The organism is Bacillus sp. AR4-2 (assembly GCF_008274865.1).
Classification (GTDB): Bacteria; Bacillota; Bacilli; order Bacillales; family Bacillaceae_G; genus Bacillus_A; species Bacillus_A cereus.
Genome location: NZ_CP031062.1, coordinates 4,875,687 through 4,933,357 on the forward strand (window position 1 = coordinate 4,875,687; position 57,671 = coordinate 4,933,357).

The window sequence follows — 57,671 nt, forward strand, 5'->3', positions numbered from 1 at the left end:
CGTATTTCATGAATGTATGTTAGAAATGGACAGCGTCATCGCTGATTTAAAGGATAGAATTTCAGTATTAGAACGTGAAGAACCTCAATATAAAGGGTTTTAAGTAGACTGGAGGAAACGACTATGTCTCACCTGCCGGAATGGACACTTGTCATTCTTCGCTCTGTATTCATATTAATTATTTTATTCGCTATTACGAAATGGTTAGGGAAAAGACAAATCTCTCAGCTTTCCTTTTTTGAATACATAGCCGGAATGACGATTGGTGACATCGCTGCCCAAGTATCTACAGGGCTCGATTCAAAATTTTTTCACGGCGTCTTTGCGATACTCATTTTCGCTGTAGTACCTTTTTTAACAGGAATCCTCTCTTTAAAGAACAAAACAGCTCGGGACTTCTTTGAAGGGAAATCTACCGTATTAATAAAAGACGGAAAGATACTCGAAGATAACTTGAAGAAAGAAAAATATACGAGTGACGAATTACTGGAACTTCTCCGTGGAAAAAGTGCGTTCAGCGTAGCTGAAGTCGAATTTGCTGTCTTAGAACCAAGCGGAGAATTAAATGTATTATTAAAGAAAGATTCCCAGCCACTTACAGCAAAAGACATCGGTTTAAAAGTACCAAACGAGAAAGAACCACAAACTGTTATTATGGATGGAAATGTACTAGATGAACCTCTTTCAGCAAGCGGACATAACCGCGCTTGGCTACATTCAGAATTAGAAAAACTCGGTGTTGTTATTGAAAATGTCTTCCTCGGTCAAGTGGATTCATACGGACAACTTACTATCGACATTTACAATGACAAACTCCAGATGCCTTCTCCTCAAAACAAACCTTTATTATTAGCATCTTTAAAAAAATGTCATGCTGATCTCGAACTGTTTTCCTTAGAAACAAAGTCGAAATCAGCAAGCGAAATGTATAGTAAAAACGCGAAACAAATCGAAAAGATTTTAAATAAAGTAACCTATCTTTTAAAAGACTAATTATCGAAAGAACGCTTCAGTTAAAAGGCGTTCTTTTCTTTTTTCTCCAGTTTTCATAACGTTTAAATTTATGTAATTCGGTTATGATGTTGAAGATACATAAGCAGGGAATTTCGAAAACATAGCGAATATTTCATGGTACAACTACATATTTTTTTGATTTAAAGTGGTTTCGTTTGACCTTTATTGACCATAATTGTATTATAAGACTAAGAAAGCTTTATAAGGAGGAAATAACAGATGAATTTAATTCCTACAGTAATTGAACAAACAAATCGTGGAGAACGCGCTTACGATATTTACTCTCGACTATTAAAAGACCGCATCATTATGCTTGGTAGTGCAATTGATGACAACGTAGCTAACTCAATCGTTTCCCAGCTTTTATTCTTGGAATCTCAAGATCCAGAAAAAGATATTCACATCTACATCAACAGCCCTGGTGGTTCTATCACAGCGGGTATGGCAATCTATGATACAATGCAGTTTATTAAACCACAAGTATCAACAATCTGTATCGGTATGGCTGCATCTATGGGTGCATTCTTACTTGCAGCAGGTGAAAAAGGAAAACGTTATGCACTTCCAAACAGTGAAGTAATGATTCACCAACCACTTGGTGGAGCACAAGGTCAAGCGACTGAAATCGAAATCGCTGCAAAACGTATCCTATTCTTACGTGAAAAACTAAACCAAATTCTTGCTGACCGCACTGGTCAACCACTTGAAGTACTACAACGCGACACAGACCGCGACAACTTCATGACAGCAGAAAAAGCTTTAGAATACGGTTTAATCGATAAGATCTTTACAAATCGTTAATAACTAAAAGCAGAAGCGGCTCGTTCAGAATCGCAGGGCGATGGAGTCCCTGATTCCGAGGCGCTTTTTGCCTCGAATGAAGGGGCGAAGCGACCGGAGATTCTAGCCGCTGGAGCTAGATACATAAAAAAAGCACCCTATTACAGGGCGCTTTTTTATTATCATGCACCTCCGTCTGGATACCCACCCTGGTATTTACCTAAATATATCAACGATTTTTCAATTATATCGAACAAAACTTAAATTATATCAACGATTTTTTTAATATATCAACGGTTCGACACAACATATCGATTTACCGACAATCTACGACAAGGACAAACCACCTACATACCCCCTATCCCGAAAACTCCCTTTAAGTAAACCGCAAAAACAAAAAGCTATCGCATATACGCGATAGCTTCTTATTGTACATATGCAGCTAATGCTTCTAAAGCCTCTTCTGCATCTGAACCTTCTGTTGTAATTGTTATCATGCTTCCAGTTCCAATTGCTAAGCTCATAATCCCCATTATGCTCTTTGCATTTACTGTCTTTCCATCTTTCTCGATGAAGATATCTGCATGAAAGCGATTTGCCTCTTGTACAAACAACGCAGCCGGACGTGCTTGTAAACCGTTTTTTAATGAAACCTGAACTCGTTTTTGAACCACAGCTCCATTTCCCCTTTAACCTCTTATTTTTTTACTAACGTTTCCCCCGCGCGTAATTTCTCTGCGATTTCATCGATTTTACGCAAACGATGATTAATACCCGACTTACTAATCTTCCCCCCGGATACCATCTCACCTAACTCTTTCAATGTTACATCTTGATAATCTCTTCGTAATTGTGCAATCTCTTGTAATTTATCCGGCAAAATATCAAGACCAACTGTCTCATCAATATAACGAATATTTTCAATCTGTCTTAGTGCTGCACCAATTGTTTTATTTAAATTAGCTGTTTCGCAGTTCACTAAACGATTTACAGAATTACGCATATCACGTACGATTCGAATATCTTCAAATCTTAAAAGTGCATTATGAGCACCTATAATATTTAAAAACTCTGTAATTTTTTCTGCTTCTTTCAAATACGTAATGTACCCTTTTCTTCTTTCCAACGTCTTACTATTTAAATCAAATCCGTTCATCAGTTCACATATAGCATCATTATGTTCCTTATATAACGAAAAGATTTCTAAATGATAAGATGATGTCTCTGGGTTATTTACTGAACCACCTGCTAAAAATGCGCCACGTAAGTACGATCGTTTACAACATTTCTTCTCAATCAATTCTTGTGATATATTTCGAATAAATGAAAAGTCATCTCGAACGATATGAAGATCAGCTAATATTTCGCGAGACTTCTCAACAAGCCGCACAATATATACATTATTTTTCTTCAAGCGCATTTTTTTACGGACAAGCAATTCTACCGTCACGTCATATCCTTTTTTCAAAAGCGTATAAATCCTTCTTGCAATTGCCGCATTTTCCGTTTGAATATCGATAGATAGACGACGGTTTGAAAAAGAAAGCGACCCGTTCATTCGAAGTAACGCTGATAATTCTGCTTTCTCACAGCATTCCTTCATCTCAAGATTCGTCAACTCTTTCTTTGTTTCTGATGCAAATGACACAGTCAACACCTCCTTATACGATTATTATGGAACAAAATTCTTGTCCTATATGAATGAGGAGCGCTACCTCAAACGAGGCAACGCATATTTATAACAATGAATATAAAATGGACGCTAACTTTAACGTATCATGCCTTACAACATGATCATCATACTTCGCTAATCCCTCTTGAATAACATCAATATTATTTTCAACAAAACGTTCTTCATCCACTACAACTGGTGTAGACATTTCTTCCTCATATGACTTGCGTAATTCACAAGGAATCTCACGGTTATTTACAATTGCAGTATTGATAAATGGTTGCCCTAAATGATCGTGTAACGCCTGCACATGATCAAAAGCAGTATATCCCATCGTTTCACCCGCTTGTGTCATAACGTTACATACATATACCTTCTTCGCCTTTGCAGCAAGAACAGCGTCTCCAATTTTGTTAACAACTAAATTGGGCAATATACTCGTATACAAACTTCCAGGACCGAAAACAAGTAAATCAGCTCGTTTAATCTCAGCCAACGTTTCATGCAATGGCTCTACATCTTCTGGAGTTAAAAAGACACGATTAATCTTCTTTCCGTAATAAGGAATCTTTGATTCACCTGTTACAATTTCCCCATCTTCAAGTTCCGCATGAAGTACCGCACTTTGATTCGCTGCTGGTAATACACGTCCTCTGACATTTAATACTTTACTTGTTTCTGTAATTGCATGGAAAAAGTCTCCTGTAATCGAGGTCATACCTGCCAACAATAGATTTCCTAACGCATGACCTTTCAGTCCGTCTCCTGTTGTGAAACGGTGCTGAAATAAAGCTTCTACCAGTGGCTCTACATCCGATAACGCAACAAGTACGTTACGGATGTCACCTGGAGGTGGAATTTCTAGCTCATCACGTAATCTACCCGAACTGCCACCATCATCAGCAATTGTAACAACTGCTGTAATATCAACAGGATATTGCTTTAATCCTCTTAATAAAACAGAGAGTCCAGTTCCGCCTCCCATGATGACAATTTTAGGCTTTCTCTCTTTTTTCATCCCTTAATGGCCCTTTCTCTTCTCCACATCACGATGAGATACATGAACACTATACTCTGGTTTCAAATGTTTCCCAAGGTATTCTGTAAGCGTAACAGAACGATGCTGTCCACCTGTACATCCAATTGCAATTACAAGTTGACTTTTGCCTTCTCTTTTATAATGAGGCAGCATGAAAGTAATCAGATCCGTCAACTTCTCTAAAAACTTATGTGTCTCATTAAATTTCAGTACATACGAAGAAACTTCTTCATCTAGTCCTGTTAATGGCTTCATGTGTGGAATGTAATATGGATTTGGTAAAAAACGAACATCAAATACTAAATCTGCATCAATTGGAATACCGTACTTAAATCCAAATGACATAACATTTACACGAAATGCTTGCTCAGTTTCTGTTGAGAACAAGTGAACAATTTTTTCACGTAATTCTTTTGGTTTTAAATCCGATGTATCAAGCACAATATTCGCTCGTGCCTTCATATCTGTTAATAAATTACGCTCTGCTTCGATTCCCTTTAACGGCAAACCAGTTGGTGCAAGTGGATGCGAACGTCTCGTTTCTTTATAACGAGTTACAAGCGTACTATCTTTCGCATCTAAAAATAAAATATGAGGAATAATCCATGTACGTTCTGATAAATCATCAAGTGCTCCCCATAAATGTTCGAAAAACTCGCGGCCACGTAAATCAATACCAAGTGCCACTTTATTCATTTTCCCTTTTGAATCCGCCATAAGCTCAATAAACTTTGGCAATAACATCGGTGGTAAATTATCCACACAAAAATATCCTAAATCTTCAAAACTTTGTAAAGCTACTGTTTTTCCAGCTCCAGACATCCCTGTAATAATTACCATTTTTATATCATTATTCTCTGTCATTGTATCCTCTCCTTGACGGTTTAACTCGGATCTAATCGATATGAAAGCAACTCAAAATCTGGGGTATATACAAATGTACCGTAGATTATGCCATTTCCTTTAATTAAATAATCAATAATGTGATAATCTCCTGGCGCCATTGCTAAATCATCAATTTTATCAAATGTATGCCAACCAATGATGCCTTCTTCGCTCTCTAGTTTGTTTTCTCCTGCAAAATCTGTCGCTAAAAAGGAGAACATCATCCATTCAGAAACAACTTTATCACCTTCTTGGATGACAAAGGTGAAGACCCCCTTTAACGCTGGGTTTTTCAAATAAATACCTGTTTCTTCACGATACTCGCGAACAACGGAATCTCTTACAGTCTCACCACGCTCCATTTTCCCGCCTGGTGCAACCCACCAATTTCGGCGAGGTTTTTGGAGTAAGAGTACTTCATTATCTCTAATTAACACACAGTTTGTCACTCTTTGCATGTTTCTTCACCTCAGCTACTTGCAGTAAAATTTCTCACTGCATACTTCTTTCATTATACTATCAAAAACAGTTTGCTACAACGAAGGAGCCAGTCCTCTTTCGCTAAGCATATGCTACTCAGCAATTTTAAAAAAGCTTTCTATAACAAGCAATGTAAATGCTTATACTTTGAATGAATAGCATGAAAAATCCCCTTAACGATTTTTATCGCCAAGGGGATTAAAGTACTTATTTCTTACCGAAATAAGTAACAATCGCAAATCCTAAAATAAAGGTAATAATTGAACTTATAATTGAAAATCCGCCAGTCGGAATCCCAGGGAATACAATTACAATCGAACCGATTACAAGCCCAATAATTGCCGCAAATGTCATACTTTTATAACGATCTAATAAAAAACTAATGCCTTTACTACTTACAACAAATCCAACCATAACACCAGCACCGATAACCACGATTAAAGGTAAGTTAAGTGTAGTTAAAGCGTTAATTGCTGTTGGATACACACCAATAATTAGTAAAATAAACGATCCACTAATTCCAGGAAGCAGCATGGCCATACTAGCCATCCATCCTGCGAAAAATAAACCAATTGCATTTAAAATTGTTAACGTCGTAATTGGATCCGCTGCCTTATCTGGTTTAAAAAAAGCTGTAATCGCAACAAGAATTGCTGCAACTATTAATAAAACAAAGTGCTTACCTTTAAACGACGACTTTGCATCGGCTTCCCTCATTAACATCGGTAATATACTAATAATTAAACCGAGGAAGAAAAATTGAGTCGGTTCATAATGATTTGCAAGTAAATATTTAATAACGTGACTTAACGTTAAAAATGCCGCTGCCACACCAGCTGCAAGTGGAATTAAAAATCCTAAATGTTTTTTCCATTCACGACTAAAGAATCCACTAATTGCCGCAAGCAATTGTTCATAAATCCCTAACACAACAGCGATTGTACCGCCGCTCACACCAGGAATTAAATCACTAACGCCCATACAAAATCCACGATATATATTACGCCATTCCATACTGAATAAATTCCTCATTTCTTATAGTGATTTTTTCCGTAAAGTCCAGTATATCAATAAGAAAGCTTATAATCCTTATATTTTTTGACAAAAATTTTACATTTTCACACAAAAAAAGAAGAAAGCTCCTGTCGGTAGCTTTCTTCTCACAAGGTATATTATCCCTTATTTTTCTGATACAGTTTTTAATTCCTCTAATAATTCTTCTACGTAATGTTGTGCACTTTGCGCTGCAATACTACCGTCACCTGTTGCAGTTACAATTTGACGAAGCATTTTTTCACGAACATCACCAGCTGCGAAAATACCAGGAATTTTCGTTTCCATACGCTCGTTCGTTTCAAGGTAACCATTTTCATTTGTAATACCTAGTTCAACAAATGGTTTTGATAAAGGTAACATACCGATGTATACGAATACGCCGTCAGTTCTGACTTCTTTCTCTTCTCCACTATTTACGTCCACAAGTGTTACACTTCCTACTTTACCACTTGCTTCGTTGATTTCTTTTATAGTGTGGTTCCAAATGAAATCTACTTTTTCGTTTTGGAAAGCACGGTCTTGTAAAATTTTCTGTGCACGAAGCGTGTCACGACGGTGAACGATCGTTACTTTTGATGCGAAGCGCGTTAAGAACACACCCTCTTCCACAGCAGAATCTCCGCCGCCAATTACGATAAGTTCTTTTCCTTTAAAGAATGCTCCGTCACATACTGCACAATATGATACACCGCGGCCGCCAAGTTCTGTTTCACCCGGTACACCAATTTTTTTATACTCTGCACCGCTTGCAACGATAATTGCACGTGCTTTATATTCTTTTTTACCAGCAATAATTGTTTTGTATTCCTTACCATCGATGACTTCTTTCACATCACCGTATGCATATTCAGCACCAAATTTCTTCGCATGCTCGAACATTTTATTTGATAAATCTGGTCCTAAAATAGACTCATAACCTGGGTAGTTTTCTACATCTTCCGTGTTTGCCATTTGGCCACCTGGAATACCACGCTCAAGCATTAATGTGCTTAAATTTGCACGAGATGTATATACTGCAGCTGTCATACCAGCTGGTCCTGCACCAATAATAACGACATCATAAATTTTTTCTTCTGACACACTATTCACTCCTATCCATTCCTACACAATTAAGTTACCCTCATTATACTGTTAGCATCATTTTTTTCCCAATGATTTGCTTATCTTATGTGTGCGTACGCTTAACAGCTTGCACATACTTTCGGACAGTCGCTACAGATACATTATATACATCTCCAAGCTCCGACTGTGTCATTTTATTTCCTTGTTCGCCGCGTACAATGTATTCAATCGCAGCTGACCAGCCGTACACATTTGTAAATATGTCTCCAGATGTATATAAACGTATGAACGTACAAAACCAAAAGTGTAAACACTCTTCAATTAATTCATCATCTTTTTTCGTATAATTGTATAATGCATCCGCGATTCTCGCGCACTGCTCAAATTGCTGTAAATCAGCTGGAATACTCTTATGACTATTAAGTAAAAAGAAGTACTTTGCAAGTTGTGATACGATGGGAACACCGTTCTTCGCTTGTGTTATATCAAAGAAGAATCCCACCTTCTCCGGCGTTGACAATTCATTCATTAAATATAAAGCTAGCATTTGTTCTTCTAGCGTCGCACTTTGCTGAAATGATTTTCGTAATTCTTCAAATAACACGTTTTGTCCTTCATCTGCTAAATTCAGCGCATTCCACGGTTCTTTTCCCTTTTTATCAGGATGCAATTCCACGACATATTGCCACATTTTTTCAGCTAGTCGCTGATCTTTCACCATATAAGCAGAATATGCAAACCAATAATAAAAACTAACGTCTCCCTCATATCCTTGACGCTTTAATAGTTTGAACCATTTATATGCATGCTCGAAATAACCAATTGTTGCAAGTGTAGTTCCCAGTTTCAAACGATGTTCAAATGAAATCGGATATACCGAAACTAGCTGTCCCGCTAACGCTTCTACTTGTTTATGCTCTCCAATTGAATATAGAAAAATAAGCGTATTACAAAGCGCATGTATATTACCAGGATTTTTCTCTAAAATCATTTCTGTTAACTTCAGTGCTTTGTCTACATTACCAGATTGAAAATGTGCAATGGCTAAATTATTATGACCTGACCAAAATTCCGGATAATCTTTCGTAACAATTTCTAATGTAGCAATTGCTTCTTCCAATTGTCCATTACGAATATAGCGATTCGCTTCTTCCTGCATAACAATTAAATCATCTTCATCTTCAATCTCTTCCGCACCCATTGCTTCTTCTTCCATAATCTCAAGAAGTTCTAATGTATCTTCTACGAATTCCTTCTCTTTTGCAACTTCTAAATAACGATCTGCATATTTCTTCGCCTGTTGAAATAACCCCATATATGCATAATTATTTGCAATAAAATAATAGCACTGTTCAAGTTCTGGATTAGATCTAACTAACTTTAAGAAGATTTGATTCGATTCTTGATATTCACCAGCCTCAGATAATACTGATGCTAATTGACATAAAATAAACGGCTCCTTCTCACTTTGTGCCGCTCTTCGAAAATATTTAATTGCATCTTGCAATTTTTGTCCTTTGTAAGCTCTCATCCCTTTTTTATAAAAGAAGTCCGCTAATTGATTAAAAGAGATAACTTGTCCGTTCTCCTTATATATCCTTTGATTTTTCCCCATATATCCTCCAGTTTTTTGTTTTCTTCGTTCACACATTCTTCTATCTATAAGTATAAACGATTCCGTAAAAAACAAAACAGTATATTATACTCAATTATTTCCTTTTTATTCATAAAAAAAGAGGAGAAATGTTACATTTTCACCATGAACCTTCTCTGGCGGTCATTTGCTCTTTCGTATAAATAATACGCATTGGATTTCCACCTACGAAAGCACCGCTCGGTACATCTCTATGAACAAGTGTGCCAGCTGAGACAGTTGCACCGTCTCCAATTTTCACACCTGGTAATATTGTTACATTCGCTCCAATCATCACTTCATTTCCAATAACGATTTCCCCAAGTCGATATTCACGAATTAAATATTCATGTGCTAAAAGCGTTGTGTTATAGCCAATAATCGAATTCTCTCCCACAGTTATCTTTTCTGGGAACATAATATCCGGCATTACCATAAGCGCAAATGATGTTTTCTTTCCTACTTTCATCCGTAAAAAAGTACGGTACAACCAATTCTTCACAGATAAAAATGGCGTGTAACGCGCAATTTGGATAATAATAAAATTTTTCATTACCTTCCAAAAAGACACTGTTTTATACACATTCCATAATGAATTTTCTCCTGAAACAGGATAGCGCGTTGTCCGTCGCAATTAGCTCGCTCCTCTACTAACTTACTTGGACCTTTATGAACGGTTCATATTAGACAAAATCGGTAGCAAATCACTCATTTTATCTAGCATAAAGTCTGGCTTGTAAGCTTCTAAATAAGCTCTACCTTTCAACGTCCATGAAACCGCAGCTGTTTTCGTCCCCGCATTTTGACCACCGACAATATCATGATGATTATCCCCAACCATCAATGCTTCTTCTGGTTTTGCATCTAATAATTCAAGCGCTTTTTGAAGTGGCTCTGGATGTGGTTTCACATGCTCTACATCATCAATTGTCACGACAACATCAAAAAATTCATCAAGCTTTGACAACTGTAATCCCATCTCAACGGTTTGTCTCGCTTTCGTTGTAACAATACCCACTTTATAACCTTGCTTCTTCAACTCTCGAACTGTTTCATATACAGTTTCATATTCTTCTACTAATTCATCATGATGATCATGGTTAAATTTGCGATAGCTTGTAATCATCTCTTCAACCTTATTTTCATCAATCTTACTGAAAGTATCATGCAAAGATGGACCGATAAATGGCAACACATCTTCACGCTTATATTGATTTGGATAATATGTATTTAAAGTATGTAAAAAAGAAGAAATAATAAGTTCGTTTGTATTAATTAAAGTTCCATCTAAATCAAATAACACTGTATTTATTCTCATCGCCTTAGTCCTTTCGCCTTCCTGAATATGAAAGAAGCAGCATCTTATAATAAGATGCTACTTGTCTCTAATTTTCTAAATATCTTTTATCAGCTTGCCCCATTTTTCGTCTCACAATAATGAAAATAATAGAAATAACAACAAGTCCAATTGACATTACTTGTGCAATACGAAGTGGTCCTAGCATTAAACTATCTGTACGTAAGCCTTCTACGAAGAAGCGTCCTACTGAATACCAAATTAAATATGTGAAGAATAACTCCCCGCGACGTAAATTCACTTTTCTTAATGCAAGTAGTAAAATTACGCCTGCAAAATTCCATAATGATTCATATAAAAACGTCGGATGATAGTACACACCCTCAATATACATTTGATTAATAATGAAATCTGGTAAATGAAGACCTTCTAAAAACTGTCTCGTTACTTCATCACCATGCGCCTCTTGGTTCATAAAGTTTCCCCATCGGCCAATTGCTTGTCCTAGTAAAATACTTGGTGCAGCAATATCTGCCAACTTCCAGAAAGAAACCCCGCGTCGCTTCGCAAAAAGAACACCGGTAATAACAGCCCCGATCAAACCACCATGAATCGCCAAACCACCTTGACGAATATTAATAATTTGACTCGGATTTTGTGCGTAATACTCCCATTCAAAAATAACATAGTACATTCTCGCAAAAAGAATAGCGATCGGCACTGCAATTAATACAAGGTCAACAAATGTATCTTTTGGAATACCTAGCCTTTCTCCCTCACGAGTTGCCAGCCAAAGGCCTAATAGCACACCTGTACCGATAATAATCCCATACCAATACACAGGAAACGGCCCAAGTTGGATAGCTACACGGTCAAGCTGTGGTACAGAAGCTAACAGCATATGTATATGACCTCCCTCTCCAAAGTTTACTCCTGATTTCCTAACTCAATTGCACTCATTAATCGTTCAGAGAACTGCTGTGCTGCATTGACTCCCATACGTTTTAAACGGAAGTTCATCGCTGCTACTTCAATAATAACAGCCAAGTTTCGACCAGGACGAACTGGAAGTGTAATCTTCGTAAGTTCTGTATCAATAATCTTCATCTTCTCTTCATCAAGACCTAAGCGATCGTAATTTTTCTTTTGATCCCAAATTTCAAGATTAATAACAAGTGTAATACGCTTATAATTTCGCACTGCCCCTGCACCGAATAACGTCATAACGTTAATAATACCTAGACCACGAATTTCTAATAAATGCTCAATTAAATCTGGTGAACTTCCGACTAACATGTCTTCATCTTCTTGACGAATTTCTACACTATCATCCGCAACAAGGCGGTGACCACGCTTTACAAGCTCAAGAGCTGTCTCACTTTTACCAACACCACTTTGACCTGTAATTAAAACACCAACGCCGTAAATATCTACTAACACACCATGAACAGCAGTTGTTGGTGCTAACTTACCTTCTAAATAGTTTGTTAAACGACTTGATAATCTAGTTGTCGTTTGAGAAGAACGTAATAAAGGCATACCTGATTCACGTGATGCTTGTAATAACTCATCTGGTACATCTTGATTACGAGTTACAATAATACATGGCGTCTCCTCAGTACAAAGCGCTTTCATTCTCTCTTGTTTTTGCTCTGACGTTAACGTGTCAAAGAACGTAAGCTCCGTCTTTCCAAGAAGCTGCACACGATCTGCTGGATAATATGTAAAAAATCCTGCCATTTCAATTCCAGGTCGTGATAAATCACTTGTATCAATCGGACGATGAATGCCTTCTTCACCACTGATTAACTCCAATTGAAATTGTTCAATTAAATCTTTTGTCCTTACTTTCGGCATATGTATAAACCTCCACTCCGCTGCGGGTTCAGTCTCGTTTGATGTAAAATTCCATTCTATCGGATATTGTACCATTTTTTTCTGGAAACAAGAAATACGGTTTCTAATAAATAGAAAAAAACATTTCATACGAATAATGAAATGTTTTTCTTTTTGTCACTTTCTCTTTTTTTCATATAGAGGTTCAACAATTGCCTTTTCAATTATCATATTAAAAATTGAAATACAAATTGCCGCAACAATCGCTACACCAAATCCTGATATATTAAAAGCATCTCCTAATAATGAATCTGCTATTTTTAACGTAATCGCATTAATAACAATTAAGAAGAAGCCGAAAGTTACAACAGTAATTGGTAGCGTAATTAAAATTAAAAACGGCTTTACGAACACATTTAAAACCGCCAATATAATACTAGCAATAATTGCAGTTTGTATATTTGCTACGTAAAATGCATCTGGTGCAATCCCTTTTAAAAGTCCCGATACAGCGATTAACACAACGCTATTTACAAGAAGTGATACAATCCATCTCATTTCGTCACACATCCTTTTAAACATATATATTTCATCATACGCTAATAGATAATAAACGCAAGTATGATACGAACACTTATATCAACTTATTCTATCTTTCATGCTTGTATACCTACTAACACTTCCTCGCAAAATAAGGACCACACCATCTATGCTCATGTGTTTTTACAAAAGTCCAAGTGAAATCTTTATCTACAATATAGATATCGCCTTTATACATATCGTCCGTCTCCCGTAATATATCATCCATATGTAATAAACTCGCATCTTTTATTAGCAGTACATCTTCACAATGTTGATAGAATATATAGCAATCCTTTTTCACTTCATTATGAAACGCGTTTTCCGCTTCTTTACCCTCTAAACACTTCTTTCTCTCATAACTAAATATGTGCCATAGATAACCACATGCATACTTATCTCCATAAAGAAAAATATCTTCTTTTTCTTTATCACTTAAATGATTTGCAAAGTGATCCTCCCAGCGCTTGCGAAAATATACACCCCAACTTTGAAACTCTCTTACCTTCATATGTTTCTTCCTTAACACCTCTAAAAACTCCATCTTCTCCCCCTATACAATAAAAACCGAGCGTCATTTCCACTCGGTTTTCATCAATAAACTTATTGCGATAACTCTACTTCTTTTATTTTCTCTTTCATTCTTGCTTTATCACGATTTAAAATCTCTTTTAAATACTTACCTGTGTATGAGCGCTCTTCTTTCACTACTTGCTCTGGCGTTCCGGAAGCAACGATTTGTCCACCTTTATCTCCGCCCTCTGGTCCAAGGTCAACGATATAATCAGCTGTTTTAATTACATCTAAATTATGTTCAATTACAAGTACCGTCTCACCGCTCTCAACAAGACGTTGCAGCACTTCTAGAAGACGTGCAATATCATGCGCATGTAAACCAGTCGTTGGCTCGTCTAAAATGTATAACGTACGACCTGTAGAACGACGGTGTAATTCAGAAGCTAATTTCACACGCTGTGCTTCCCCACCAGATAATGTTGTTGCTGGTTGACCTAATTTCATATAACCAAGCCCAACATCTACAAGCGTTTGAAGTTTACGCTTAATTTTAGGAATATTGGCGAAGAATTCTACTCCATCTTCAATTGTCATCCCTAACACTTCAGAAATATTCTTATCTTTATATTTCACTTCTAACGTTTCACGATTATATCGTTTACCGTGACAAACTTCACACGGAACATACACATCTGGTAGGAAATGCATTTCGATTTTAATAATTCCATCACCACGGCACGCTTCACAACGGCCACCTTTTACGTTAAAGCTGAAACGTCCTTTTTGATATCCGCGCACTTTCGCTTCATTCGTTTGTGCAAACACATCACGAATATCATCGAATACACCTGTGTACGTCGCTGGATTAGAACGTGGTGTACGACCAATTGGTGATTGATCAATATCAATTACCTTATCTAAATGTTCAAGACCTTTAATCTCTTTATGAGTACCTGGCTTCGCTTTCGCTTTATATAACTTTTGAGCTAACGATTTATATAGTACTTCATTAATCATCGTACTTTTACCAGAACCAGATACCCCTGTTACCGCTACAAACGTACCGAGTGGGAATGACATTTTCGCATTCTTTAAGTTATTCTCTTTTGCGCCGACAATCTCTACTTTACGTCCATCACCTTTACGTCTTTCAAGTGGAACTGGAATAAACTCTTTACCACTTAAATACTTCCCTGTTAATGAATTCTCATCTTGCATAACTTCAGCCGGCGTCCCCGCTGAAACGACCTGTCCACCATGAATACCTGCACCAGGCCCTATATCAAGTAAATAGTCAGCAGCCATCATCGTATCTTCATCATGTTCAACAACGATTAACGTATTGCCTAAATCACGCATTTCTTGCAATGTACGAATAAGACGATCGTTATCACGCTGGTGTAAACCAATTGAAGGCTCATCAAGAATATAAAGTACGCCAGTTAGACGAGAACCAATTTGCGTCGCTAAACGAATACGCTGCGCCTCACCACCTGATAAAGTTCCTGCGGCACGGCTTAACGTTAAATAATCTAAACCAACGTTCACTAAGAACCCAACGCGCTCCTGAATTTCTCTTAAAATTAAATGAGCTATTTTTTGTTGCTTCTCCGTTAGCTCTACATTCGAGAAGAATTCTTGTACTTCTTGAACTGAATACTTCGTTACGTCAGCAATCGTTTTATTGCCAACAAATACAGCTAAACTCTCAGGCTTTAAGCGTCCACCTTTACACTTTGGACAAGCTTGTTCTGCCATATACTTTTCCATTTGCTCACGAATGTAATCGGAACTCGTTTCACGATAACGACGTTCAATGTTTGGAATAACACCTTCAAATAAAATCTCATTTTCCTTTACTTGACCAAATTCATTTACATAGCGGAAATAAACTTTCTCTTCTCCGCTTCCGTACAACACTTTATCAAATAAATCTTTCGGTATATCTTTCACAGGCATATCCATATCAACGCCGTAGTGATTACATACAGATTGTAAAAGTTGTGGATAGTATTGTGAACTTGTCGGTTCCCAAGGTGCAATCGCATGTTCATTTAATGATAAATCCCAGTTCGGGATAACAAGCTCTAAATCTACCTCTAGCTTTGAACCAAGTCCATCACAAGAAGGACATGCTCCGAACGGACTATTGAATGAGAACATACGCGGCTCTAATTCTCCAATTGAAAAACCACAATGCGGACAAGCGTGATGTTCACTAAACAGAAGTTCCTCTTCTCCCATAACATCGATTAACACTCGTCCCCCGCCAAGCTTTAATGCACTTTCAAGTGAATCAGCAAGACGGCTTGCGATCCCTTCTTTTACAACAATACGGTCAATTACAACTTCAATGGAATGCTTCTTGTTTTTATCTAACGCAATATCTTCAGATACATCAAGCATTTCACCGTCAACGCGAACACGAACATAACCTTGCTTCTTAATATCTTCAAGTACTTTTACATGCGCACCTTTACGCCCAGAAACGATAGGCGCTAACACTTGTAATTTCGTACGTTCAGGATATTCAAGAACGCGGTCTACCATCTGTTCTACTGTTTGTGACGTAATTTCAATGCCATGATTCGGACAAATTGGCGTACCAATTCGTGCAAATAATAAACGTAAGTAATCATAAATCTCCGTTACCGTTCCAACAGTTGAACGTGGGTTACGACTCGTCGTTTTTTGATCGATTGAAATTGCTGGTGATAATCCTTCAATCGTGTCCACATCCGGCTTATCCATTTGTCCTAAAAACTGGCGCGCATACGCAGATAACGATTCTACGTATCTGCGCTGCCCTTCTGCATAAATCGTATCAAATGCTAATGATGATTTCCCCGAACCAGACAATCCCGTTACAACGACAAGCTGATTTCTCGGAATGGTTACATCAATATTTTTTAAGTTATGTGCTCTAGCACCTTTTACAACGATAAAATCCTTGCTCTTACTCACTTTTTTCACCCTTCCGCTTTTAATTCTAATAGTAAATCTCTTAGTTCAGCTGCACGCTCGAAGTCTAACGCTTTTGCTGCTTCTTTCATTTCTGCTTCCATCTTCGCAATTGTCTTTTCGCGCTCTTTTTTCGTCATTTTCTTAGCAGGAGTTGCTTCGTATGTTTCTGTCTCTTCAGCAGCTGTCGTTGCACGGATAACATCACGAACGCCTTTTTGAATCGTTTTCGGCGTAATACCATGCTCTTCATTGTAAGCTTCTTGTATACTACGACGACGCTTCGTTTCTTCAATCGCAATTCCCATAGATTTCGTTATACGATCTGCATACATAATAACGCGGCCGTTTTCATTACGCGCGGCACGACCGATTGTTTGAATTAATGAACGTTCTGAACGCAAGAACCCTTCCTTATCAGCATCTAAAATAGCTACAAGTGATACTTCCGGAATATCTAATCCTTCTCGCAATAAGTTAATGCCGACAAGTACATCAAATTTACCGAGGCGAAGATCGCGGATAATTTCAATACGTTCTAACGTTTTAATTTCAGAGTGAAGATAGTTAACTTTAATTCCTACATCTTTTAAGTAATCCGTTAAATCCTCTGACATTTTCTTCGTTAACGTCGTAATTAATACACGTTCATTTTTTGCAATACGATCTTGAATCTCTCCTAATAAATCGTCAATTTGCCCTTCAATTGGTCGTATATCAATTGGTGGATCTAAAAGCCCTGTTGGACGAATAATTTGTTCTATTACTTCTGGCGACTGCTCTAACTCATACGGTCCTGGCGTTGCTGAAACATAAATAACTTGATTCGTTTTCTCTTCAAACTCATCGAATGTGAGCGGTCTATTATCTAAAGCTGACGGCAGACGGAATCCATGATCCACAAGCACTTGCTTACGCGCTTGGTCCCCGTTATACATCGCTCTTACTTGCGGTACTGATACGTGCGATTCATCCATAACGATTAAGAAATCTTTCGGAAAATAGTCTAATAGCGTATACGGCGTTGCCCCCGCTGGACGAAGTGTTAAATGACGGGAGTAGTTTTCAATACCTGAACAAAATCCCATCTCGCGCATCATTTCTAAATCATAACGTGTACGCTGTTCTATACGCTGCGCTTCTAACAACTTGCCGTTATCATTTAATTCCTTTAAACGCTCTTCTAATTCTTTTTCGATATTTTCAATAGCGACCTTCATCTTTTCTTCACGTGTAACGAAGTGAGATGCTGGGAAGATTGCTACATGATCACGTTCTGCTAATACTTCACCTGTTAACGCATTTACTTCACGAATACGATCGATTTCATCACCGAAAAATTCGATTCGAATACAATGCTCATCAAGTGATGCCGGGAAGATTTCAACTACATCTCCGCGCACACGGAATGTACCACGCTTGAAATCAATATCATTACGTCCATACTGTACATCAACAAGTTCACGAAGCAATTGATTACGGTCTTTTTCCATACCAACTCGAAGCGAAACAACTAGCTCGCGGTATTCTTCTGGAGAACCTAAGCCATATATACACGAAACACTCGCAACGATAATTACATCGTCCCGTTCAAATAATGCAGACGTTGCCGAGTGACGCAATTTATCAATTTCATCATTAATCTGCGCATCTTTTTCAATAAACGTATCTGTTTGTGGTACATACGCTTCTGGCTGATAATAATCGTAGTAACTAACAAAATATTCAACTGCATTATTCGGGAAAAAGTCTTTCAACTCACTATATAACTGCCCTGCTAACGTTTTATTATGAGCCATAACAAGTGTTGGCTTTTGCACTTCTTTAATGACATTTGAAATCGTAAATGTCTTACCCGTTCCTGTTGCTCCAAGCAACACTTGCTTTTTCTTTCCACTATTAATTCCCTCTACAAGCTTCTCTATAGCTACCGGCTGATCACCTTGCGGGGAATACGCTGAGACAATTTCAAATTGACGTTCCAAGAAAATCCGACCTCCTCATAAAAATCTGTATTATTATTTTACCACGAATACCTATAAAAAACCTAAAAAAACGAACAGATATTCGGTAAAGTTTTCGACAATATACACATAGAAAAAGGAAGGAGTAAATACTTCCTTCCTCTACTAATTCTATTTTTTAGATACATATACTAAGTCATATCCATTGCGCCCAGCTTCATTCATACAATCTGTTAACCGATAAGTACTTTCTGATTCGCGCAGCTCTTTAACAATACTTTTACAACTATCTTTATGTAATCCTTTATGGTCACCAGCAAACTTGTCTTGTCTACTATCTAACACATAAAGGATATCTTTCCCACTATGCTCTAACGTTTGAAAAACCGGGTCACCTTCATCGGTATACTGTACAATTCTTATTTTATCAACTTTCCCTTGATCAACGTTCCTAACGAACTGTTCGAATTTATCTAGATTGGAAGTTCCTGCTTCCTTTACAATGACATCATTCTTCTTATCAATTATAGTGCTAGATGGTGAACATGCTACTAAACTAAAGAGAAATAGAAATAGACATATACAACTGGTTCTTTTTTCTATTGTCATCCTCTCCTATAAAATTTATTTGTATACCAGAAAAGCTACTTTCAACTATGAAAGTAGCTTTTCTTTTCCTTTCTCCTTCTTCGGAAAAATCACATATGAAAATGAAATTGCTGTATCAACTAAAAATACAATCGCCCACACTTGGCTCACGCGACTTGCAGCTTTATTTAGAACGATTCCCGATTCTAACCAATTACCCCATTGTTCAAATGGAATAAATCCATACGCGAAGAAAAAGAATATGTGCACACCAACGAATAAAACAAGATGTAATATCCAATTTTTTATTTCCTGCTTTGCATAGGCCATGCCTGTTAATTCTACCTGTTCTTCAATAATAGGCGCCGGTTCATTACGCCATTTCGCAACTGATTTTTGTACAAATATATCAAGCTTCTTTAAATCCTTTTTCCCGTAGAAAACTGCATATAATAAAATGATTACAGTAATGATTTGAAAGTTAGAGAACTTTCCTGTTTGATAATAGTCCACTACTCCTAAAGTTAAAATAAACACTTCATTTACGAGGAGTACAATCCCCATAATAAAACTCGCCTTTTTCAAACGGAATCCGTAGCGAAGTAAAAAGAAACCGATAGCTGATAACCAAAATACAATTTCTGCCCCAATTAAAAAATACCAACGATATTCTGCGAGTATACTCATTTATCCTTCTCCCTTTCATCATAAATACGAAAAGCCTCATCCATATATACTAAAAGTTCTTCTTCAATTGGATACATGCTCATTTTCTGTGAATCTTCCTTCGATTTTCTAACTTCCCATAACTTATCTAAAAACGCTTCGTCACCATTAGCCATTTCTAAACACTTCTGCATTAATTTCTTCGTTGCCCGTTGTACCTCATCACTTGCAGCTTCTTTACCTTCCTTCATAAAATTACGTAATTGCTTTAATAAATCTACCCATTCTAAAACATTCGGATCTTCTTCACTCATATTCGGCAAATTATGAAGCAACTTTTGTTCTTCCTTTGAAAATACTTCATTTTGAAATATTTCACGTATACGAGGAGACTGTTTCGAAAGCTGAATAAGTTCAAACATAACTTTCCAATCAAGTTCTCCCTCTACATCTACCGAATAAACAACCGCTTGTAAAACACGCTCCATTCGATTAAATTTCTTTTGTTCTTCCTGTACAAAGCGAAGTTGTTTTTCAAGCGATTTTTTTAAATCCAGCTCACCTTTTACTAACATATTCGCAGCTTCTTTTAATGAAAATCCCATTTCTTTCAAAAATAAAATTTGTTGCAAACGAATAACGTCATTTTCACTATATAACCGATGTCCACCCTCTGTTTTTCCGCTCGGCTTTAATAAATCTATTTGATCATAATAACGTAGTGTACGTACTGTAACCCCTGTTTCTCTCGTCAATTGTTGTATTGAAATCACTACCATCACCTCTTCCCTTTCATTATAAAAGATGACGTTACGTAACTTTCAAGCGTTTTGTAAAAAAAATACAAAAAGCTGTTTATACAAAGTGTATAAACAGCTTTTATGGAAATAACCCCTTTTGTATGGCGCGCCCACAAAATAAAATAAGTGCTCCAACAACAACACTCGTTGCCGTTTTATGATAATGGGCTAATAATAATAAATAATACGATAAACCTACAGTACCAATCATAATACAAATGCTCGGCACTGGATTACGAGAAAAGTTTTGCATTCCCCAAAGAAGCGAAAATATAGCTGTAGCGACACATAACACCGGTAATCCCATCCCAGTTCCCCTTTTTCTATCTATTATTCCTTGTTGCTAACACACTCGTTGATGCCGTACTTATTAATAAACCAAAACCAATCCTTATATATTTAAACGTTTAATCTAATTGAAATCTCTCAAGCTTATCATTTATTTTCTTTCCCCTTACTCCAGCGTAAAGATTTCCTCCACCTTCACTCCAAAATATTTGGCGATTTTTAAAGATAACTCTAGACTCGGGTTGTAATGATGGTTTTCAATCGCCACGATTGTCTGCCGCGTCACTTGCATCGCCTTTGCCATTTCAACTTGCGTTATATGATTTTGCTTTCTTAACTCTTTTATTTTATTTTTCACACCCATAGGATCCACCTTCAAAAGTAAAGATATCTTTACTTGAATTATAAATATTTTCCAGTTATAAGTAAAGATATCTTTACAAATTTTAGAAAAATGTTTCATTGAACATCTACTCTAACAAAGTACAAGAGTAATTCAATTTATATCAGCGCAACTTAAATTATATCGGCGATTTCCCAAATATATCAGCGCAACTCCATTTATATCGGCGATTTTTCAAATATATCGACTTACCGACAAATACCGACATCCGTAGCGCTACTATAATCATAAGAAAAAGCTGTCCCCAAACACCTTCGGGAACAGCTTTCTCCTCTACTACATAAATCCTAACGCATATACAAGAACGTATCCAAGAACCGATAAGCAAACCGAGCCAATCAGCCCTGCCACGAATGCTTTACTTCCTAATTTACGGAACGTTTTAAACTCTACATTTAAACCGAGCCCTGCCATCGCCATTGCGATAAGCATGTAAGCAAGAACAACAATGTATCCCGCAACAACTTCTGGAATAATCCCGAGCGAATGCACTGCACTCATCGCTAAGAACCCGAAAATGAACCATGGTATTGGAAGTTCGCGCCACGATTTCTTTTCTTTGCTACCTTCACTCTTACCAAACCATAGACCAATTAAAATCGCTACTGGCACAAGCATTGCTACGCGCGTTAACTTCACAATAACTGCGATGTCTACAGCAGTACTTCCTCCTGGCGCCGCAGCTGCGATGACATGAGCGATTTCATGAAGCGTCGCACCTGAGAATACACCATAACCGTACGGAGATAAACCAAGCACTGGATATAATAACGTATAAATAAGCGTAAATATGGTACCTAAAATCGCGATGATTGCTGCCCCAACTGCTGTTTCATCGTCCTTCGCTTTCACTTGCGGTGCAATTGCCACGACCGCGGCTGCGCCGCAAATTGCCGTACCGCATGCTGTTAAAATCCCAAGTTTCTTTTCTACTTTAAATACTTTCGTTAGTCCGTATACAACAAAAATAGTAAATGTAATAACAACCGCCGCGATGACCAATACTTTCGGTCCCGCCTTCGCAATATCAACAAGATTTAATCGCATTCCAAGTAAGATGATCCCAAAGCGCAGCAACTTCTTACTCGCAAAGTTCGTTCCTGCTATCGCATCGTGAGGAACTCCAATTGCAGCGCGCCAAACCATCCCAATTAGAATAGCAATTACTAATTGTCCCATAATATTTAAAAATGGAAGCTCTGCTAAATATTTCGCGGCAATTGCGATTAATAATGTAATCCCAATTCCTTGCGAAAATCCAAAACGCTTCTTCTTTTGTATAACAAGTGTTTGTTCCATTTTGAACCACTCCAATAATCGTATTGGAACATGCATGTTCTTTCTACTTACATTATAAGAGAGTTTCTATAATAAGTTTAATACCAATACCAAATCTCTATCATCAGAAATACTTATGATAAGATGATAGAAAAAGAAAGGAGCCCATTATATGAACGTAGACATTTTAAAAATTTTTGTTACTGTCGTTGAACAGAAACACTTCTCCCGTGCAGCAGAATTATTAAACCTTTCACAGCCTGGAGTAAGTATGCATATACGCAACTTAGAAAACGAATTTGGCACTACGCTTATTCAACGCTCCCCGAAGCACGTCCAAGTTACTGAAGCTGGAAACATATTATATATACATGCAAAGCAAATGCTCTCTCTTTACGAAGATGCTAAACAAGAAATTAATGAACTACATAACGTTGTAACAGGAACACTTCGCATTGGTGCTAGTTTTACAATTGGCGAATACTTACTTCCAAAAATACTGGCTAACTATGCGAATGAAAATCCACACGTCGAAGTTCATACTTTCATCTCAAATACAGAAGACGTTTTGCAAAGCCTTCGCTCTAATCAAATTGATATCGGCCTAGTGGAAGGACAAGTCGTATACGCCGACGTAGATGTTGAAACATTTATGCAAGATGAAATGAAGCTCGTCGTCCCGCCAAATCATCCATTACTCCGCACAAATGAAATAAATGAAAGTACACTCCAAGATCAAGTATGGGTATTAAGAGAAAGTGGTTCTGGTACACGCGCTTATAGTGACCGCTTTATTCATCAACACCATTTAAAAATGAAACGATTCTTTACATTCAGTAGTATCCAAAGCGTAAAGGAAGCTGTTAGTGCCGGGCTTGGCATCGCTATCCTTTCTGATTGGACTGTACGGAAAGAGCTATTAGCAAAAGAACTATTCCACGTCGAAGTTCCAAATGAACAACTAATCCGTCCGTTTTCCATCGTGCGCGGTAAATATTTCATTCCATCTAAAGCCATTCAAGTGTTCTTAAATCATGTAGATTCTTTTGCGAAAAAACAGAGTTGACCTTCACATTAGTGTGAAGGTTTACAATACATGTAAAAGGAGTGAAATACATTGCGAATTGGAGAATTATCAAAAGAAACTGGCGTTAGTGAAAGATCACTAAGACATTACGAAGAAAAGGGCTTACTCCCTTCTAAGCGCCTTGCAAATGGCTACCGTGATTTTGATGAAAGTGCCATCGAAAAAGTGGAGCTTATTCAAATGTACTTACAAATTGGCTTAAATTTAGAAGAGACGGCAAGGATGTTGCGCTGCCTTGAAATTGAACCGCACCTGTACGACAATCCGTGCAGCAGTATCCTTACGCTTTACGAAGATAAACTCAATGAAGTAACAAAGCAAATCACATTACTTTCCAACATCCAAACGAACTTGCAAAAACACGTTTCACTCCTAAAACATGCAAAAGAAAAGGAATGATTACATGTTTGTTATACATGGCAGTTCAAGACAAAACGGAAATACAGAAGCTTTAACACATATGATGATAGAGGACATTGAAACAGAACAAATTTATTTGCGTGATCATACCGTCTATCCTATTACAGACCAACGTCATGATGCAGAAGGATTCCAATCCGTAAATGATGACTATGAGCAGTTAACCAAACGCATGCTAGAGCACGACACGATTATCTTTGCTACACCATTATATTGGTACGGAATGAGTGGACATATGAAAAACTTTGTTGATCGCTGGTCACAAAGCTTGCGCGATACATCTCTTCATTTCAAAGAAAAAATGAAAGGCAAAAAAATGTATGTTGTCATCGTTGGCGGGGATAATCCAAAGCTAAAAGCATTACCGCTTATTGCTCAATTCCAATATATCTTTGATTTTGTTGGTTCTTCATTTGAAGGTTATGTTATTGGAGATGCGAATGGACTGGATGAAATTAAAAACGATGCTGAGGCGCTGGCAAAAGCACAATTGTATAATAATAAATTCAAAAATAGCGAACAGAAATAAGTTTGACAAACCCTTTTGTATGCGCATACAATAAAAGTAATATTATGAAAGGAAGGTACTTTGACCAATGAAGTTCTAATTCTCTTATTTATTTCATCCATCACAAATAGTGAACAAAAATGATGAAAACTAGCAGGGGATTAGTCTGTCCATTTGTCGATACTTTCTTTCGAAACGATCATGTAAAAAATCGTTTATTTATGTACGATTTTTTACATACAAGGGCGACGTTTATCCTCTCTAGTGAAACTAGGGAGGGTTTTTTATGACTATTTTATTCGCACGTAATATTGAAAAGAGCTTTGGTGATCGCACACTATTTACATTACCATCACTGGAAATTCAAGCACAGGATCGCATAGGAATTGTCGGAGTCAACGGAGCTGGTAAATCTACGTTATTACAAATATTAAGTAAAGAAATAGAAGCTGACAGAGGCATAGTAACTCATCATAGTTCTATCGCCATCATTCCTCAGCTCAGCGAAGAACTACCGGAAACCGCTTCTTCTCTCGCAAAAGGAAAATGGAGTATTTCAAACGTTACCGACGCAATGAGCGGCGGTGAACGAATGCGACTAAAGATTGCGCATGCTCTCGAACAAAATGCAGGCATTTTATTCGCTGATGAACCAACAAGCCACTTAGATATGGTCGGTACAGAGCAATTAGAAAAGGCACTTTCATCTTATAAAGGGGCACTTGTTTTAATATCGCATGACCGTGAATTTCTAGATAATATATGTACCAAAATTATTGAAATTGAAGACGGTATTATTCAAGAGTACAAAGGTAATTATTCAAACTATCGAAAACAAAAAGAACGTGAACGAATACAAAAACAAGCAGAATATGAGCAATATATACAAGAAAAAAATCGTTTAGAACAGTCCATTCTACAAAGAAAGCAACGTGCTTCTAACATAAAAAAAATCCCAACACGGTTCAGTTCATCTGAATCTAGACTTTATAGGTTAAGTGGGGCTCATGGCCAAGAACAGGTTAGTAAAGCAGCGAAAGCATTAGAGACACGCCTCGAAAAACTAGAAAAGAAGGAAAAGCCAAAGGATCTTTCTCAAGCTCAATTTGACGTGCAATACCATACACCCATTCATAGTAAGGTGGCAGTACAATTCAATAAAGCAACAAAGAAAATAGGCGACCGTATACTATTTAAAAATATGAATGGAACTATTGCCCCTGGTGCAAAGCTTGCCGTTTTAGGGGCAAATGGAAGCGGCAAAACCACTTTGTTCAACATGCTTCTCACAAACGAGCGTGGCATGCAGCTATCGAAAAGTTGTAAAATTGGATACTTCGAACAAACATTATCTATTTTAAAAACAGATAAAACCATTTTAGAAAATGTTCTAGAAGAAACAAACTATACAGAAGCATTCGTTCGCACAATACTTGCACGACTTCTATTCCGCCGTGAGGATGTTCATAAACCCGTGCACATTCTAAGCGGGGGTGAACGAATGAAGGTTGCACTCGCAAAAGTATTTTTAGGAAACTATAATATGCTTCTGCTAGATGAACCGACAAACTATTTAGACTTAGCAACGCAAGAAGAATTAGAAACCATGTTACAAGAATATCCTGGCACAATACTTTTCATTAGCCATGACCGTGCCTTTATTCGCTCTGTTGCAGACCATATTCTACAAGTAGATGAGAGTGAACCTAGAGTATTCCACGGTAATTACGAGCAATACACAAAAAGAACCACCGGAGATTCTGTAAACGTTACTGAGCAAGAGTTGTTACGATTACAAACAAAATTAACAGAAGTCATCGGCCGAATTTCCATACCAAATCATCACAATGATATCTCATCTCTCGAACAAGAATACGAAACATTATTAGTTAAAATCCGGAAATGTAAAGAAGCACTCTAATGTCTTCCCTATATATCGACGGGACCTTCCGCATTTCCCAAGAAATATTGAATCTTCGACATAGAATACAAAAAGCCGTGCATCAGCACGGCTTCTCACTTTAGATACGGACAGCAGTCCCGCTCACAGCAACCATTAGCATCCCTTCGCGAACTACTTCGTAATCCACGTCGATACCAACGATGGCATTCGCATTTTTTTGTCTTGCAAGAGTTTTCATCTCTTCCATTGCGATGTCACGTGCTTCTTTCAATTTGCTTTCGTAAGCGCCTGAGCGACCACCGACAACATCACGGACAGAAGCGAAAAGATCACGAACGATATTTGCACCCATAATCGCTTCTCCATTCACGATATCGACATAATCAATAATCTCTTTCCCTTGAATTGTAGAAGTTGTTGTTACAATCATACTGTACAGCCTCCCATATGAGATTTTTACCTACTTATGGTGCACTAATTCAGTACAAATTATATTTACGAACTAAACTGAGCTTCGTATAACCTACTGTATCCTCCGCCTTGCTCAATTAATTCATTATGTGAACCTTGTTCTGCAATACCATCTTTATTTACAACGACGATGCGATCTGCATTTTTAATCGTTGCTAGTCTGTGAGCGATAACTAATGTTGTACGACCAACAGATAGCTCCGCAAGCGATTTTTGAATCGCAAGTTCCGTCTCTGTATCTAACGCAGAAGTTGCTTCATCCAATATTAAAATTGGCGGGTTTTTCAAGAACATACGAGCAATCGCTAGACGCTGCTTTTGCCCACCTGAAAGTTTCACGCCGCGCTCACCGATAACAGTATCTAAACCGTCCGGCTGTGAGTAAATTAAATCTTCTAACTGCGCACGTTTTACTGCCTGCCAAATTTCAGCTTCTGATGCTTTTAAATTTCCGTAAGCGATATTTTCACGAATTGTTCCTGAGAATAAGAACACATCTTGCTGCACAATTCCAATTTGCTTACGAAGTGAAGATAATGTCATATCTTTCGTATCAATTCCATCAATTTGAATCGATCCAGATGATTGCTCATAAAAACGTGGTAATAGGCTACATAACGTCGTTTTCCCAGCTCCTGATGGTCCAACGAACGCAACTGTTTCACCTGCATGTATTTTCAAACTAATGTCATTTAAAATCGGTTCTTTGTTTTCATATCCAAACGTAATGTTGTTATATTGAATATCACCGTGTACATGCTTCACTTCCATTGCATCTTTAGAGTCTACAATGTCAGGCTCTGTTTCAAGAAGCTCTACATATCTTTTAAAACCAGCGATTCCTTTCGGATAGCTTTCGATTACCGCATTAATTTTTTCAATTGGGCGGAAGAAAATATTCGTCAATAGAACGAATCCGATAAATCCACCGTACGTTAATTCTCCTTGCAGAACAAACCATGTACCGCATATTAAGACGAAGAGCGTTACGAGCCGCATGAGCATATAACTAATCGACGAATTTAACGCCATAATTTTATACGCCATTAATTTCGTTGTACGGAAACGAGCGTTGTTAACAGCAAATTGCTCTTTCTCAAACTTTTCATTTCCGAATGCTTGTACAACGCGAATACCACCAACGTTGTTCTCAATGCATGCATTAAAATCAGCAACGTCTGAGAATAAACGTCTAAATGTACCTGTCATTTTTTTATTGAAGTAAAGTGCTAACCATAATAGGAATGGAATGACGAAGAACGTTAATAACGCTAACTTCCAGTTGATCATCATCATAAATGAGAATGCCCCAACTAAAGTCATTACGGCGATAAATAAATCTTCTGGTCCATGGTGAGCAATTTCCCCAATTTCCATTAAATCGTTTGTAAGGCGTGAAATTAAATGACCTGTTTTATTATTATCAAAAAATCTGAATGATAGCTTTTGAATATGATCAAATAATTTCTGCCTCATATCTGTTTCAATGTTAACACCAAGCATATGTCCCCAATATGTAACGACATATTGTAAGCCTGCATTTAACATATAAACTGCGAGTAAACCGAAACAAGCCCATAAAATAAGCGTCCAGTTTTGCCCTGGCAATAACTTATCAATAAATTGATTTACGATAAGCGGGAAGCCGAGTTCTAATAATCCTGCGACAACCGCACAAGAAAAGTCGAGTATAAATAAACCTTTATACGGTTTATAGTACGAGAAAAATTTACGCAGCATATCTTACCTCCATTTTCCAAAATTAAAAAGACTCCCTAAATGATAACCATTATCAAATAATTATTCAAGTTATCCGTCTATGAAACTGAAAATAAGCTTTGCGATAGTTGTCGTTTTTTGCTGGAAAGTCGATATATTCGAATAATCCCCGATATATTTCGAGTTGCGCTGATATATTTGCAAAATCGCCGATATATTTCAAGTTGCGCTGATATATTCGGAAAATCGCCGATATAAATTTCATTTACTAACTACTCTCCCATCTCCCAAAAACAAAAAAGGTACCACCACAAGGTGATACCATTCCTTCTATTACATCGCTTCCGAATCCCACTCATGCTCCTGTTCAACGAATACAATACCTAATTCGTGATGTCCACCAGCATATAATGCAGTTTGTGCAAGACGAAGCTCACCATTTGTATCTAATACTTCTAATTTACAAAATGCTCCTGTCGTCTTCGTTTGAAGCGCATCATAAAATTCCTCGGCGCTTTTTGGGATGACTCCATTTACTTTCGTAATAATTTCTCCAGGCAGTAATTTCAGCTCTGCTCCAATTGTATTTGGAATTGTATCTAGTACAACGAGCCCATCATTGCGTGCAGCAAAATACGCTGGTCTTGTTTCATCGGCAATTTTTTCTTGCATCGAAATTGTGAAACGCCCAAGCATAGCGACTCCCATCGCGATAATTGCAAGTACGTGCCACCAGTAACTTGCGATTCCTAAAACGAGCACAAGTCCTGCTAATCCGTACACACGTCTTCCTGTAAATAATAAAGCTTCCGTCGGCTCATAACTTCTAATCCTTCTCATAAATCCAATTAAAAATGGAACGAGGAATAGAGAATATGTATTTGAACCTATTGAAACGACAGGCCACCATGAAATAAACTGCGTTACCGCATCACCCGGTACAAGAATAAAAATAGGAACGATCCATAAACGCTTTGATTCGTGTAAACCAATCTTTAATCCACGCTTCCCCTGCCTAAGCCTCGGCGTCGAATATCCTACTGCGTTTTTCGAAATCAATAAGCCTTCTACAATAAGCATAACGCCTAGTAAAATAACAAGGGATACAATGGTACTCTCTTCACCTTCTCGAAGCTGTAAAAAGGAAACTGGTAGCTTAGAAGATAATAGAACACATACAATCGCAATGCTAAATGTATAAGCCGCCGATAAATATCGATACATAGCCGTTAATCCAAATAGTAACGTCCAAATTAAAATGGCCCATAAGCTTGCTTTAGAAACAACAAGTCCAAGCCCAATCGTAATAATAGATACTACTAATCCGTATCCAATCCCTGCAAATAGAGAGGTTCGCAGTTCAAACCAAATATCATAAACTTTAAAAGAAAAATCTTTTCGTTCTCTTAACATACGTAAGTATCCAACGAAGATACTACTTATTACAAATATATAGACAGCAGGGTGTAAGAAAAAACGTCCAACTGCCCGCATTATTTCAAAAATCCACGCCTCCACGAACTCATTCACCACCATTTATATCATTCTTTCTTTTTATATTATCATAACTAAACAAACGTTTGTTTAACACAAAAAAATACAGGCAGCAAACTGCCTGTATTTCTTCTTATTTTGCCATTAATTTTAATGCTGACTGTAATTGTAAATCATTTTCTCCAGAACGGATTTTTTCAATAATTTTAGTTTGAATCGCTTCAGCTGTCTTTTTATCAAGCTGTCCTGTCGCTTCCATTTCATTTGCATTTTGGAATGCTTTCAAAGCCGATTCTGTCTCTTTACTAAAGTATCCATCTTCACGACCTGGTACATAACCTAAGCTCTTAAGCATTTCCTGAGCATGTTTTACTTGTACATCATTTGAATTGTATGAAAGTGTTTTTTCAATTTGAATTGGTGTCGCATGATAATAATTTGGTTGCTTCACTTCTACTGTTGGCGCGATTCCTTTTTTATGAATCCAGTTCCCATCCGGCGTTAACCATTTAAACATCGTTAATTTAATGTTGCTGCCGTCTTTAAATGGAACAGCTTGCTGGACAGTACCTTTACCAAATGTCTTTTCACCAATTAAATCGTATCCTTCTCCTTCTTTTAGCGCACCCGCTAAAATCTCTGAAGCAGAAGCACTTCCATTATCAATTAATACTGAAATTGGATATGGTTTTCTCTCTTTCAGTTCCGTAGAGAATTTCTTCTTCTCACCATTTCGCTGCTCTACTTGTAGCATCGGCTTTTTATTCGTCATAATTTCCCCTAGTATATCTTCTACACTATTTAAGTAGCCACCAGGATTACCACGCACGTCAATAACTAAGCCTTTTATATTTTTCTTCTCTAACTCTTTTAACTGATCCTTAAATTCTTTCGCTGTATTTTCAGCAAAAGAAGTGATTTGCATATAACCGATATCTTTTCCGCTCTCTTGCTTCACAGAACTAAACACTGTAAAGATCGGAATCTTTTCACGCTTAATTTTAAATACAATCGGATCAGTTACTCCCGCACGTTTAATTTCAATTGCGACAGTCGTTCCCTTTTTACCACGAATTTTTAATACTGCTTCTTCACGTGATAAGTCTTTCACACTGTTTCCATCTACAGATAAAATTTGGTCATTCGGTTTAATTCCTATCTTTTCTGCTGGTGAACCTTTAATTGGCGATACGATAATAAGCTTACCGTCCGTCTTGTTCACCTCAGCCCCAATCCCCTCTAATTCGGGATCAAGCGATTCACTAAACTGTTTGGCTGTTTCTTTATCCATATACGTGGAATAAGGGTCCTTCAGCGTAGACAACATACCTTGTATTGCACCTTCAACTAACTTTTCATCTTTCACGTCTTCCACATAACGTGAATCAATTAGTGCATACGCCTCATTAATTTTTGCCAAATTCCCTTGCGCAGTGCTAGCATTCCCACTCGAAATTGTTTGCGTTACTTCTGATGGGTTAACCCCAAATACAGACATGCCTGCAAACATTCCGCCAGCACCAATTAAAAATGCAACAACCATTCCAATAATTGCAACTCTACGTTTCAATGCGGAATTCCCCTTTCCAAAACACACAGGTGGTGTAGCAAAAGGCATCACACAGTGTGTGATGCCTTTACCTATTTCTACTATATGATAAGCTTGTACGAATTATGTTTGCAACTTTTTATACTTTTAAGAAGCGACGAATTGACATTACACTTCCCCACATACCGATTAAAGCACCGATTAACACTAGTAAACCAGCTAATTGGAATACGAACGGACTGTATGGTAGAAGCTCGAAAATTGTTCCGCCAAGTTTTTCATTAAACACACCTTGCAACGAATTATACGTAATTAGAATTAGGCCAATTGGAATAATTGATCCTAATACTCCTAAGAATAATCCCTCTAGCAAGAATGGCCAACGAATAAACCAGTTTGTTGCACCAACAAGTTTCATAATTTCAATTTCTGTACTACGAGCATAAATTGTAATTTTAATTGTATTAGAGATTAAGAACATCGCTGTGAATAAAAGACCAGCAATTAACGCAATCCCAATGTTACGACCAGTTTTTACAGTATCAAATAATCGTTCAACTTGTCCTTTTCCGTACTGAACATTACTAACAAACTGCATTTTTTCAACCTTCTTCGCGATTGTCGCTGTATCGGTTGGTTCTTTCGCTTTTACAACGAATACGTTTTTAAGTGGGTTATCTTGTTCAAATAACTCAAACGTTTTTCCACTATCACCTAAGCTTTTAATTAAACGTTTTAACTCTTCTTCTTTAGAAGAATATTTAATAGAATCTACTTTTGCAATCTTACTCATATCTTCTTCTAATTTCTTTTGATCCGCTTCTTTTGCAGCTGGATCAATGTGTACACGAATCTCTACATCTTGCTCTACTTTCGTCGCAAAATGGTTCATATTCATAATCGCTGTTAAAAAGACACCTACAAGTAATAATGTAACTGTTACTGCACTAACAGAAGCAAATGTCATCCATCCGTTACGTGATAGATTCTTTACACCTTCTCGCAAATGTCGACTAAGGGTCTTAGCCTTCATATCCGTATCCTCCCTCAATCTCATCTCGAACAATTTTTCCGCCTTCAATCGCGATTACACGATGACGGATTGTATTTACGATATCTGCATTATGCGTCGCCATAACAATCGTTGTGCCGCGCTCATTAATGCGAGTAAAAATATTCATAATATCAAGAGCTGTTTCAATATCTAAGTTACCTGTTGGCTCATCGGCAATTACAACCTTTGGTCTATTTACAATTGCTCTTGCAATAGCCACACGTTGTTGCTCCCCGCCCGAAAGCTCACTTGGAAGTGCGTCTGCACGATCTTCAAGGCCTACAAGACCTAGAACTTCTGTTACACGCTCACGAATTGCATCCGGTTCTTCTTCAATTACTTCTAAAGCAAACGAAACATTCTCATATACCGTTAATTTAGGTAGCAATTTGAAATCTTGGAAAATCACGCCTAATTGACGACGAAAATACGGAACGTCTCTTTCTGCCAATGTTTCGATAGTAAGTCCATTTACATTAATAGATCCTGTAGATGGTTTCTCTTCACGATACATCATTTTAATAAATGTAGATTTTCCGGCTCCACTCGGTCCAACTACGTATACGAATTCACCTTGTTTAATGTTAACTGTAAGACCAGCAATGGCTTTCATACCATTCGGGTACTCCTTATAAACATTCGTCATTTTTATCATTATTTATCACCCAATACTTAATGATTTTTTTCGAAATACTTTTCTGTACATCTGAAAACAAAAGACATCCTTCATTTTCATTTAGTCATCCTTGTTGAAGATAGTTTACTTATGCTTTCTCATAAGCAATACCACTCTATGTAATATATTTCAGCAAAATTCTACAAACCCCATTGTAACATCAAACGGTTTCCAATTTGGATACATTTTTGTTACAGTTATGTTACATACCAGAAAAAAGGAAAACGAGTTGACTATATTATCAACTCGTCCATTTCACCTTTTTTATTTATGTTCAGCTAACCATTCAGACACTTTTTTCGCATCTTCACCTTGAATAAGTCCTGGTGACATTGAACCGCGGCCTTTTTTAATAATCTCTTCGATATCTGCAGCGTCGTACTTACCGCCTACTTTTCTTAAATCAGGTCCAGTTGCCCCTGATAAATCTGTTGCGTGACATCCCGCACAACTTCTTTGGAAAATTTGTTCTGCGCTGTCTGTGCTTGCAGACTGTTTCGACGACTTACTCTCTTCTTTATTTCCGCATGCTCCTAAAGCAAAAACAACCGATGTCCCTAGCGCAATAGCCAACAATTTCTTTTTCACTTCTATCGCTCCCCATTGTTGATATTCTTTTTATTCCTAACACACTCATTTTCATTATAAGCATTATCTTTATATAGAAAAACTAAGGTGTATTTCATATTCCTCAAAAATACAGTGAGAACCTTGATAAAATAAAGCTTTCATAAGTTGTTTCAATTCTGTGAACAACTTAAAAAACTTCTATAAAGCATCCTTTTTAAAAGGAAAATTAGAAAAGTTCTATATAAATCTTTACCATATTACCGCTCTATTTTACTATTCTCTACTTTTTACAAAACAATATACAGCATTGTAATCTACATATAATCCCATCAAAAAGAGAAGTTGTCGTTTCCAACTTCTCTTCCTCTTTACTTCATCTATAAAAATAAAATCAAATTCTTTATATCCTCTATTGTCCTCAGCATGCGCCAACAATTTCGTTGGCTTTTTTTCGCTTATTAGATGCGAGAACGTAAGTAAGCATCAATAAATGGATCAATCTCTCCATCCATAACAGCTTGTACGTTACCAACCTCCGTATTTGTACGATGGTCTTTTACAAGAGAATACGGGTGGAATACGTAAGAACGGATTTGGCTACCCCATCCGATTTCTTTTTGCTCTCCGCGAATTTCATCTAATTCTGCTTGTTGCTCTTCTAGTTTCTTTTGATATAATTTCGCTTTTAACATTTTCATCGCATGCTCACGGTTTTTAATTTGAGAACGCTCCGACTGACATGTTACAACCGTATTTGTCGGTGTATGTGTAATACGAACTGCTGAATCTGTCGTATTTACGTGCTGTCCACCAGCTCCACTTGCTCGGTACGTATCAATTTTTAAATCTTCTGTACGTACTTCGATTTCAACTTCATCATTGAACTCTGGTACAACTTCACAAGATACGAATGATGTATGACGACGCCCTGAAGAATCGAATGGTGAAATACGTACAAGACGATGTACACCTTTCTCTGCTTTTAAGTAACCGTAAGCGTTATGACCTTTAATTAATAAAGTTACACTCTTAATACCAGCTTCATCACCTGGTAAATAGTCAACCGTTTCTACTTTGAATCCGCGTTTTTCAGCCCAGCGTGTGTACATACGTAATAGCATAGAACCCCAGTCTTGTGACTCAGTTCCACCTGCACCTGGATGTAATTCTAAAATCGCATTATTTTTATCATAAGGATCACTTAATAGTAACTGAAGCTCATACTCATTCATTTCTTGAATTAAGCCTTTTACTTCTGATTCTAATTCCTCATGTAAATCTTCATCATACTCTTCTTTTAAAAGCTCATGCGTGATTTCTAAATTTTCGAACGTCTCATCTAACTGACGGAACTTTCCAACCATATCTTTTAACGCATTCGCTTCATTAATTACAGCTTGTGCGCCTTGTTGGTCATCCCAAAATCCTGCGCCCATCATTTTCTCTTCTAATTCTGCAATTTGTTTCTCCTTAGTAGGGAGGTCAAAGAGACCCCCTAAAAGCCGCTAATCGCTTAGCCATTTTCTCTAATTCCTGTCTAATTTCTACTAATTCCATTTCCTTCACCTCTATGTAATTGCTGTTACTTTCGTATGAAAACAAGGGAAACTCTCTCCACTTATTACGGAGAGAGTTTAATCCTTCTTAATTATACATTTTTGATATAAAAGTTTGCAAAACAGCCTAAGCTACCGTCCTATATTACTGAACGATACCACAGCAGTTTTTATATTTTTTACCGCTACCACATTTACATAAATCGTTGCGGCCCACTTGGTCACCTTTTACAACTGGCTTTTTCTTTGCTTCTTCGCCATCGCTAGAAGGATGAACAGCTTCACCTTGAACAACTTCTTGACGTTCTAAGTTTTGTTCAATTTCAGCTTTCATAATGTAACGAGAAATTTCCTCTTCAATAGAAGCAACCATTGACTCGAACATCGCGAATCCTTCCATTTGGTACTCACGAAGTGGATCGATTTGACCGTAAGCACGTAAATGAATACCTTCACGAAGGTGATCCATCGCATCAATATGCTCTGTCCATTTCGTATCTACAACGCGGAATACAACAACCTTCTCAAACTCACGCATTTGCTCTTCTGGCATAAGCTTTTCTTTTTCATTGTATCGCTCAATTAATTTCGCAATAATTGGCTCGCTCATTTCCTCAGGAGCAAGGCGACGTAATTCTTCTTCTTTTACATCTCCGTCTTGAAGAAGGTTTGTATTTAAGTAGTCAACAAGACCTTTAATGTTCCAATCTTCTTCAATTTCCTCTTGTGTATGAAGAGCAACAGCACGTTCTACTGTAGATTTCATCATACCTTCAATAATGCCGCGTAAGTTGTCAGACTCCATTACCTCTTGACGCTGTTTGTAAATAACTTCACGTTGCTGACGAAGTACATCATCATATTGCAGTAACTGCTTACGTGCATCATAGTTATTTCCTTCAACACGTTTTTGTGCAGATTCTACCGCACGAGAAACCATTTTACTTTCAATCGGCTGAGAATCATCCATACCAAGGCGGTCCATCATTGCTTTCATATTATCTGAACCAAATCGGCGCATTAATTCATCTTCCATCGATAAGTAGAACTGCGTAACACCAGGGTCCCCTTGACGACCAGCACGACCACGTAACTGATTATCAATACGACGACTTTCGTGACGCTCTGTACCGATAACTGCTAAACCAACGTTTTTCACATCGTCTCCAAGCTTAATATCTGTACCACGACCTGCCATGTTCGTCGCGATTGTTACAGCACCTTTCATACCAGCCTCTGCAATGATATCTGCTTCACGAGCATGGTTTTTCGCATTTAAGATGTTATGACGTACACCTTTACGCGTTAACATTTTTGAAATAAGCTCTGAAGTTTCAATTGCAACTGTACCTACAAGAACAGGTTGTCCTTTTTTATGACGATTTACAATATCCTCAACAACAGCATTGAACTTACCTTCCATTGATTTAAAGATTAAATCGGCACGATCATCACGAATAATCGGTTTGTTTGTCGGAATTACAATAACGTTCATATTGTAAATGTTACGGAATTCCTCTTCCTCTGTTTTCGCTGTACCAGTCATACCAGATAATTTTTCATACATACGGAAGTAGTTCTGGAATGTAATTGTTGCAAGCGTCATGCTTTCATTTTGAATTTCTACACCTTCTTTTGCTTCAATCGCTTGGTGTAATCCTTCGCTATAACGACGACCTTTCATAAGACGACCAGTGAATTGGTCTACAATTACGATTTCGCCTTCTTGTACAACATAATCTGTATCACGATGCATAACAACGTGTGCACGAAGCCCCTGATTAATATGGTGAAGAAGTGCTACATGTTTTAAATCGAATAAGTTTTCAATATGGAAAGCTTTCTCTGCTTTCGTAATACCATCTTCTGTTAGCATTACATTTTTCGTTTTCACATCAAATGAATAATCTTTTTCATTTTCTAACGTACGAACAAATGCATTTGCAAACATGTATAGCTCTGTTGATTTTTGAGCTTGTCCTGAAATAATAAGCGGCGTACGTGCTTCATCGACTAAAATAGAATCGACTTCATCGATAATAGCAAAGTGAAGTGGACGTTGAACGCACTGCTCTTTATATAAAACCATGTTATCACGTAAGTAATCGAATCCAAGCTCATTATTTGTGCTATACGTAATATCAGCAGCATAAGCCTCTTGTTTCTCTTCGCGTGACATACTATTTAAGTTAATTCCTACCGTTAAGCCAAGGAACTCATGAAGTTGTCCCATTTCGCTCGCATCACGTTGTGCTAAATATTCATTGACTGTAACAACGTGAACACCTTTTCCTGTTAAAGCATTTAAATATACAGGTAATGTAGATGTTAACGTTTTACCTTCACCCGTTTTCATCTCAGAAATATTCCCTTCATGTAAGGCAATACCACCCATTAACTGTACGCCATATGGACGCATTCCAAGAACACGAGTTGCCGCTTCGCGAACAACTGCAAAAGCTTCAGGTAGTAAATCATCTACTGTTTCACCTTTTGTTAGACGTTCTTTAAATTCAAGCGTCTTTCCTTTTAATTGTTCATCAGTTAGTGGCTTAATAGATGACTCTAATGCATCAATTTGCTCAACTGTCTTTTGCATACGTTTAATTTGGCGTTGATTTACATCAAACACCTTTTTTAAAATACCGATCATAGGAAATACGCTCCTCTTTTTATTAAAATAAAACTTCCGATTGTTTTTCTTTTTCTCTATTACAATCAGTCGTTATAAAAATCAAATGTATGTTATGCCAATTTTTCTCCTAATTAAAAAAACTAAAATGTATATACCTAATGATAATTGTAACACTTGTCTTATAACTATGACAACAATCGGCCGATTGTCTCGTTCTAAATTAAGAAAAGTTTTTTAAAAATCTATTTTCAGCAAAAAAAGCGCAGCCTCATTTGGCTGCGCTTTCGAATTATTATTTAGTTTCGATTAAACCGTATTTCCCATCTTTACGGCCATATACAACATTAGTTTCGTTTGTATCAGCATTTGTGAAGACGAAGAAATTATGTCCTAGCATATCCATTTGTAGGATTGCCTCTTCAACGTCCATCGGCTTTAAATCGAATCGTTTTGTACGTACAAGTTCTAATTCATCTTCTTCTACCTCATCCAAAACAGCTACTGCTTCTGGAAGGATAAAGTTCGTTTTTATAGAACCTTTCTCACGTAACTTACGATTTACTTTTGTTTTATGTTTACGAATTTGTCGCTCAATTTTATCAACTACTAAATCGATAGCAGCGTACATATCGCTATTAGTTTCTTCTGCACGAAGTAATAAATCAGTAAATGGAATTGTTACCTCGACACGTTGCTTGTCAGAGTATACTTTTAAATTAACTTTAATCTCTGGGAATGTATCAAAATAACGCTCTAACTTACTTAGTTTTTTCTCTACATATTCCTTTAATGCTGGAGTTACTTCAATATTTTCACCACGAATGTTGAATTTCATAGATGAATTCCTCCTTTCAAGCCTATGTACTATAATTTCGACATTGGCTTAAAAACTCCTTCTAACTTTTTTAAAAAAATTAGTGGAATTGCGATTTTTTTATCGTTTTTTGTTGAAATGAAAAGATGCATCGTTTCTATCTTTATTTTATCCTATTAACATCGTGAATAACGAATATTTCTGTGGACAATTCGTTACAGAAAAGAAACAACTTTTTGACAACTTACCCTATAACAAAAACCCCTTGCGAAAAACAAGAGGTTCTACTACATATATATAACGTTGCCACAAACGCAGCTTTCTCTTCCCAAAACAATATACCCTACAGTTTCACAACATTAGCTGCTTGTGGTCCACGTGCTCCATCTACAATGTCAAACTCTACTTGTTGCCCTTCTTCCAATGACTTATACCCATCTTGTTGAATAGCAGAAAAATGGACAAATACATCGTCACCATCTTCACGCTCAATAAACCCAAATCCCTTTTCTGCATTGAACCATTTCACTCTTCCTTGCATGTTCATTCCATTCCCTTCACTCTAAAAATCAGGGTATTCGCCCCATATTTTGACTATAACGAATGACAACATATGAAGTCAAAGAAGACTTATCGCCTTTTTCTTATCCCTTTCGACACTGCCATATTAACTTCTACAAAGTGTCAAACTAGATACTTCCCTTGCCCCTCTTTCATATAACAAACTTCCGATTTGCCTGACCGTAATCCCTGTCGTATACACGTCATCAACGAGTAAAATATGTTGCCCAGAAAACATCTCTTCTCCCTGAAAATAAAAAGGATTGCTTCCTGACACCCTTTCTTTACGTGTCTTCTTACTTTGCTTTTCTGTTTCCCTTCTTCTTAATGATGGATAAGAAATTTTGACAGGCAAACAAGTTGCTAATAACTCAGCTTGATTAAAACCACGTTCAACTTCCCTTTCCTTACTAAGCGGAACAGCGATAACAGTTGAAACATTGGCAAAACACTTTTGAAATAAACTTCGAAAAGGACGATAAAAAATGTGCACTAACTCTGCATCCCCCCGAAACTTAAACTGCGCTACTATTTCTTTCATCTCATCATCATACATATATAACGAACGGTTTTTAAAAGAACGATACTTCTCCTCTTTCATCCACCTTATACAATCTATACAAATACCGTCTTCTTGAAATGAGGCAGGAACAAATTCTAAAGGTCGCCCGCACTCCATGCAAATTTCTCCTATAATATAGGAAAGTTTCTGCTCACATCTATCACATATATATTTTCTATGACACTTTACAAAAAAAGTGTACCAACTAACCTTTTCTACAAAACACTCATCACAAAGTAAACAATGCATTAATCGATCAATCCTTGTTCTTTCGCATTTTTATTCATACCTTGAATATGTTTTTTCGCGCGCACCATCGCCTCTGTCTTGCCATAGTGAAAATAAATGACCTCTCCATACGGTGCTTCAAAGCTCCGCCCTGCTCGGCCCGCAATTTGTACGAGCGCACTTTCTGAAAATATTTCTTCTTCCGCCCCTAAAACTGCAACTTGCAAATTTTTCACCGTTACGCCTCGCTCTAAAATTGTCGTTGTAACTAATAATGGGATTTCTCCCTTTCTGAACGCTGCGACTTTCTCTTTTCTCATCGGATCTTCTGCATGTACCCCTTCAACTTTATTATGCAATGATTTCAATAACGAGCTTATTTCTTCTATATATCGTACATGGGGAACGAATAAAAAAACAGGATACTTTTTGTTTAAGTGCATCTTTAACCATTGTAGTAAAACTCGAGGAATTCTTTCACGGTTGAGGCTTTTCTTCCAATTTCCGCACCAGCAAAATAGAGGAACTGGCAACGGATGACGGTGATATCGTCCAGAAACAATAACACCTTTTTGTTCACCTTTTCTAAATTTTCGCTTCCACGTTTCATCTGGAGTCGCAGTTAAATAAATACGCGCCGCTTTTTCTTTCATCGCTTGTTTTACCGCGTACTGTAACATTTGATCTGCACAATATGGAAAAGCATCTATCTCATCTACAACTATGACATGAAACGCACTATAATAACGTAATAATTGATGCGTGGTCGCAACGACTAATACTGCATCTTTTTCTTTATCTACACTCCCTCCATATAAAGCCGCTACCTTTATATATGGAAATACTTCTTGTAATCTCGGTGCTAATTCCAAAACAACATCCGTTCTTGGCGTTGCGATACAAACTCTTTCTCCTTTTTGAAGCGCTTCGTTAATACCGTAAAACAACATCTCTGTTTTCCCAGCCCCGCATACAGCCCAAATAAAAAATGATTCTTTTTGCTTAATAGCCTCTATAACTCCTTGCGCCGCCAAATTCTGGCCAGTAGACAACGTCCCGTTCCACTGTAACAAATTTGAATTCTTTTCTCTCTTTCTTTCAGCAATCCCGCGAACAAGTACAGCACATTCACTTACTCTCCCCATCGTTATACACTTCCGGCAATATGTGCACACTTTACTGCACCTTTTACATAAAAACGACGCAAATAGCCGCCGATCTACATTTCCACAGCGTTGGCACATATATTTAGAATTCTTCTTTTTTACACCTTGTACACATACAATCTCTCCCTTCTTTTTCAAATCGTTTAATTTCCTCTGTAAATCTGAAGAAAGTTCTTCTAATAGCAACTGTTTCCCCGCTACCATCAACAATCACCTCCAGCACTACTATAAACCTTTCTCATCATCTCGTAAAAACTCAAAAAAGCCGATAACCTACTTATAAAATAGTAAGCTATCGACTTTATACACGTTTTTTATTCTTTTATAAATCCTAGAATCGACCGTATCCTAAGAAATGTTTTTGGTTATACGAACTGTTAATATCACCGTACGCAATTCCTTTATCACTAGCATGAATCATTTGGCCATTACCAACATAAATACCAATGTGAGATGGACCTGCTTTATAAGTACCTTGGAAGAATACTAAGTCTCCTGGTTGTGGGCTATCTACTTTAGAAACTGAGTTCCAGTAACCCCTAACGTCTTGACGACCTACACCAAAGATGTAAGAAATGAATCCACTACAATCAAAACCACCGTTTGATGGGGATGCACTTCCCCAAACATATGGTAAACCTAAGTAGCTTTGTGCTTTACCAATTACGCCACCCACATTTGGAGCTGCCTTTTTCTCTTCTTGTTTAGGTGCTTCTTTCTTAGGCTCTTCTTTTTTTGGTTCTTCTTTTTTAGGCTCTTCTTTTTGAGCTTGTCCACCATTGTTTGCTGGTGCAGCTTGCTCTGCAGGTGCTTGTGCTGGCTGAGCTTGCGCAGCTTTAGCAGCTTGCTCTGCTTGTTTTTGAGCAGCAGCTTCTTGTGCAGCTTTTGCTTGTGCTTCTTCTTCTGCAATGCGTTGTAATTGCAGTGCTTGTTTCTCAAGCTCTTTCAATTGACCTTCCGTACTTGTCATTGAAGTTACAACTGTATCCATTTTACCGCTTAAATCGTTTACTGCTGTTGCTTTTTTCTCTTTTTCAGCGTCAAGTTCTTTCTTAGCAGTTTCAATTTGAGCTTGTGCTTCTTTTAATTCTTTTTGTTTCTCTTTTACCGTTGCAACATCTTTTTTCACACTAGCTTGGTCTTCTTGTTGTGTTTTCATGATATCTTCATCAGACTCAAGAATTTTAGAAACAGAAGTTAAACGATCAACTAAATCTGCAACGTTTTTAGAGTTTACAAGAACTTCTGTTACAACGTTCGTATTTGGTTGTTCTTGAAGTGCAACTAAACGCTTTCTTAATAGCTCTTCACGTTTTGCAATCTTTGTTTGTAATTCTGCAATATCTTTATTTTTCTTTTCAATTAATTGCTCAGTATCAGAAACTTTTTTCATTGTTTCATCAAGCTTTGCAGCATTCTCTTGAACAGATTTATCTAAACCTTGAATTGTTTTGTTTAAGTCATTCATTTGCTTTTGTAATTCATCACGTTCTTGTTGTTGTTTATGTAAAGTGTCATTTTGTGTGTTAATTTGTGATTTCACGTCAGAAATTTTATCTTCTGCAAATACATTTGGTGTTAGCCCAGAAAACATTAATCCTGCAACTAATGCACAAGATGCCATTTTTAGCTTTTTCATTTTATTTTTTACACCGCTTTCTTTTTTCTTTTTCCGTATATAACCTATAAAATTTATACCATAATTCGGGATTTTTTTTGCTAATGTTACGTTTTTGTAAAACAAATGTAATATTATATGTAGCTCTAGCGCAAAATGCGTATATTTTTGTATGTATGTGTAGAAATTTATATACTTTTCTCACTTCTATAAACAAAGAAAAAACGTAAGGAATCCCTTACGTTTTATTAAATATACGAATACGAATACAAATGAAATACTACTTCATCCATTTCTCAGCCCAATTTTGGACCTCATCCATAACACTTTCTAACGCTTTTCCCTTGTCAGTTAAGCCATACTCGATTCGAACTGGTACTTCTGGATAGACATTACGAACTACAATGCCCTCGCTTTCCAATTCCTTTAAACGCTCTGACAACATACGATCGCTCATATTTGGGATAATATCTGCGATTTCTCTAAAACGTTTCGACTCTTCAAGCAAAGATTTAATAATTAAGCCAGTCCACTTCTTACTAAGCAGAGTAAAAGCTGACTCAAACTTTGGACATAAACAAGAATTATGCTCCATATGTTTCACCTCTCTTCTATTATAATATAGTTTCTTGTAAAAAGTAAGTTATAAAACTTTCCTCATCATTTTATTTTACGTACATTTTACCATTTCCAAATATTAACTTGTCAACTAAACGTAACATACCCGTAAAAAAACCCTCTTAAAAAGAGAGCTTTTTATATCTTTATTACTTCGTATACCATCCAAGACCTAATGCACCTTCACCTAAGTGTGTACCAATTACAGCTCCAAAATAACCTGTACGAATTGTGACGTGAGGATATTTTGCTTCTAATTCTTTCTTCCATTCATTCGCTTCCTCTTCACGTTGCGCATGAATGATAACTGCTTCCATAGGTACACCTTTACTTGCTTGCTCATCAAAAATTTCAATGATACGTTTTAATGCTTTTTTACGTGTACGAATCTTTTCAAACGGAATAATGATTTTATCTCTAAAATATAAAACTGGCTTCACTTGTAACAGACTGCCGATGAAAGCTTGCGCGCTATTCAATCGACCACCACGCTGTAAATGATGTAAATCATCAACTACAAAATAGGCGTCCATCGTTTTCTTCATTTCATCAAAACGAGCGATAATTTCTTTTGGGTTCTTTCCTTCACTTGCTAACTTTGCACCTTCACGCACATAAAATCCTTGTACTTCACAACTAATTTCAGAGTCATACGTGTATACATCAATACCCTCTACCATCTGTCCAGCTGTCGTTGATGTTTGATATGTACCACTAATTCCACTTGATAGGTGAATACTAATAACTGCATCATAATCTTTAGCTAGTTCTTCATATAGCTCAACAAACTTTCCGATTGCTGGTTGAGAAGTTTTTGGAAGTTCCTCTTGTTCACGTACTTTCACATAAAAATCATCTGCTGAAATTTCAGCTTCTTCTTGATAAGATTCTGTTCCAAACACAACGTTTAATGGAATCATATATATATTGAGTTCATCACGAATTTGCTTCGGTATATATGCCGTACTATCAGTAACAATAGCTATTTTCATTTTCGTACCTGCCTTATAAAAAGTTTTATTTCCTAATTTTACACGAAAACTACAAATGGTGCATCCATACATGAAAATGCCGGTTGAAATTATACCTACCATCTCGACAAATTACAACAAAAAGATAAAATACTCACCAAAAACTTCAGCATATTTAGAAAAAATGTTTGAATATAAAAAGGCTCGCTTTTAAAATGGAAAGTACTAGTCATTTTGATAGATAGGGGCGTACACAAGTGCTATTACAATATTTAACAATCAAAGACTACGGCGAACACGAAATCGTCATTCAAAAATCAAGATTTATTTGTTATATTAGCCGAGCAACAACTGAGGAAGAGGCTCAAGAATTTATACAAAAAATAAAAAAACAACATTGGAATGCAACACATAATTGTTCCGCTTATTTAATTGGCGAACAAGATCATATTCAAAAAGCAAATGATGACGGTGAGCCTAGCGGTACAGCTGGCGTACCAATGCTGGAAGTACTTAAAAAACGTGGACTAAAAGATACCGTCGTCGTCGTAACACGCTATTTTGGTGGCATTAAACTTGGCGCAGGTGGATTAATTCGTGCATATGGAAAGTGTACAAGCGAAGGCGTTAATCATGTCGGTGTTGTCCAGCGAAAACTAATGCGTGTGATGCAAACCGAGATTGATTACACATTACTTGGCAAAGTGGAAAATGAATTACGCAATTCAAAATATGCCATTAAAGATATTCATTATCTAGAAAATGTCACATTTGATACGTATGTAGAAGAAGACGGCAAACAAGCATTTACAGATTGGATGATTGAATTAACAAACGGGAAATGTACAATTACAGAAGGAGATATGTTGTACTTAGAACAAGATGTTATCTAAGAATAACCCATTTATCACCTTCAAAGATTAATGTAGTGAATTACTTCCCTACAAATGAACTAACGAACTAAGGAGATTATATATGGAAGAACGTTATTATCATCTCCAAAATAGCAGAATAAAAAAGAAGCGAAGAAGGAAACTTTTCTTCTTCCTTATTTTCGCATTTTTATTTGGCAGCATAGGAGTTTATGTGTTAAATTCTTACTCTTCTCTTATGGGGATGTATAGTGGTTTTACTCGTGAAAAATCAGATTTAAGAAACCAAGATGTAGAAATTACAAAGGAACCTTTTACAATTCTCATTATGGGTATAGAAGATTATGCGACAGATGGTCAAAATGGTCGTACAGACTCATTAATGTTTGCAACAGTCAATCCAAAAACGCAAAAGATTTCACTTATGAGTATTCCTCGTGATTCTCGAGTTAAAATTGTTGGAAAAAATAAGGAAGACAAAATTAACGCTGCCCATGCTTACGGCGGAGAAGAAATGGCAATCAAAACTGTCGAAGGCTTTCTAAAAGTTCCTGTAGACCATTATATTAAAATTGATTTCCAAGGCTTTAAAGGTATCGTTGATGCTGTTGGCGGCGTTACCGTTGACGTACCCTTCGATTTCTGGGAGCGCTCTGACGTGGATTACTACAAAAAAATTCAATTTAAGCAAGGACAGCAAAACTTAAACGGTGAAGAAGCACTTGCTTACGTCCGTATGCGAAAGCAAGATCCAAATGGCGATTATGGTCGAGCTGCTAGACAAAGACAATTACTGGCCGCTGTTGCTCATAAACTAAACTCCACCTCTACTGTATTTAAAATTAAAGATTTAACAGCTGTCGTTGGAAAATATATAAAAACCGACATTCCTATTTCAGACGGACTTGCTCTTTACAATAAACTTTCTGGATTTGATCCTTCTACAATGCAAACGTTAAAGCTTGAAGGCGAAGACAAAAAGATAGGCGGTATTTATTACTTCCTTCCAGATCCAATCAGTGTAGAAACGGTGCGTAACGAAATTGAAAAAGAATTAGGAGAAAAAGCAAAAAATCCAACTACAAAAAACAACTCAAATCCTGATTCAAGTTCTAACTCTAACGAACAAACAAAAAAAGAGACAAACCAAAATAAAACACCAACTGATCCGCCACCTTCTACAAATGCTCATGCAGAGTGGATTATGCGCAATCAGCCGTAACAAAAAGGCCCAATCTATCCGATTGGGCCTTTTTTTATTTACTTATTAAAGTGTTGTAAAATCGCTTCTACAATACGCTCTGATGCACGACCATCACCGTAAGGGTTAGATGCTTTCGCCATCTTATCATGAGCTTCTTTATCTGATAACAGCTCATCAGCAAGACCAAAGATTGTCTCTTCGTCTGTTCCTGCTAATTTCAGCGTACCTGCTTCAATACCTTCAGGGCGCTCTGTTGTATCACGAAGAACAAGAACTGGTACACCAAGTGATGGAGCTTCTTCTTGTACACCACCAGAATCCGTTAACATTAAGTATGAACGAGCTGCAACATTGTGGAAATCAATTACATCTAGCGGCTCAATTAAATGAATACGGTTATGTTCACCTAAAATTTCATTTGCTATTTCACGAACAACAGGGTTCATATGAACAGGGTACACAACTTGTACATCTTCATGTTTGTCAACAAGACGCTTAATTGCACGGAACATATTACGCATCGGTTCACCTAAGTTTTCACGGCGGTGAGCTGTCATAAGTACAAGACGATCATTTCCAAGTTTCTCTAGTACAGGATGACTATATGTTTCTTTTACAGTCGTTTGTAGCGCGTCAATCGCTGTATTTCCTGTGATGAAAATACGTGACTCATCTTTATTTTCCTTCTGTAAGTTCGTTGCTGATTTTGCTGTTGGTGAGAAATGAAGATCCGCCATTACACCTGTTAATTGACGATTCATCTCTTCTGGGTATGGAGAATACTTATCCCACGTACGAAGGCCCGCCTCAACATGACCTACTGGAATTTGATTATAAAAAGCAGCTAAGCTTGCAATAAATGTTGTTGTTGTATCACCATGTACAAGTACAATATCCGGCTTCGCTTCTTTCATTACTTTATCCAAACCTTCTAAACCACGCGTTGTAACATCAATTAAAGTTTGGCGGTCTTTCATGATATTTAAATCGAAATCTGGCGTAATTCCAAAGATACTTAATACTTGATCTAACATTTGGCGATGCTGTGCTGTTACAGTCACAATCGATTCAATTTTTTCTGGGTGTTTTTGCAACTCTAATACAAGAGGTGCCATTTTAATTGCTTCTGGACGTGTCCCGAAAATTGTCATTACTTTTAAACGTTCAGTCATGTGATTGCCTCTTTTCTTTCACTAATTACAGCTCCTATTATGACATATAAAAATATGCATGAGTACATCCCTTTTTAACGCATAACAGAAACTTTTCTATTACAAATACTTTTTCTTCCCACCGAGTAATAATCTATCTTTTGTTTCTTAACATCTTCATCAGTATAACAATTTCTCCCATCAAATAAAATAGGCTCCCTCATAAGTTGTACGTACTTTTCTAACGGATAAGTTTGAATATCTTCCCATTCTGTTACGATAAAAACCGCACTCGCATCTCTAATCGATTCATCTATACATCTACTATATTGTATAGCATCTCCAAATATATTTTTTACATATTGAATTGCTTTTGGGTCGTAAAGAACAATTTCTGCACCTATATTAAGTAATGCTTCTATTATAATAAGAGATGATGCCTCTCTAATATCATCCGTATTCGGTTTAAAGGATGCGCCAAGAACTGCAATCCGCTTTTTACTCATGTTCATAACTTTTTTCGCTTTTTCAATCAATAGCAGCTGTTGCTTATTATTTACTTCAATAACCGCTTTTAACAAACGAAAATCATGAGCAACATTTCCCGCAATTTGCACCAGCGCTTTCGTATCTTTCGGAAAACACGATCCTCCGTAGCCAATGCCCGCATTTAAAAAAGATGCACCAATTCTCTTATCCATTCCCATCCCTTTTGCAACATCCAATATATTCGCGCCTACCTTCTCACATATATTTGAAATTTCATTAATGAAACTAATCTTTGTAGCTAAAAAGGCATTCGACGCGTATTTAATCATCTCTGCACTTTTAATATCTGTAACATACATTTCTAAACATAATTCACTATACAAACTCTCTACTCTTCTTGCTACTTCCTCACTATCCGCTCCAATTACAATACGATCTCCATGAAAGAAATCATAAATACCTGAACCTTCACGCAAAAACTCTGGATTCGATACGATATGTACTGTATGCCTCCCTTTTAATTTCTCCTCAATCCATCCCTTCATTACATCATTTGTACCTACTGGAACTGTACTTTTCGTAACAACAATAATATCGTTCGTCACATATAATCCAATATCGTTACAAGCACTCTGAATATACGTTAAGTCTGCCGTCCCATCTAATAAAGGTGGTGTTCCAACTGCAATAAATATAAACTCTACATCATCAAATGCCTCTTCTTTATTTGATGTAAAAGTTAAAGCATTATTCTCATATGCATAATTTATTAATTCATGTAATCTAACCTCATAAATAGGTAAATCCCCTTGTTTTATCCGTTCAATTTTTTCATTATCTATATCAAAACATATAACTGAATGCCCCAATTTTGCCAATCCTACTCCTGTAATCAACCCAACATATCCAGTACCTACTATCGTAATTTTCATTTCTTTTTCGCACAGGAATTTACAATAGAAAAGATATGAAAATTAGAATTCTCCCTGCGCTTCCCCCTCTCACGTTAAAAATGAGAAAACCCTTTTCCTTTTTCATTATATGAATTACTTCTCTTATTTTTTTTAAAGTTTTTGTAAAATTAAATGCACTATAAAGTAAAACTTAATCAGTAAGAATGAGGCTGCCAGTTTACGCGTAATAAATTCCCACATTTTAACACGAGACTTACTCATTTCTACGTGCAACACTTATAATACTGAAATAAAAGTATTCACTATCGAAGAAAAAGAGAAAATGTCACATTCCGAAGTCCAGTACGATTAACCTTCTTATATGATTCAACATTCTATATACAATTGTCATATATTCTATTCGCTTCCATTAACCGTAAAAAGAAAAAAAGATTGAATTCTAATCTTTTTGTGATACCATATGTTATGAGCCTGTAAATAAACATCATAATTTTCAGATAAATATATTTTCAAAAAAAAAATTACGTTAGACTATAAAGGGTGGGGTATTAATGGACTCACAAGTGATTTATGCCATTTTGGCATCTTTCATCACTGTACTCGTCGTTACTCCTTTAGTTATTAAATTAGCTTTTAAAATAGGAGCGACAGATAAGCCAAACGCACGTAAAGTGCACCAAAAGATTATGCCACGTCTTGGCGGGTTAGCAATATTTATTGGTGTAGCTGTAGGATTTGTTGTCGGCGGCTTATATGAGCAAAGAATGTTATCGATAACGCTAGGTGCGATTATCATTGTAATCATCGGAATTTTAGATGATATGTACGAGTTATCTGCGAGAGTAAAATTCGGTGGACAACTGTTAGTTGCCATTATGATTGTAAAAAGTGGATTATTAGTGCAAGTATTATATATCCCATTCCTTGGGGATACTGAACTTGGATGGCTTGCTTATCCAATTACAGTATTTTGGCTTGTAGGTATTACAAATGCAATCAACTTAATTGACGGCTTAGATGGATTATCTGCTGGGATTTCATCTATCGTACTTGCAACGCTAGCATATATGGCCTTCACTAGCCCATGGGGTACTGGAACAGCTATTATCTTGCCACTCGCATTAATTATATTAGCAAGTACAATTGGATTTTTATTCTACAACTTCCATCCAGCAAAAATTTTCATGGGAGATACAGGAGCACTATTTTTAGGATACTGTATTTCTGTTATATCGTTACTTGGATTATACAAAAGTGTAACGTTATTCAGTTTTATCGTTCCAATTATCATTTTAGGTGTACCTATATTTGATACGATCTTTGCAATCATCCGTCGTATCGTAAATAAAAAACCTATTTCAGCACCAGATAAATCGCATTTACATCACCGCTTACTTGCAATGGGATTCTCTCATCGCAAAACGGTACTAATTATATACGCATTCGGTATTTTCTTTAGTGTAAATGCCATTATTTTCACTAGTGCAACGTTATGGCTATCCATTATTCTTCTTTTCGCTTTGATTTTCTTCACAGAAATCATCGCTGAAATAATCGGGCTTGTACATGAACGCTACAAACCAATCATTTCCTTTTATAAAAAAGTGAAAAAACGCGAAGACTAATTGTAGTATAGCCTTTTCAATTATGAAATATTCAAATAGCATCCTCTTTTTTATAAGAGGATGCTATTTTTTATTCTCATTTTATATTTCCAAAATATAGATTGTTTGAGAGTTCCTCTATTGGAGAAAGATATACATAATAAGAAAAGTATCAAGTTTTCTTTTTTACATCTTGATTGTCAAACTGAGGGTGAATGTTATGATCAAGCGAGTATTTCAATGTATTATTTTATTTTTAACGATTACTATGTACGTATCATCTAATACTGAAGCAACAACTGTTATTCCTGCTGAATATCATCCAAATACTGAAACAACTTCTCCTACACAAAAAATTGCGTACTTAACATTTGATGATGGGCCAAACAAATATACTACACAAATTTTAAACATCTTAAAAGAAAAGAACGGAAAAGCAACTTTCTTTGTTATTGGTGGAAAAGTACCACATTATAAAAAGACAATGCAACGATTAATTAAAGACGGACATTATATCGGACTTCACAGTATGTCACACGATGTAAAACGCCTTTACACTGGTGACCCTTCCACTTTAATTGCAGAAATGGAGCAAACACAAAGCATTGTCCAGCAAGTTACGAAATTAAATACACATCTCGTTCGCGTTCCATATGGTAGTATGCCTTACTTAAAAAAGAATTACCGTGACGCACTTGTATCGGCCCAGTATAAAATGTGGGATTGGACGATCGATACATACGACTGGAAAAGCTATGACAATCCTTCTGCCATACTCGAAAGAGTACGTAATCAAAGTGATGAACAAGTCGAAGTCATTTTAATGCATGATTCGAGTGTAACCGTACAAATACTGCCAAAAGTAATTGATTATTTACAGTCACAAGGATACAAACTTCTTCCCTATAATCCTTCTTCTCATCTCAAGGTAAATTTTTGGAAAGACACAAGATTGTAACAGCTTTAGTGCCTATGTGCTAAAGCTGTTTTATTTTTCTCTTCCCACCCTTCCCATTTTTGTGTAAAATTTTAAATAGTGATGAAGTTTCGAGGTGAATAGAAATGAAACGAATAGATCTCATTTTTAACGCAATACAAAAAGGCAATTATACAGAAGGTGTAACCGCATCAGAACTCGCTACATTTCTGCAACTAGATCGCGCCAATGTAAGTAGCGATTTAAACAAACTTGTAAAGGATAAACGTTTATTAAAAACAAATACGCGACCTGTTCGTTTTTACATAGAAACGAACACTTCGTTGGAAACGCATTCAAAAGACATAACTTCATTGGATACATTTGCAATTGAAAATACGAGCCTTAAAATTGCAATTGAAAAAGCGAAAGCTTCTATTCTCTATCCTCCAAACGGTATGCATACTTTACTACTGGGAGAAACAGGGGTCGGAAAGTCTATGTTTGCTTCTTTAATGCACGAATATGCAATTGAAGTTGAACAGCTTCCCAAAGATGCACCATTTATCGTCTTTAACTGTGCTGATTATGCAAATAATCCACAGTTACTACTCGGGCAATTATTTGGGATTAAAAAAGGAGCTTATACAGGAGCAAGTGATCAAAAAGGGTTAATTGAAAAAGCACATGAAGGAATTCTTTTCTTAGATGAAGTACATCGCCTGCCTCCAGAGGGACAAGAAATGCTTTTCACCTTTATTGACCGCGGAGTATACCGCCGCCTTGGAGAAACAGAGAACGAACGTAAAGCACAAGTATTAATCATTACTGCAACAACAGAAGAACCAAATTCATTTTTATTAAAAACATTTACAAGACGTATACCGATGACTGTTACGCTGCCACCACTTCGTGAGCGTACACATAAAGAGCGCTTTGCTTTACTACAGCTATTTTTCACAAATGAAGCAATTCGTCTGCGAAAAGACATTCACGTTAGCCCAAATGCAATGCGTGCTTTCGTCTTTTACAATTGTCCCAATAACATCGGTCAATTAAAAACAGATGTTCAAATTGCCTGTGCGAAAGCCTATTCTGATTTGGTCACAAAGAAACGTGATTCTGTCTATGTTTCAAGTACAGATTTACCTTGGTATATGAAAGAAGGGTTGTTCATTGAAAGGAAGAGCCGTCACTTATACCAAATACCAAATGAAACATTTGTATTTACAGGTGAGGAAGGTTGGAGTAATCATAAAACAGAAGATGAAAAACGCTCTTCTATTTACGATTATATTGACTATAAATACGAAGAACTTCAAGCACGTGGTATTGAAGAGGAAGAATTAGAATTACTAATAGAAAATGATGTTCAAAGCTTTTTCGTACAATATTTTAACCAAATATCCAAAAAAACAAGCCATGAAAATGTTTTTAAAATTGTGGATCGTAATATCGTTTCCGTATGTGAAAAAATAGCGGAACTTGCTGAAAAGCATTTATCTAAGACGTTTGATGAAAAAGTATTTCTTGCTTTAAGTTTACATGTACAGACAACTCTACAACGTTTACAAAGTGGAAAACAAATACATCACCCACAATTAAATCAAATTCGTACGAAATATAAAGAAGCTTTTTCCGTAGCTATGCAATGCATTCAACTACTGGAGGAAGAATTACAAATAACAATGCCTATTGATGAAGCTGGCTTTTTAACAATGTTCTTCGTTGTTGATCCAATTCCTGCCTCACAAACAGAAGTAAAAGTATTAATATTAGCACACGGTAATGGTATCGCAACTGAAATGGCAAACGTTGCAAACGAACTTCTCGGCATTGAGGAAGTAACCGGTATTGATATGCCGTTACACGAATCACCGAAAGATTTCTTGGAACGTGTGAAAGTGTATATGAAAACACTACAAAATGTAAATGGGCTTCTCTTACTTGTCGATATGGGGTCACTTGCTTATATCGGTGACATATTAGAAACGGAGTTCAAAATCCCTGTACGTGTTCTCTCGATGACGAGCACACCACATGCACTAGAAGCAGCTCGAAAAGCTCAGCTCGGTTATTCATTAGATGCGCTGTATGAAACAGTAAAAAATTTAACACCGTTTTACTTAAACGTACAAGAAGAAAAGAAAAAACCTCTCTCTCCAATGAAATCTGTTATTTTAACAGCTTGTTTAACTGGTGAAGGAAGTGCTTTAGCTATTCAAAAAATGTTAGAGAACTATTTACGATTTGATAAAGACTTAATTGAAATTATTCCGATTAGTATCGTCCATGAAAAAGATTTAACGAAAATGATCGAGAACATAAAAAAAGAGCGTAATATCATTTGTATCGTCACGAATTTCGATGTGCAAGTGCCGTGCTTAACATATCATTTCCAAGACATCGTAAACTACACAGCGATTCAGCCCATTCAAGAATTAATTACGTATGAAGAAACATATGCAAAAATGGCGGATATTCTTGAACAACAAATGCAGCGTAACGATGGGGCATTACTTATTAAAACAATTCGTTACGCATTAAATACAATTCAAGAATTAATTTCCTTACAGCTAACTCCTGATAGCTTAATGGGGGTTATTCTGCATATGAGCTGTATGGTTGACCGTCTTCAAAAAGGAGAAAGCCTTCTTCCTCACCCTGATAAAGAGAAAAGAAGACAAGATGAATACTGGATGTATATGAAAGTAAAAAAAGCATTGCAACCGATTGAAAATACATTTGAAATACAAATACCTGATGACGAAGTATTTTACGTTATGGACTTCTTTATTAAAAATCAGCCTGTTAAAAATTAATTGAGGCCGTTTTTAAAAATATCGACCGTAACGTGAGTTATATCGGCGCAACTCAGATTATACCAGCGATTTTCAAAACATATCGATTTACCGACAATAATCGCTAAAACTAGCACCTTATATAATGAGAAAAGGCTGTTCCAACATATGGACAGCCTTTTCCTCTACTTCTTTACTTTTCTAACTCGCCCTCTTATTTCTCCTCTTTTTTGTGATTTCGTATGGACATTAACATATACATTTGCTTGAATAATTTCTTGAAGTAAATGTACAAATGATTTCCCTTGTAAAGGTCCCTCAAAATCCTCTACATTCACTACACCAGTAATACTTCCCTCGTTCAAACTAATCCCTTGCCCCAGTGGACCATACAAATATAAAACAACAGGACCAATTTGAGTAGACTTCCCTAAATGAATTTGACACGATGTAACCTTTTCTATATTTTTTAGTATTACTCTGTAATGCAATTTCGTTAAATCATCACTAAAAATAAACTCTGCTACCCCAAAAGCTTCTGTATTTACAGGAGGCACTTCCCTCTTACCTGTTAACCTGGCAAAGAAATGTGTTGTCATAAGGCATTCTCCTTATATAAATTTCCCAGCACTACTTCTACTACTTTATGGTTTAGACATAATCATTTATGACTTTTTCAATTTTAATTACAAAGAAAAGATTCACAAAATCTTTACATTAAAATCGTTCCTGTAGATTGAAAGTCTCTTGTATAATGCACATAGAAAAACATTATAGGAGGTTATTTTGAAAAAAAACAAACACATCTTTCACACATTATTAGAGATTTTTCTCGTCTCATTTAAATTAGGACTTACTTCATTCGGCGGTCCTGTCGCTCATCTCGGCTATTTTCACCACGAATACGTGCAAAAAAGAAAATGGATGGATGAACGAAGCTATGGAGATTTAGTAGCGCTATGTCAATTCCTTCCTGGTCCTGCCAGCAGTCAAGTCGGTATGGGGGTTGGATTATTAAGAGGCGGACTATTAGGAGCTATTATTTCATGGATTGGATTCACTTTACCGTCTGTCCTTGTTTTAGTTTTCTTCGCCTCATTCCTTAATCAGTTCGATCTTGGAAGTGCTGGCTGGATTCATGGACTAAAACTTGTAGCAGTAGCTATTGTCGCTCATGCCATATGGGGAATGGCGCGAAAGTTAACTCCAGATCGCAACCGTGCGACGATTGCGATTGTAACTGCCGCAATTGCCTTATTATGGCCAAGTAGTTGGACACAAGTCATCCTTATTATAATATGTGGCTTTATCGGTTGGTTTTTATATCGCAACCAACCAATTAGCCAATCTCAAAATATAAAAGTACCTATTTCAAAAAAGATAGCAGTTTCTTGTCTCGTCTTATTCTTTGGACTATTACTACTGCTACCGATATTAAGACCGTTTTCTTATTACATCGCTTTATTTGATAGTTTCTATCGCTCTGGCGCACTTGTATTTGGAGGAGGACACGTCGTGCTGCCCCTTCTTGAAGGTGAGTTCGTACAAAACGGAATGATGACGAAAGAACAGTTCCTAGCTGGATACGGATTAACACAAGCAGTACCAGGACCACTATTTACATTCGCCTCTTATATAGGAGCAGTATTAAACGGGACGCTTGGGGCAACACTCGCAACAATTGCGATTTTCCTCCCTGCTTTCTTACTCGTTATTGGTGTTTTACCATTTTGGAACAGTGTGAGAAAAATATCATTCATACAAGGCGCACTACTTGGTGTTAACGCCGCAGTTGTTGGTATTTTAATTGCCGCTTTTTACGATCCTATTTGGACGAGTACAGTTATAAATGCTTCAGATTTCGTTTTCGCTTCGCTTCTTTTTTGCTTACTAGCTTTTTGGAAAACACCACCTTGGGTTATCGTTATACTGGGAGCCTTTGGCGGATATATTCTGTCCATTTTATAAATAGAAAAAACGACGGCATGATGTAGCCGTCGTTTTTTCTATTAAAACGTCACAAGCTCTATGCCTTCTGGCAACTCACTCTCTGTTAAAATACGCAATTCCTTCACACGATCCATTACGTAAGAAGAACGCTTCACAAGCTCTGGATCAATATAAGCTGGATGAACCATAATTTCTACCGTTTGTTCACCTTGTACTCTTTCTTTTAACTTCACAAAGTAATCTTCCGTCACACCATCCGCATAAAAGTCACTGTAAAACACATCAGAAAATGGATGCACCGCTCTATCTTCCTCACAACGACGAATCGGAACATTATATTTAGCCGCTAATCTCTCAAGAACATCATGTAAAATCGGTAAACCATGCACATGATGATGACTATCTAAATGAGTTGGTGTTAATCCGTAAGATAAAAACTTCTCAATTTGAGCAGTCCATTCTCTCTCAACTTCTTCTGGATTTATATTCCCTTCCCTTACAACACTTTGTTTATGAAACGATCCGTTTTCCCCTACGAGTGACGGTACATCCTTTAACAGTGGTTCTCCTGCCGTTAATACGAGATGTACGCCTACTCCGAGTAGGTTGTACTCTTTCGCTAAGCGTACCGCATGCTCTGTTCCTGGCATATTCATCATCATCGTCGTTGAATTTACAAGTCCATTTATATGCCCATCAATAATGCCGTAATTTGTACCTTCTGTAAGACCGAAATCATCTGCATTTACAATTAACTTAATCATCATAATACCTCCTAATAGAATAAAAAAAG

The 57,671-nt window shown here is 36.9% G+C and carries 55 protein-coding genes (1 of these 55 only partly in view); 13 read left to right on the forward strand and 42 right to left on the reverse strand.

Annotated features, from left to right (window positions below):
- The 3 genes from DN399_RS25335 to clpP form a co-directional block, all read left to right on the forward strand.
- Nucleotides 1-103: the 3' end of a DUF1657 domain-containing protein gene (locus tag DN399_RS25335; protein WP_000215909.1), read on the forward strand. Its footprint begins 104 nt before the window's first position; 103 of the gene's 207 nt are visible here — the last part of the coding sequence; its start codon lies off the left edge, out of view; it ends in the stop codon at nucleotides 101-103.
- A gap of 20 nt (nucleotides 104-123) precedes the next feature.
- Complete coding sequence (locus tag DN399_RS25340) at nucleotides 124-993, forward strand: DUF421 domain-containing protein (RefSeq protein ID WP_000018924.1); 870 nt, start codon at nucleotides 124-126, stop codon at nucleotides 991-993.
- A 240-nt stretch (nucleotides 994-1,233) separates the two neighbouring features.
- The gene (clpP, locus tag DN399_RS25345) at nucleotides 1,234-1,815 is read left to right on the forward strand and encodes an ATP-dependent Clp endopeptidase proteolytic subunit ClpP (RefSeq protein WP_001049162.1); all 582 of its coding nucleotides are present in this window, start codon (nucleotides 1,234-1,236) and stop codon (nucleotides 1,813-1,815) included.
- A 404-nt stretch (nucleotides 1,816-2,219) separates the two neighbouring features.
- On the opposite strand, the gene DN399_RS25350 is transcribed toward clpP, so the two are convergent.
- The 22 genes from DN399_RS25350 to DN399_RS25455 all read right to left on the reverse strand — a co-directional run bounded on the left by DN399_RS25350 (nucleotide 2,220) and on the right by DN399_RS25455 (nucleotide 22,818).
- Nucleotides 2,220-2,468, reverse strand: coding sequence for an HPr family phosphocarrier protein (locus DN399_RS25350; protein WP_000250307.1), 249 nt, complete (start codon nucleotides 2,466-2,468; stop codon nucleotides 2,220-2,222).
- A gap of 23 nt (nucleotides 2,469-2,491) precedes the next feature.
- Nucleotides 2,492-3,442: a DNA-binding protein WhiA gene (whiA, locus tag DN399_RS25355; protein ID WP_000006558.1), complete on the reverse strand. Its 951-nt coding sequence runs from the start codon at nucleotides 3,440-3,442 to the stop codon at nucleotides 2,492-2,494.
- Nucleotides 3,443-3,530: 88 nt separating this feature from the next.
- Complete coding sequence (locus DN399_RS25360; protein ID WP_000712188.1) at nucleotides 3,531-4,484, reverse strand: gluconeogenesis factor YvcK family protein; 954 nt, start codon at nucleotides 4,482-4,484, stop codon at nucleotides 3,531-3,533.
- 3 nt (nucleotides 4,485-4,487) lie between these two features.
- The gene (gene rapZ, locus DN399_RS25365; RefSeq protein WP_000138459.1) at nucleotides 4,488-5,369 is read right to left on the reverse strand and encodes an RNase adapter RapZ; all 882 of its coding nucleotides are present in this window, start codon (nucleotides 5,367-5,369) and stop codon (nucleotides 4,488-4,490) included.
- Nucleotides 5,370-5,389: 20 nt separating this feature from the next.
- On the reverse strand, nucleotides 5,390-5,848 hold the full coding sequence (locus tag DN399_RS25370) for an NUDIX hydrolase (RefSeq protein ID WP_001190080.1): 459 nt from the start codon (nucleotides 5,846-5,848) through the stop codon (nucleotides 5,390-5,392).
- A 229-nt stretch (nucleotides 5,849-6,077) separates the two neighbouring features.
- Entirely contained in the window at nucleotides 6,078-6,884 is an 807-nt protein-coding gene (locus DN399_RS25375; protein ID WP_025686672.1) for a DUF368 domain-containing protein, read from the reverse strand.
- Nucleotides 6,885-7,049: 165 nt separating this feature from the next.
- Nucleotides 7,050-8,006 (reverse strand): thioredoxin-disulfide reductase, encoded by a 957-nt coding sequence (gene trxB, locus DN399_RS25380; protein WP_149150041.1) that lies wholly within the window; start codon nucleotides 8,004-8,006, stop codon nucleotides 7,050-7,052.
- 85 nt (nucleotides 8,007-8,091) lie between these two features.
- Complete coding sequence (locus DN399_RS25385; RefSeq protein ID WP_149150042.1) at nucleotides 8,092-9,603, reverse strand: tetratricopeptide repeat protein; 1,512 nt, start codon at nucleotides 9,601-9,603, stop codon at nucleotides 8,092-8,094.
- 139 nt (nucleotides 9,604-9,742) lie between these two features.
- Complete coding sequence (locus DN399_RS25390) at nucleotides 9,743-10,255, reverse strand: acyltransferase (RefSeq protein WP_001255070.1); 513 nt, start codon at nucleotides 10,253-10,255, stop codon at nucleotides 9,743-9,745.
- 33 nt (nucleotides 10,256-10,288) lie between these two features.
- Entirely contained in the window at nucleotides 10,289-10,939 is a 651-nt protein-coding gene (gene ppaX, locus DN399_RS25395) for a pyrophosphatase PpaX (RefSeq protein ID WP_001222402.1), read from the reverse strand.
- Between the two features lie 67 nt (nucleotides 10,940-11,006).
- Nucleotides 11,007-11,819, reverse strand: a complete 813-nt coding sequence (lgt, locus tag DN399_RS25400) for a prolipoprotein diacylglyceryl transferase (RefSeq protein WP_000922850.1) — start codon at nucleotides 11,817-11,819, stop codon at nucleotides 11,007-11,009.
- 26 nt (nucleotides 11,820-11,845) lie between these two features.
- On the reverse strand, nucleotides 11,846-12,775 hold the full coding sequence (hprK, locus tag DN399_RS25405) for an HPr(Ser) kinase/phosphatase (protein ID WP_001127250.1): 930 nt from the start codon (nucleotides 12,773-12,775) through the stop codon (nucleotides 11,846-11,848).
- A 156-nt stretch (nucleotides 12,776-12,931) separates the two neighbouring features.
- A complete protein-coding gene (locus DN399_RS25410) occupies nucleotides 12,932-13,312 on the reverse strand; it encodes a phage holin family protein (protein WP_001267308.1) in 381 nt (126 codons plus the stop codon).
- Nucleotides 13,313-13,427: 115 nt separating this feature from the next.
- Nucleotides 13,428-13,877 carry a DUF4275 family protein gene (locus DN399_RS25415; protein ID WP_149150043.1) on the reverse strand — a complete coding sequence of 150 codons (450 nt, stop codon included), beginning with the start codon at nucleotides 13,875-13,877 and terminating at the stop codon, nucleotides 13,428-13,430.
- Nucleotides 13,878-13,936: 59 nt separating this feature from the next.
- The gene (uvrA, locus tag DN399_RS25420; RefSeq protein WP_000045561.1) at nucleotides 13,937-16,813 is read right to left on the reverse strand and encodes an excinuclease ABC subunit UvrA; all 2,877 of its coding nucleotides are present in this window, start codon (nucleotides 16,811-16,813) and stop codon (nucleotides 13,937-13,939) included.
- Nucleotides 16,814-16,818: 5 nt separating this feature from the next.
- Nucleotides 16,819-18,795 carry an excinuclease ABC subunit B gene (gene uvrB / locus DN399_RS25425; RefSeq protein ID WP_000441059.1) on the reverse strand — a complete coding sequence of 659 codons (1,977 nt, stop codon included), beginning with the start codon at nucleotides 18,793-18,795 and terminating at the stop codon, nucleotides 16,819-16,821.
- 150 nt (nucleotides 18,796-18,945) lie between these two features.
- Nucleotides 18,946-19,383, reverse strand: coding sequence for a DUF4362 domain-containing protein (locus DN399_RS25430; RefSeq protein ID WP_149150044.1), 438 nt, complete (start codon nucleotides 19,381-19,383; stop codon nucleotides 18,946-18,948).
- 45 nt (nucleotides 19,384-19,428) lie between these two features.
- Entirely contained in the window at nucleotides 19,429-20,049 is a 621-nt protein-coding gene (locus DN399_RS25435; RefSeq protein ID WP_000025219.1) for a hypothetical protein, read from the reverse strand.
- Complete coding sequence (locus DN399_RS25440) at nucleotides 20,046-20,807, reverse strand: MerR family transcriptional regulator (protein ID WP_149150045.1); 762 nt, start codon at nucleotides 20,805-20,807, stop codon at nucleotides 20,046-20,048. Before DN399_RS25440 ends, DN399_RS25435 begins: the two co-directional genes overlap by 4 nt.
- A gap of 100 nt (nucleotides 20,808-20,907) precedes the next feature.
- The gene (locus DN399_RS25445) at nucleotides 20,908-21,135 is read right to left on the reverse strand and encodes a hypothetical protein (RefSeq protein ID WP_000524139.1); all 228 of its coding nucleotides are present in this window, start codon (nucleotides 21,133-21,135) and stop codon (nucleotides 20,908-20,910) included.
- Between the two features lie 147 nt (nucleotides 21,136-21,282).
- Nucleotides 21,283-21,480, reverse strand: coding sequence for a helix-turn-helix transcriptional regulator (locus tag DN399_RS25450; protein ID WP_000538364.1), 198 nt, complete (start codon nucleotides 21,478-21,480; stop codon nucleotides 21,283-21,285).
- A gap of 315 nt (nucleotides 21,481-21,795) precedes the next feature.
- Nucleotides 21,796-22,818, reverse strand: a complete 1,023-nt coding sequence (locus DN399_RS25455) for a YeiH family protein (RefSeq protein WP_000438432.1) — start codon at nucleotides 22,816-22,818, stop codon at nucleotides 21,796-21,798.
- 151 nt (nucleotides 22,819-22,969) lie between these two features.
- Here DN399_RS25455 and DN399_RS25460 point away from each other — a divergent pair, with 151 nt between their 5' ends.
- The 4 genes from DN399_RS25460 to abc-f all read left to right on the forward strand — a co-directional run bounded on the left by DN399_RS25460 (nucleotide 22,970) and on the right by abc-f (nucleotide 26,733).
- Entirely contained in the window at nucleotides 22,970-23,863 is an 894-nt protein-coding gene (locus DN399_RS25460; RefSeq protein WP_001099987.1) for a LysR family transcriptional regulator, read from the forward strand.
- A gap of 51 nt (nucleotides 23,864-23,914) precedes the next feature.
- Entirely contained in the window at nucleotides 23,915-24,283 is a 369-nt protein-coding gene (locus tag DN399_RS25465; RefSeq protein ID WP_001219205.1) for a MerR family transcriptional regulator, read from the forward strand.
- Between the two features lie 4 nt (nucleotides 24,284-24,287).
- Nucleotides 24,288-24,833 (forward strand): flavodoxin family protein, encoded by a 546-nt coding sequence (locus tag DN399_RS25470; protein ID WP_000497611.1) that lies wholly within the window; start codon nucleotides 24,288-24,290, stop codon nucleotides 24,831-24,833.
- Between the two features lie 265 nt (nucleotides 24,834-25,098).
- The gene (gene abc-f, locus DN399_RS25475) at nucleotides 25,099-26,733 is read left to right on the forward strand and encodes a ribosomal protection-like ABC-F family protein (protein ID WP_149150046.1); all 1,635 of its coding nucleotides are present in this window, start codon (nucleotides 25,099-25,101) and stop codon (nucleotides 26,731-26,733) included.
- Nucleotides 26,734-26,833: 100 nt separating this feature from the next.
- Here abc-f and DN399_RS25480 read toward each other — a convergent pair whose 3' ends face one another.
- The 16 genes from DN399_RS25480 to DN399_RS25560 form a co-directional block, all read right to left on the reverse strand.
- Nucleotides 26,834-27,145, reverse strand: coding sequence for a YbjQ family protein (locus DN399_RS25480; protein ID WP_000637521.1), 312 nt, complete (start codon nucleotides 27,143-27,145; stop codon nucleotides 26,834-26,836).
- Between the two features lie 65 nt (nucleotides 27,146-27,210).
- Nucleotides 27,211-28,926, reverse strand: coding sequence for an ABC transporter ATP-binding protein (locus tag DN399_RS25485; protein WP_000944620.1), 1,716 nt, complete (start codon nucleotides 28,924-28,926; stop codon nucleotides 27,211-27,213).
- A 312-nt stretch (nucleotides 28,927-29,238) separates the two neighbouring features.
- Nucleotides 29,239-30,441, reverse strand: coding sequence for a PDZ domain-containing protein (locus DN399_RS25490; protein ID WP_033687562.1), 1,203 nt, complete (start codon nucleotides 30,439-30,441; stop codon nucleotides 29,239-29,241).
- A gap of 91 nt (nucleotides 30,442-30,532) precedes the next feature.
- Entirely contained in the window at nucleotides 30,533-31,969 is a 1,437-nt protein-coding gene (locus DN399_RS25495) for a S41 family peptidase (protein WP_000830313.1), read from the reverse strand.
- 118 nt (nucleotides 31,970-32,087) lie between these two features.
- Nucleotides 32,088-32,981: a permease-like cell division protein FtsX gene (ftsX, locus tag DN399_RS25500; protein WP_000645027.1), complete on the reverse strand. Its 894-nt coding sequence runs from the start codon at nucleotides 32,979-32,981 to the stop codon at nucleotides 32,088-32,090.
- Entirely contained in the window at nucleotides 32,971-33,657 is a 687-nt protein-coding gene (ftsE, locus tag DN399_RS25505) for a cell division ATP-binding protein FtsE (RefSeq protein ID WP_000594321.1), read from the reverse strand. Before ftsE ends, ftsX begins: the two co-directional genes overlap by 11 nt.
- A 285-nt stretch (nucleotides 33,658-33,942) precedes the next feature.
- Nucleotides 33,943-34,266, reverse strand: a complete 324-nt coding sequence (gene cccB / locus DN399_RS25515) for a cytochrome c551 (RefSeq protein ID WP_000727971.1) — start codon at nucleotides 34,264-34,266, stop codon at nucleotides 33,943-33,945.
- Nucleotides 34,267-34,706: 440 nt separating this feature from the next.
- A protein-coding gene (gene prfB / locus DN399_RS25520) for a peptide chain release factor 2 (protein ID WP_096001716.1) occupies nucleotides 34,707-35,805 on the reverse strand; the annotation gives its coding sequence in 2 pieces (ribosomal slippage) (nucleotides 34,707-35,732 and nucleotides 35,734-35,805; 1,098 coding nt in all).
- 144 nt (nucleotides 35,806-35,949) lie between these two features.
- Nucleotides 35,950-38,457, reverse strand: coding sequence for a preprotein translocase subunit SecA (gene secA / locus DN399_RS25525; RefSeq protein WP_000579387.1), 2,508 nt, complete (start codon nucleotides 38,455-38,457; stop codon nucleotides 35,950-35,952).
- 274 nt (nucleotides 38,458-38,731) lie between these two features.
- Nucleotides 38,732-39,274 carry a ribosome hibernation-promoting factor, HPF/YfiA family gene (hpf, locus tag DN399_RS25530; protein WP_000671185.1) on the reverse strand — a complete coding sequence of 181 codons (543 nt, stop codon included), beginning with the start codon at nucleotides 39,272-39,274 and terminating at the stop codon, nucleotides 38,732-38,734.
- 322 nt (nucleotides 39,275-39,596) lie between these two features.
- Entirely contained in the window at nucleotides 39,597-39,794 is a 198-nt protein-coding gene (gene cspC / locus DN399_RS25535) for a cold shock protein CspC (protein WP_001990088.1), read from the reverse strand.
- 126 nt (nucleotides 39,795-39,920) lie between these two features.
- Nucleotides 39,921-40,625: a ComFC family protein gene (locus tag DN399_RS25540; RefSeq protein ID WP_033666421.1), complete on the reverse strand. Its 705-nt coding sequence runs from the start codon at nucleotides 40,623-40,625 to the stop codon at nucleotides 39,921-39,923.
- A complete protein-coding gene (gene comFA, locus DN399_RS25545; RefSeq protein WP_149150047.1) occupies nucleotides 40,625-41,974 on the reverse strand; it encodes an ATP-dependent helicase ComFA in 1,350 nt (449 codons plus the stop codon). Before comFA ends, DN399_RS25540 begins: the two co-directional genes overlap by 1 nt.
- A gap of 127 nt (nucleotides 41,975-42,101) precedes the next feature.
- Entirely contained in the window at nucleotides 42,102-43,514 is a 1,413-nt protein-coding gene (locus DN399_RS25550) for a C40 family peptidase (protein ID WP_044306533.1), read from the reverse strand.
- A 154-nt stretch (nucleotides 43,515-43,668) separates the two neighbouring features.
- Entirely contained in the window at nucleotides 43,669-43,983 is a 315-nt protein-coding gene (locus DN399_RS25555) for a winged helix-turn-helix transcriptional regulator (RefSeq protein ID WP_000400857.1), read from the reverse strand.
- 172 nt (nucleotides 43,984-44,155) lie between these two features.
- A complete protein-coding gene (locus DN399_RS25560; RefSeq protein WP_000684725.1) occupies nucleotides 44,156-44,998 on the reverse strand; it encodes a DegV family protein in 843 nt (280 codons plus the stop codon).
- Nucleotides 44,999-45,234: 236 nt separating this feature from the next.
- Here DN399_RS25560 and DN399_RS25565 point away from each other — a divergent pair, with 236 nt between their 5' ends.
- Nucleotides 45,235-45,870: a YigZ family protein gene (locus tag DN399_RS25565; RefSeq protein ID WP_000926672.1), complete on the forward strand. Its 636-nt coding sequence runs from the start codon at nucleotides 45,235-45,237 to the stop codon at nucleotides 45,868-45,870.
- An 82-nt stretch (nucleotides 45,871-45,952) separates the two neighbouring features.
- Nucleotides 45,953-47,071, forward strand: coding sequence for an LCP family protein (locus tag DN399_RS25570; protein WP_049108176.1), 1,119 nt, complete (start codon nucleotides 45,953-45,955; stop codon nucleotides 47,069-47,071).
- 38 nt (nucleotides 47,072-47,109) lie between these two features.
- Here the strand turns inward: DN399_RS25570 and wecB are convergent, their stop codons facing one another.
- Together wecB and DN399_RS25580 are read right to left on the reverse strand one after the other, a co-directional pair.
- A complete protein-coding gene (wecB, locus tag DN399_RS25575) occupies nucleotides 47,110-48,225 on the reverse strand; it encodes a non-hydrolyzing UDP-N-acetylglucosamine 2-epimerase (RefSeq protein ID WP_000140145.1) in 1,116 nt (371 codons plus the stop codon).
- 74 nt (nucleotides 48,226-48,299) lie between these two features.
- Nucleotides 48,300-49,625: a UDP-glucose dehydrogenase family protein gene (locus DN399_RS25580; protein WP_149150048.1), complete on the reverse strand. Its 1,326-nt coding sequence runs from the start codon at nucleotides 49,623-49,625 to the stop codon at nucleotides 48,300-48,302.
- A gap of 533 nt (nucleotides 49,626-50,158) precedes the next feature.
- On the opposite strand from DN399_RS25580, the gene DN399_RS25585 reads away from it, so the two are divergent.
- From DN399_RS25585 to DN399_RS25595, 3 genes are all read left to right on the forward strand, one after another.
- On the forward strand, nucleotides 50,159-51,232 hold the full coding sequence (locus DN399_RS25585; protein ID WP_000378319.1) for a UDP-N-acetylglucosamine--undecaprenyl-phosphate N-acetylglucosaminephosphotransferase TagO: 1,074 nt from the start codon (nucleotides 50,159-50,161) through the stop codon (nucleotides 51,230-51,232).
- Between the two features lie 199 nt (nucleotides 51,233-51,431).
- A complete protein-coding gene (locus DN399_RS25590; RefSeq protein WP_000597149.1) occupies nucleotides 51,432-52,169 on the forward strand; it encodes a polysaccharide deacetylase family protein in 738 nt (245 codons plus the stop codon).
- A 104-nt stretch (nucleotides 52,170-52,273) separates the two neighbouring features.
- A complete protein-coding gene (locus tag DN399_RS25595) occupies nucleotides 52,274-54,949 on the forward strand; it encodes a sigma-54-dependent transcriptional regulator (RefSeq protein WP_000820967.1) in 2,676 nt (891 codons plus the stop codon).
- Nucleotides 54,950-55,113: 164 nt separating this feature from the next.
- On the opposite strand, the gene exsM is transcribed toward DN399_RS25595, so the two are convergent.
- A complete protein-coding gene (exsM, locus tag DN399_RS25600; RefSeq protein WP_105434354.1) occupies nucleotides 55,114-55,527 on the reverse strand; it encodes an exosporium regulatory protein ExsM in 414 nt (137 codons plus the stop codon).
- A 187-nt stretch (nucleotides 55,528-55,714) separates the two neighbouring features.
- On the opposite strand from exsM, the gene DN399_RS25605 reads away from it, so the two are divergent.
- Nucleotides 55,715-56,896: a chromate transporter gene (locus DN399_RS25605; RefSeq protein ID WP_000739648.1), complete on the forward strand. Its 1,182-nt coding sequence runs from the start codon at nucleotides 55,715-55,717 to the stop codon at nucleotides 56,894-56,896.
- 41 nt (nucleotides 56,897-56,937) lie between these two features.
- On the opposite strand, the gene chbG is transcribed toward DN399_RS25605, so the two are convergent.
- A complete protein-coding gene (gene chbG / locus DN399_RS25610) occupies nucleotides 56,938-57,642 on the reverse strand; it encodes a chitin disaccharide deacetylase (RefSeq protein WP_149150049.1) in 705 nt (234 codons plus the stop codon).
- Between the last annotated feature and the right edge of the window lie 29 nt (nucleotides 57,643-57,671).

Coding starts and splice junctions, on each gene's coding strand:
- rapZ (WP_000138459.1), bottom strand. CDS start 5,369: ATGACAGAGAATAATGATATAAAAATGGTAATTATTACAGGGATGTCT.
- comFA (WP_149150047.1), bottom strand. CDS start 41,974: ATGGTAGCGGGGAAACAGTTGCTATTAGAAGAACTTTCTTCAGATTTA.
- DN399_RS25580 (WP_149150048.1), bottom strand. CDS start 49,625: ATGAAAATTACGATAGTAGGTACTGGATATGTTGGGTTGATTACAGGA.
- DN399_RS25490 (WP_033687562.1), bottom strand. CDS start 30,441: ATGGTGGTGAATGAGTTCGTGGAGGCGTGGATTTTTGAAATAATGCGG.
- DN399_RS25370 (WP_001190080.1), bottom strand. CDS start 5,848: ATGCAAAGAGTGACAAACTGTGTGTTAATTAGAGATAATGAAGTACTC.
- DN399_RS25445 (WP_000524139.1), bottom strand. CDS start 21,135: ATGGGATTACCGGTGTTATGTGTCGCTACAGCTATATTTTCGCTTCTT.
- DN399_RS25410 (WP_001267308.1), bottom strand. CDS start 13,312: ATGAGATGGATTGTATCACTTCTTGTAAATAGCGTTGTGTTAATCGCT.
- DN399_RS25595 (WP_000820967.1), top strand. CDS start 52,274: ATGAAACGAATAGATCTCATTTTTAACGCAATACAAAAAGGCAATTAT.
- ftsE (WP_000594321.1), bottom strand. CDS start 33,657: ATGATAAAAATGACGAATGTTTATAAGGAGTACCCGAATGGTATGAAA.
- DN399_RS25360 (WP_000712188.1), bottom strand. CDS start 4,484: ATGAAAAAAGAGAGAAAGCCTAAAATTGTCATCATGGGAGGCGGAACT.
- DN399_RS25385 (WP_149150042.1), bottom strand. CDS start 9,603: ATGGGGAAAAATCAAAGGATATATAAGGAGAACGGACAAGTTATCTCT.
- DN399_RS25455 (WP_000438432.1), bottom strand. CDS start 22,818: ATGGAACAAACACTTGTTATACAAAAGAAGAAGCGTTTTGGATTTTCG.
- DN399_RS25340 (WP_000018924.1), top strand. CDS start 124: ATGTCTCACCTGCCGGAATGGACACTTGTCATTCTTCGCTCTGTATTC.
- wecB (WP_000140145.1), bottom strand. CDS start 48,225: ATGACTGAACGTTTAAAAGTAATGACAATTTTCGGGACACGTCCAGAA.
- secA (WP_000579387.1), bottom strand. CDS start 38,457: ATGATCGGTATTTTAAAAAAGGTGTTTGATGTAAATCAACGCCAAATT.
- chbG (WP_149150049.1), bottom strand. CDS start 57,642: ATGATTAAGTTAATTGTAAATGCAGATGATTTCGGTCTTACAGAAGGT.
- abc-f (WP_149150046.1), top strand. CDS start 25,099: ATGACTATTTTATTCGCACGTAATATTGAAAAGAGCTTTGGTGATCGC.
- DN399_RS25440 (WP_149150045.1), bottom strand. CDS start 20,807: ATGGTAGTGATTTCAATACAACAATTGACGAGAGAAACAGGGGTTACA.
- clpP (WP_001049162.1), top strand. CDS start 1,234: ATGAATTTAATTCCTACAGTAATTGAACAAACAAATCGTGGAGAACGC.
- exsM (WP_105434354.1), bottom strand. CDS start 55,527: ATGACAACACATTTCTTTGCCAGGTTAACAGGTAAGAGGGAAGTGCCT.
- DN399_RS25375 (WP_025686672.1), bottom strand. CDS start 6,884: ATGGAATGGCGTAATATATATCGTGGATTTTGTATGGGCGTTAGTGAT.
- DN399_RS25450 (WP_000538364.1), bottom strand. CDS start 21,480: ATGGGTGTGAAAAATAAAATAAAAGAGTTAAGAAAGCAAAATCATATA.
- hpf (WP_000671185.1), bottom strand. CDS start 39,274: ATGAAATTCAACATTCGTGGTGAAAATATTGAAGTAACTCCAGCATTA.
- DN399_RS25480 (WP_000637521.1), bottom strand. CDS start 27,145: ATGATTGTAACAACAACTTCTACAATTCAAGGGAAAGAGATTATTGAT.
- DN399_RS25460 (WP_001099987.1), top strand. CDS start 22,970: ATGAACGTAGACATTTTAAAAATTTTTGTTACTGTCGTTGAACAGAAA.
- DN399_RS25540 (WP_033666421.1), bottom strand. CDS start 40,625: ATGCATTGTTTACTTTGTGATGAGTGTTTTGTAGAAAAGGTTAGTTGG.
- DN399_RS25470 (WP_000497611.1), top strand. CDS start 24,288: ATGTTTGTTATACATGGCAGTTCAAGACAAAACGGAAATACAGAAGCT.
- DN399_RS25435 (WP_000025219.1), bottom strand. CDS start 20,049: ATGAGTATACTCGCAGAATATCGTTGGTATTTTTTAATTGGGGCAGAA.
- DN399_RS25485 (WP_000944620.1), bottom strand. CDS start 28,926: ATGCTGCGTAAATTTTTCTCGTACTATAAACCGTATAAAGGTTTATTT.
- cspC (WP_001990088.1), bottom strand. CDS start 39,794: ATGCAAGGAAGAGTGAAATGGTTCAATGCAGAAAAGGGATTTGGGTTT.
- DN399_RS25560 (WP_000684725.1), bottom strand. CDS start 44,998: ATGAAAATAGCTATTGTTACTGATAGTACGGCATATATACCGAAGCAA.
- DN399_RS25555 (WP_000400857.1), bottom strand. CDS start 43,983: ATGGAGCATAATTCTTGTTTATGTCCAAAGTTTGAGTCAGCTTTTACT.
- lgt (WP_000922850.1), bottom strand. CDS start 11,819: ATGCTGTTAGCTTCTGTACCACAGCTTGACCGTGTAGCTATCCAACTT.
- DN399_RS25430 (WP_149150044.1), bottom strand. CDS start 19,383: ATGACAATAGAAAAAAGAACCAGTTGTATATGTCTATTTCTATTTCTC.
- DN399_RS25590 (WP_000597149.1), top strand. CDS start 51,432: ATGATCAAGCGAGTATTTCAATGTATTATTTTATTTTTAACGATTACT.
- DN399_RS25585 (WP_000378319.1), top strand. CDS start 50,159: ATGGACTCACAAGTGATTTATGCCATTTTGGCATCTTTCATCACTGTA.
- ppaX (WP_001222402.1), bottom strand. CDS start 10,939: ATGAGAATAAATACAGTGTTATTTGATTTAGATGGAACTTTAATTAAT.
- hprK (WP_001127250.1), bottom strand. CDS start 12,775: ATGCCGAAAGTAAGGACAAAAGATTTAATTGAACAATTTCAATTGGAG.
- DN399_RS25570 (WP_049108176.1), top strand. CDS start 45,953: ATGGAAGAACGTTATTATCATCTCCAAAATAGCAGAATAAAAAAGAAG.
- ftsX (WP_000645027.1), bottom strand. CDS start 32,981: ATGAAGGCTAAGACCCTTAGTCGACATTTGCGAGAAGGTGTAAAGAAT.
- DN399_RS25415 (WP_149150043.1), bottom strand. CDS start 13,877: ATGGAGTTTTTAGAGGTGTTAAGGAAGAAACATATGAAGGTAAGAGAG.